Source organism: Streptomyces sp. TRM70350 (genome assembly GCF_019219825.1).
Taxonomy (GTDB): domain Bacteria; phylum Actinomycetota; class Actinomycetes; order Streptomycetales; family Streptomycetaceae; genus Streptomyces.
Window position 1 is genome coordinate 1 of sequence record NZ_JAHUXH010000034.1, and the last position, 56,651, is coordinate 56,651.

Here is a 56,651-nt window from a genome sequence, read left to right on the forward strand (position 1 = left end):
TTAGGCCGCTTCCCTGCGATCCGATCCGCCGGACAGGCCCGAGCAGTCGCGGCCTCCAGTCGGTCGTCGCGGCTCCGGCGCCCTACGAGCCGGAGCCGCACCGCTCACGCTGTCAGTAGAGCTTCTTGACGGCCTTCACGGCCGTCGCCTTGAAGTCGGCGACCTGGGCGTGCTGGAACGTGCCCATCTGCGCCCACTTGACGACCGTCACGGTCCTGCCGTCCCGGCCGACCGAGAACAGGGCGATGTCGGAGGCGCCCCATTCCTGCAGCGTGTGGATGCCGTAGACGTGGGCGCCCTCCTCGACGTTCAGTCGGCCGTAGTACTTCTTGGCCGCGGTCATGTCCGGGTACTGCTCCATCAGCTTCTTGGCACAGTCGGCGAGATCCTTGCGCAGCAGCGCGGCGAACTCCTTGGCCCGCCGCTCGTTCCGCTCCACCACCGTGACCTGCAGGGCGTTGGTGTCGAACTCCGTCCAGTACGAGCGGTGCGTGGCGATCGACGGCAGCGCCTCACCGACGCAGACGGGCAGCGGGTCCGGCTGCCCGGCGGTGACGGGCCCGGCGTACCAGGGCGATGTCGGGTGCGGCGGCAGCTCGCCCGGCGCCAGGAACCGGGGTGTGCCGGAGGCGGCCGGGCCGGCGGTCGCCGGGACAGCGGTCAGGGCGACAGCGGCCCCTGCCGCCAGGGCGGCGATGCCAAGTCGGACACGGACGTTCATGTTTCCCCCAGAGTGTCGTGCGCTTTCGCGGCGTTACGTTTCGTACGACCCGCTTCGACGGGCGTTCGTTGCCCTCGCCGGTGCCACGACTTCGTCCCATACGTCATCAAGACGTAACAGGGTCATGATCGCCTGTTTGTGTGATGTGTCCGGTCGGCGACCCGTGCGACGCCCCTACCCGGAGCCGTCCTCGGCTCAGCTCCACAAGGGGTACGTGACCACCTTCGGGAACCCCTCCGGCCTGCCGTCCGTGTAAGTCAGGCTGATCTTGCCGTACTGCCGCAGGTCCGGGTTCTTCTTCCACGGCTTCGGGTCGTCCAGCCGCACCGTCACGGCGTACGAGTGGAACCGGCCCGCCGCGCAGTACGGCTTGCAGTCGTTGACCCAGTTGACGCCCTTGGCCACCGCCGCGTGCCCGTCCCAGCGCGACCACTCCAGGGAGGCGAGACGGCTGTTGCCGTCGCCGCAGGCCAGCATGAACTCGGCGGGACGCGTCGTGGGGCGCCAGAAGCAGTCGACCAGCACGGGATCCTTCGCCTGCTGCTGCGTCGTGCGCGCGTTCGACGGAGCTCCGGAGGCGGTGCCCAAGGTCGCTGTGAGCGCTGCCGCGGCGCAGAGCGTGATGGCCGCCCGCATGCTGTGCCTCTTCATGTCTGCTCCCCGCCGTCGTCCTGCGTCCGCGCTGCCTGTGCGCCGCGTCTGTGCGCCGCCTTGTCCGGGTCGACTCGTTCCGACGCTACGACCGTGTGGGGGAACGCACCACTCGAACGGAGCAGAGCGGCCGGCCTCGGTGCGCCGGGTGCTGCGCCGCGATCCCGGCCCCCTCTACATCGGCCCTGCCCCGCATGAGACCTTGGAACCGCACGGACGGCGACCCGGCCGGACGCGTCTGGAGGGGGACCTGTGGGATCGACATCGGCGGAGTGGCGGCACAGCCGGCAGATCTGGGCCGCCAGGGGAGCCCTCGCGGCGGCGGCCGTGGCAGTGCTGCTGCCGCTGGTGCAGGGCGGTGTGGGCGGCCTGGTCCTGCTCGTCGTGGGCCTCGCGGGCCTCGGCCTCACCTGTGCCGCGTTGTGGTGGGCCCTGTCCCGCCGAGGGGCCGCGCGGGTCGCCGCCGCCCTGCTGGCCGTCGCCGCCCCCGTCGGCGTCGTCGCGCTCTTCGAGCGGGCGAACCTGCTGTGGGTGGTCACCGTCTCCGGGCTGCTGTGGTGCGCGGCCGTGTGGAGCGGCCGATACGCACTGCGCAGCACCGGCCTGCGGCAGGGGCGACTCAAGGAGTACCGGACCCCGCCCCCCAAGCGCCCCTTCCTCCTGCTCAATCCGCGCTCGGGCGGCGGCAAGGTGGAGAAGTTCGCGCTGCGCGAGAAGGCCGAGAGCCTCGGTGCCCGGGTCGTGCTGCTCGACCCCGAGCACCACCAGGACGTCGCCGCGCTCGCGCGGCAGGCCGTGGCCGACGGCGCCGACCTCCTGGGTGTCGGGGGCGGTGACGGTACACAGGCGCTGGTCGCGGCGGTGGCCGCGAAGCACGGACTGCCGTTCCTGGTGATCTCGGCCGGCACCCGCAACCACTTCGCCATGGACCTCGGCCTGGACCGCGACGACCCCGCCGCCTGCCTCGACGCGCTCACGGACGGCGTCGAACTCCGTGTGGACCTGTGCTTCGCGAACGACCGCCCGTTCGTCAACAACGCGTCCTTCGGGGTGTACGGCGCGGTCGTGCAGAGCCCCGGCTACCGCGACGACAAGGTCGGTACGGCGCTGGAGCTGCTGCCCGACCTGCTCACCCGGCAGCGCGGCCCGCGCCTGACCGCCCACGCCGACGGCACGACGTTCACCGATCCACAGGCCGTGCTGGTGAGCAACAACCCCTACCGCATCGACGACCCCCTCGGTTTCGGCCGGCGCCAGCGGCTGAACTCCGGCAGGCTCGGGGTGCTCTCCGTGAAGGTGGACAGCGCCATCGAGGCGGCCGAGCTGCTGCTCGACCCACAGGGGTTCGGGGCGCTCACCGCCCACGAGGTGATCATCGACGCCGACGGGCCGCAGCTGGAGGTCGGCCTCGACGGCGAGGCGGTCACCCTGAGCACCCCCGTGCGCTGCCGCATCGAACGCCGTGCCCTGCGCGTACGCGTCCCCCGCGAGCGGCCCGGCGTCCCCGACCTGCCGCCCCGCCTGGACTGGCGCCGACTGCGCAAGCTGGCGGCCGCGGTGGGTCGTACGGCCGTACCCGCACGCTCCTGGCCGACCGGCCGCCCGCACCGCGACGAACCGGCACACCGGGACGATCAGGCGGCCTGATCTCCCGCGTCCCCTGCGATGGCATCCGTCACATCCGCTTCACGCAGGACAGCACGCCTGGTAGACGTGGCTGGGCCAGCATGTTCCCCCGTGAAAGCACCGCCCCCATGGATGACAGCCCCACCCCCGACCTCGTGCCCTTCACCATCGACCTGACGCGGGAGGAAGCCCGTCGACGGGCCGAGGTGATGGCGGCGCTCGGGCCCGACTGGGACCCCGTGGCCGCGCTGCGGTCGGAGGAGGCTGCCCACGCCCTGCTGTACTCCGGCCTCAGCGAGGAGCAGGAGCGGACGTACGCCATGCTGGTGGCGGCCGGTGTGCTGCCGGGGCGGGACGCGGGCGATGCGGCTGCCCATTGACCCACAGGCCGACCGGGCCCGCCGGGCCTGGGTGCCCTGCCCCGGCTGCGACGACGCCCGCGACTGCGTGACCTGCGCGGCGCGGCGCACCTGCCCGACGCACTGGCGCTACCTGATAGGCAACGACGGTCCCCGCGTCCACCTCCAGTGCCCCGGCTGCACCTACACCTGGACCCTCGACACCCGCCCCGGCCGACGCGGCACGACCGGCTGACGCAGCGCCCGGAGCGGGCCGGTCAGCAGATCCGCGGCAGCTGCTCGCCCAGCGGCATGTCCACCACCCGCGTCCCGCCGAGCCCGGTGCGGGCCACGACCATGCCCGGATGGTCCGCGACCACCTCGCCGATGATCGCCGCCTCGGACCCCCGCTCGTGCGCCCGCATCGCGGCGAGGACCGCGTCGGCGTGCTCGCGGGGGACGAAGGCGACGAGCTTGCCCTCGTTCGCCACATACATCGGGTCGAGGCCCAGCATGGCGCAGGCACTGGCCACAGGGGCCGGTACCGGCACCGCACGCTCCTGCACGACGATCCCGGTCCCCGAGGCCGTGGCGATCTCGTTGAGGGAGGCGGCCAGGCCCCCGCGGGTGGGGTCACGCAGCACCCGCAGGTCCGGGGTGACGGCGAGCATCGCCTCGACCAGCCCGCCGAGCGGCGCGCAGTCGCTGACGATCTCGACCTCGAACCGCAGGTTCTCCCGCTCGCTCATGATGGCCACGCCGTGCACGCCGACGGCCCCGCTGACGATGACGACGTCCCCGGGAACGACCCGCTCGGGGCGCAGGTCGACGCCGGACTGGATCAGGCCGATGCCGGAGGTGTTGATGTAGACGCCGTCGCCGTGCCCGGCCTCGACGACCTTCGTGTCACCCGTCACGACCCGCACTCCGGCCGCGTGGGCGGCGGCACCGAGCGCCTCGGCCACCCTGGCGACGGTGTCGATCCCGACGCCCTCCTCCAGGATGAGCCCGCACGAGAGGAAGGCCGGGCGGGCGCCGCTCATGGCCAGGTCGTTGACCGTGCCGTTGACGGCGAGGTCACCGATGCTGCCGCCGGGGAAGAACAGCGGCCGCACGACGAAGGAGTCCGTGGAGAAGGCGAGCCGCGCACCGCCCAGCTCGACGGTCGCGGAGTCGGTCGGCGGAGCCGGTTCCCGCCCACCGAGCGCGGGCACGATGACCTGCTCGACGAGCTCGGCCGACAGGGCCCCGCCCCCGCCGTGGCCCATCACCACGCGCGGCCGGTCCCGCAGGGGCGCCGGGCAGGTCCAGGAGAGCATGTCCGGCGCGGCGGTGGTCTCAGACAAGGGAGCTGCCCTCCTGGCTCGGAGTCGTCACGGTCACCGGCGTCGCCCGGTCCGGCAGGTCCAGCCGCCGGTACAGGTAGTACGCCGCACAGGCCCCCTCGCTGGACACCATCGTCGCCCCCAGCGGCGTACGCGGAGTGCACATCGTGCCGAACGCCTCGCACTCGTGCGGCTTCAGCAGCCCCTGCAGCACCTCACCGCTGCGGCACTCCGCAGGCTCCCGCGTCGTGATGTCCCCGACCTGGAAGCGGTGCTCGGCGTCGTAGTCCCGGTAGCGGTCGGACAGCCGCCAGCCGCTGTCCGGGATGACCCCGATGCCGCGCCAGGCCCGGTCGGTGACCTCGAAGACGTCGTCCAGCATCGCCCGGGCCGCCCGGTTGCCCTCGGGCCGGACCGCGCGCGGGTAGGCGTTGTCGACCGTGTGCTCGCCGCGCTCCAGCTGCCGTACGGTCCGCCGTACGCCCTCCAGGATGTCCAGCGGCTCGAACCCGGTCACCACGATCGGCACCCGGAACCGCTCCGCGAGCGCCGGGTACTCCTCGACGCCCATCACGCTGCACACATGGCCCGCCGCCAGAAATCCCTGCACCCGGCAGTTCGGCGACTGCATGATCGCCTCGATCGCGGGCGGCACCCGGACGTGCGAGACGAGCAGGCTGAAGTTGCGGATGCCGCGCCTGCGGGCCTGATGGACCGTCATCGCGTTGGGCGGGGCGGTCGTCTCGAAGCCGATGCCGAAGAACACGACCTGCCGGTCCGGGTTCTCCTCGGCGATCCGCAGCGCGTCGAGCGGGGAGTACACCACACGTACGTCACCGCCCTCCCCGCGCACCTGGAACAGGTCACGCCCGGTCCCCGGAACCCGCAGCATGTCACCGAAGGAACAGAAGATCACCCCGGGCCGCGAGGCGATCTCCAGCGCCTTGTCGATCACCTCCAGCGGCGTCACGCACACGGGACAGCCCGGTCCGTGGATCAACTCGACCTCGTCGGGCAGCAGTTGGTCGATGCCGTGCCGGATGATGGTGTGGGTCTGGCCGCCGCACACCTCCATCAGCGCCCATGGCCTGGTCACCGTGGCCCGGATGTCGTCGAGCAGCCGCGCCGCCAGCTCCGGGTCCTGGAACTCGTCGATGTACCTCACTGCCGCACCTCCCCGGCCTCGGGCTGCGCCGCCCGCGCGGCCTGCTCCCACGGATCGCCGAACTCCTCCTGGAGCATGCCGAGGGTCTCGAACAGCTCGAGCGTCCGGCGGGCCGACTCCTCGTCCAGCCGTTGCAGGGCGAACCCGACATGGACGATGGCGTACTCGCCGACCTGGAGGTCCGGCAGGTACTCCACGCACACCTCCTTGACCACACCGCCGAAATCGACGCTGGCCATGCGGGTGCCGTCCCGCTCCTCGATGCCCAGCACTTTGCCGGGTACTGCCAGGCACATACGTGTCTCCTCACTCACTCCATGCGGGTCGGTCCGCCGCGCGGGCCGCCACCACGAGCTGGCCGAGGGCCAGCCCGCCGTCGTTCGGCGGGATCCGGTGGTGCCGCAGCACGGTGAACCCGTCCGCGCGCAGCCCGCGGGCACAGGCCGAGGACAGCAGCGTGTTGGCGAACACACCCCCGCTCAGGGCCACCGTCTTCAGCCCCGTCGCCTCGCGGGCCGCACGACACACCGCCCGCACCAGCCGGGCTGCGGCCAGATGAAAACGCGCCGCGACCACACCCGCGGGAACGCCCGCCCGTACGTCCTCGGCGACCGCCGCCAGCAAGGGCCCCGGATCGGCGGTGACCGGCTCCGCGCCCGCGAGGCGGAAGCTGTACCGCGGGTCGTCGTCCTCGACGACACCGGCGGACACGGCGGCCCCCTCCAGCTCGATCGCGGCCTGCGCCTCGTAGCCGACGTGGTGGCAGACTCCCGCCAGGGACGACACCGCGTCGAAGAGCCGACCCATGCTGGACGTGGGCACGCAGTTCAGCCCCCGCTCCAACTGCCGGAGCAGCAGCGGAAGTTCCTCGTCCGGGCAGGCGGCGACACACGGCAGGTCCGGGCCGGGCGGGAGGCCCGCCGCGTGCAGATGCGCCAGCGCCATGCGGTACGGCCGCCGCACCGCCGCGTCCCCACCGGGCAGCGGCACATACGCCAGGTGCGCGAACCGGCGGAAACCGTCGTAGCCCGCGAGCAGGAACTCACCGCCCCACACGGCCCCGTCGTCCCCGTGCCCGGTGCCGTCGAAGGCGACCCCGATCACCCTGCTGCCCGCCTGAAGGCCGTGCTCGGCCATGACGGCGGCGACATGCGCGTGATGATGCTGGACCCGCACCACAGGGCGCCCGCCCGCGTGCCGCCGCGCCCACGCGCCCGACCGGTACGCCGGGTGGGTATCGGTGACGAGGAGGGCCGGTCCAACGCCCGTGATGGACTCCAGCTGCCGCTCCGCGCGGTCGAACGCCCGCTGTGTGGCGAGGTCGTCCATGTCCCCGACGTGGGCGGAGAGCCACGCCTTGTCGCCCTGGCCGAGGCAGCAGACGTTCTTCAGGTCGCCGCCGACGGCGAGCGCGGGGGACACCGGCACGGGCAGCGTGACCGGCAGCGGCGCGTACCCGCGCGAGCGGCGCAGCACCAAGGGCTCGCCGTCGCACACCCGCACGACGGAGTCGTCGCACGGCACGTGAATGGGCCGGTCGTGGGTGAGCCAGGCGTCGGCCAGGCCCGCCAGCCGTTCGAAGGCCTCACCGTCGTCGGTGACGATGGGCTCGCCGGAGAGGTTGCCGCTCGTCATCACCAGCAGCCGGGGAGCCCCCACACTCCCGAACAGCAGGTGGTGCACGGGCGTGTACGGCAGCATGACGCCGAGGTCCGGGCTGCCGGGCGCCACGGCGTCGGCGGGCACCGGCGGTGTGTCCCGGACGCCCGGGCGCCGCCGCATCAGGACGATCGGCCGCACCCGCCCGGTGAGCAACTCCCGTTCGACCGGCCCCACATGTACCAGGTGCTCGACGTCCGTGACATCCCCGGCCATGAGGGCGAACGGCTTGTCCCCCCGCGCCTTGCGGCGGCGCAGCCCGGCGACCGCGCCCGGATGCGTCGCGTCGCACGCGAGGTGGTAGCCGCCGACGCCCTTGACGGCGAGAACGGCCCCCGCGGCGAGCAGGGCGCGCGCGGCCTCGACGGGGTCGCCGCCGGGGGTGTCGCCGTGCGCCACTTCGAGACACAGGCGCGGGCCGCAGTCCGGGCAGGCGACGGGCTGGGCGTGGAAGCGCCGGTCGGCGGGGTCGTGGTACTCGCGGGTGCACTCGGGGCACAGCGGGAAGCCCGCCATCGTCGTGTGCTCACGGTCGTAGGGCAGTCCGGTCACGATGGTGAAGCGCGGCCCGCAGTGCGTGCACGTGATGAAGGGGTGGCGGTGGCGCCGGTCGGCGGGGTCCGTGAGTTCGGCGAGGCAGTCGGCGCAGGTCGCGGTGTCGGGGGCGACCAGGGTGCGGACGGAACCGGTCGCGCGCGAGGGGATGATGGTGAAGCCGCTGCCGCCGGCCGGGGGCAGGTCGGTGGCCTGCACCGACTCCACCATCGCGAGCGGCGGGGCGTCGGGCGCGATGCGCGTACAGAACCGATCGACGGCCTCCGGCGCGCCCTCGACCTCGACGAGCACGCCGTCGCCGGTGTTGGTGACATGGCCGGCGAGCCGGAGATCCGTGGCGAGGCCGTACACGTACGGCCGGAAACCCACGCCCTGCACCACACCCCGGACGACGACCCGGGCCCGCCGCGCGGCGGGGGCGGTACGGACGTCCGGGACCGCGTCGACCTCCGGCGTCGTGCTCACGCCTCGACCCGGGCCATCACCGGTGCGTGGACGGACGCCCCGTCGGCGGCCGCCAGCGCCCGGTCGACCAGGACACCGGCGCCCTCGCCGCTCCGCACGGACGTCAGCACCACCTCGACGCCCGGGTTGACCTGCTGGACATGCGCCCGGAAGGCGGCCTCGTCGAACTCGGCCGGTCCGGCCAGGTCGGACTTGGTGACGAGCACCAGCTGGGCCAGCCCGAACGCCGTCGGGTACTTCAGCGGCTTGTCCTCGCCCTCCGTCACCGACGCCAGCACCACCCGCAGCGACTCGCCGAGGTCGTACGAGGCGGGGCACACCAGGTTGCCGACGTTCTCCACGAACAGCAGGCGGGTGTCGTCGGGCAGCCACTCGTGCAGATGCCCGGCCAGCATGTCCGCCTCCAGATGGCACAGCCCGTCAGTGAGCACCTGCTTGACCGGCACACCCGAACGCGCCAGCCGTACCGCATCGTTCTCGGTGGCCAGGTCCGCGGTGAGGGCGGCGGTCGGGATGCCGCGCTCCCGGGCGAGCAGCAGCTCCCGCTCCAGCAGGGCCGTCTTGCCGCTGCCCGGGCTGGACAGGAGGTTGACCACCGTCGTGCCCCGGGCGGTCAGTTCGGTACGCAGGATGCGGGCCGCCATCGTGTTCTTGGCGAGCACCGCCTGCCGGAGGTCGACTGCGCGGCACATGGTCAGCTCTCCTTGAGATGGGTGGCGTGGGGATGCGCGCGGGAGCGTGCCGCTCGCTCGGCCCGGTCCACGACCGACAGGGCGACGGACATCTCGTGCATCGGTCTCCGTCCCGGGCCCGCGGATGTGTCCTGGGCGCCCATTACACGGCGGGGATCCGGCGGCGGACCGGGCGGCGCGCCGGGGTCACACGGATGCCTGGCCCGTTCGGTGCACCCGGTCGGCGCGCACGCGCGGTCGGTGTCACATGCGGCGAATGCGCAGTTCCACGGGTCATACGGCGGCTTCCCCCACGACACCTTCAGCGCGGTCCCGCACGGCCGACTGACGACGGACCAGTTCGCCGACCATGCGCACCGCTTCCGGCAGCGCGGCGGCGACGGGCGGGCTGAGGCCGATGCCTTCCCCGACGGTGGCGGGCTCGCACCCCACCACCAGCGTGCGCCGCGGCGGTGCGGCACCGGTGCCCGCGCACAGGGTGTCCAGCAGGGCCAGGACGGCGTCGGGCGACATCCGGTGGCCGTCGAGGGAAACGCCCTCCGGCGGCCGGCGACTGCCCGGCTCCGCCGCGTCGATCACGTAGAGCGTCCCGGGCTTCCCGCCGCGCGCGGTCGCGTCGAGGAGGACGAGGGTGTCGTACCCGTCGAGCAGTTGGTACGCCAGATGCACCCCGCGGATGCCGATGTCGGCGACCTCCACGCCGGGCGGCAGTTCCTGCCCGGACAGCAGACGTGCGGCCTCGACGCCGAAGCCGTCGTCGCCGAGGAAGATGTTGCCCGCCCCCGCGACCAGGGTGCGCGGGCTGGGGGCGGTGGCGGCGTTCATGCGTCCTCCCGGATCTCGGCGGCGGCTGCCTCGTCGGCGAAGCCGACGCCGGTCGACTCGTCAGGCATGTCGAACTTCTCCCACGCCCTGGGGCGTCCGGCGCGCACCTCCTGAGACATCATCCGGCCGCACTTGTCGTGGAGGTCCCGCCACCCGGCGGCACCGGCTCCTTGCGTACGAAGGCCCTGCGCAGCGCGTGGTAGGGCGCGCCGGGGTCCGAGAAGATCCTGCGCATGCGGACGAGCTCCCGCTCGCGGACCGCCGCCAGCGGGGTGACGGCCTCCCGGCGTTCGCACTCGGCCTTCTTCGCGGCGACGCGCGACTGCGCGAGCGGGGACGCCGCCAGCCGGTGGGCCAGGAAGGTGACCTCGGCCGTGAACCGCTCCGGAGCGCACTCGACCACCCGGTCGATCAGCCCGATGTCCCGGGCCCGGGCCGCGGTGACCGGCAGCGCGTCCTGGGTGAGCCGCTCCGCCCCGGCCGTCCCGACCCGGCGGGGCAGGCTGTACGTCCAGTACTCGGACCCGTACAGCCCCATGCGCCGGTAGTGCGGATTGAGCACCGCGCCCGAACGGCACCACACCTCGTCGGCGGCCAGCGCCAGCATCACGCCCCCCGCCGCGGCGTTGCCGCCGACGGCGCTCACGACGACGCGGTCGGTCGTGGTGAGCACCGCCTCGACGAGGTCGTTCATCGCGTTGATGTTGGCCCAGGACTCCGCGGCCGCATCGGCGGCGGCCTCGATGACGCCCAGATGGATCCCGTTGGAGAAGAAGTCCCGCGCGGCACCCAGCACCAGCACGGACGTCGGCCGCTCGCACGCCGCCCGGTAGGCGGCCAGCAGGCGTCGGCACTGGTCGGTGGACATCGCGCCGCCCGGGAACGAGAACGACAGGACACCGACCGGCCCGTCCTCCCGGTACCGGATGTCGGACCAGGTGGCGTCCTTGGCGGTCGGCAGCGGGGGCAGCCGCCCGGCGAGCGCGGTCACGGCGGGCAGCTTGCACGCGCGCGGGGCACCGGCCGCCGTGCGCGCCCGCAGCTCGGGGATCCACACGGCGCCGTCGGTCGTGGCCCGGCAGATGGCACCCGCCCGGGTGGCCAGCAGCTCCCCGGGCCGCCCCCGCAGCCGGAACTCGGGACGACCGCCGTGCAGGAACCACTCCCCGCCCAGCAACTCGTCGAGCACGCCGGGCTGCGAGTCGGCGGCCCGCAGGGTGCGCAGCACGGCGTCGGTGGAGTCGTCGGCCCAGGAGATACGGCGGTTCTCCTGGCGCATCACGGGCCTGGTCCGCGCGCCGGGCGCCGTCGGCAGAGTGCCCTGCTCCAACGGCACGTACCGGCCGGAGGCGAACCGCTCCACGGCCAGCAGCACGGCCTGGACGGCCGCGTCGGACACCTCGTTCCGATACAGATCGCTCTTGCCCACGCGGGGGACGGGGCATGCGGCGGTGGCCCACACCGGCCCGGCGTCCATCTCCTCGTCGGCCTGGAGCACGGTCACGCCCCACTCGTCGACGCCGTCGTGGATGGCCCAGTCCAGCGAGGAGGGCCCCCGGTCGCCGACGGGGCCGGGGTGGACGATCAGGCAGGTGTGGCTCGACCACACATCGCGCGGTACGACGGCCTTCAGCATCGGCGCCACGACCAGGTCGGGGGCGTGCCGCCGGACGGCCGTCCGCACGTCGTCGCCGCGCGGTGTCACCTCGACGGCGACGCGGTGCCCGCGCTCGCGCAACTCGGCGTGCACGCGCTGGGTGAGGCTGTTGTAGGCGCTGCCGATGAGCAGGATGAGCATGGCTGCGATGGTCGTACAGGCGCCTTGGCGGACGTCGACGCGAATCCCGTCGGTCACTCGTAGGGGTCGGGGTTCCCGCCATATGGGCGGCGGCGTCTCGTGGGCTTCAGGGGGCGGCCGTCGGCTACGCGTCGTGCGGGGCCGGAAGCTCCCGTCCCAGGTGTGCGAGGGGGGACAACGCCATGATCACTGGGGACAGCAGCATGCCCGCGGCCGTCACCAGGAGGCTGGAGCGCAGCCCCCACTCCGCCGCGAGAAATCCGCCGACAAGAGAACCGAGCGGGGTCAGCCCCATGCCGACGAACGTGATCGTCGCGGCCGCGCGGCCCTGCATCCCGTCCGGAGTGACGGCCTGCCGGACGGCCATGACCGTGACGTTCACCAACTGGCCGCCGAGCCCGAACACGAAGCCGACCGCGAGAAGCGCGGGAACCGTCACCGCGGAGGAGCCGTGCAGCGCGGGCACACACAGGAAGACGCCGTCGCCCAGTGCCGCCGCACACACGAGCACCGCACCATGACCGAACCGGCTCGGCAGGCGCGCGGCCAGCAGTGAGCCCACAAGCGCACCCGGTCCCGCCGCCGCGAGCGCCAGCCCCACGACGGTGCCCGACAGGTGCAGTTCCCGGGGCAGGAACAGCAGATAGACGGTCATCATGGCCGCGAAAGAGAACTGGAAAGCGGCCGAAGCCAGGCACACGGTCCGAAGCGCGGTGTCGCCGGCGACGAAACGCAGGCCCTCATGAATCCGCCGCCAGACCCGAGGGGGGTGTGCCGGGCGCTCGGGGACCGATTCGGATCGGCGGATCCGCCGGATCGACAGGAACGACAGCGCGAAGAACAGCGCGCTGGAGGCGGCGGCCATCGGCGCCGACAGCAGCGACACCAACGCACCGCCGAGAGCGGGACCGCCGATCTGCGCCGCGGACCGGCTGCCCTCCAGCGCGCTGTTGCCGCGCACCAGTTGGTCGCGTTCCACCAGTCGTACGAGAGACGCCTGGTATGCCACGTCGAAGAACACGGACAGGGCCCCGACGGCGAAGGCGAGCGCGAGCAGCGCGGGCAATCCGAGCCAGCCGAAGAGGCCTGCCATGGCGACGGTGCCCAGGGCCAGGGCCCGACCGACGTCCGTGAGCACCATCGTCGTGCGGGTCCGCCACCTGTCCACCCACGCGCCGACGAAGAGCGAGAGCAACAGGATCGGCGCCTGCCCCACCGCGCGAAGGACACCCAGTTCGCCGGCACTGGCGTGGAGCGTCAGGACGGCGAAGAGCGGCAGAACCACCAGACTTGCGTGTTCACCGAGTTGGGAGGCTGTCTGCCCCATCCAGAGTCTGCGGAAGTCGACGTCCCGCCACAGGCTGGACGGAACAGGTCGACCGGAATCGGATACAGCGGAGGAACCGGACGGCACGGGAATCCCTTGGGTTGCCGACAACGAGGCCCGCCACCGAGCAGAGGAAAGCTGCACCGACGGTTCAGGCAGGGAAAGGCTCGCTGTGCCGCAACATCAAGGGCAGCACGCGATGACAGGCCGGTCACGGCCCACAACGTCAACGCGCGCTCGGATAACCGACCATGTCTTGGCTCCTCGTGTGTGACTCCTGCGCCGAAACCCTAGCCCGCGGCGGCCCGACGCGAAAGGCCCTCGTCGAGGCGCTGACCGCCTTCGACGAGGCGGGCGCGGGGCCTCTCGCACGGGCACAGGGCGATCCGGGCCCGCATCCTCTCGGCTGGAAGGAGCGGGCCCGCTGTGCGATACGGCGCCTGGAGCCGCCGCGTCACGCCGTTGGCCTCTGCCGGGTCATCCCACCTGCCCCGCGGTCGTCGGGCTGGGCGTCGGCGACGTGGTGTTCACGTTGAGGTCCGGGCGGGGCTTGAGGGCCAGCACCGGGGAGCCCGGCTGGGGCGGTGGCGGGGTCAGCTGGTCCTTGGGCAGCTTCGGCGGCGTGGTCTGCTGCAGGAGGACCTGCTCGTAGTTGACCATGCCGGTCTTCTCCAGCACGGTGATGTGGTCGAGGACCGTGTCGTTGGCCTGGTCGGCCAGCGTACGGACCAGCGAGTTCTTGGTGTTGGCGCGGATCTTGGCGATGGCCGGGAAGATCTGGCCGTGGGTCACGCGCATGATGTTGACCGCCGTGATGTCGAACTGCTTGCCCGTCTCCGCGTCCACGGTCGCCACGAACTGCTGCTGTTGCGGCGTCGCCTGGTTGGGCAGGGTGATGCCGAGTTCGGGGGCGATCCTGCGGCAGGTGGCGTCGAGTCCGGCGTGTCCGACGATGAGGTGTGCGCCGGCCTCCTTCATCTCCGGCGTCGTGCCCCGCTCCATGGCCATCTCCCCGAGCGGGTACTCCCACAGCCCCGCCGAACGGACCTTGACGACGAAGTCGCGGTCGGCCTCGGTCAGCGGGCCGTAGGGCGTGTTGGCGATGATGCGGTCCTGCGAGGTGGCGGTGTTCTCGATCCCGAGCATGGCCGGGTAGGCGAGGGCGGTGAGGGTCAGACCCAGCGCACCGAACACGAAGATGCTTCCCAACTTGCTGGGTGACACGGGCATGGGGCCTCCTGACGCGAGCGGGCTGTACGTCAGGAGGTACGGATGAGCCGGTCCGATCCATCATCGCTCTGGTCAGATTTTGGCCTCTGGCATGTGTTCTGTGTCACAGGCGGCGGAATCCTGAAGGCCGTGAGAAATGATCTGACGGTCGTGACGAGGACACGCGGCCGTACGGCGCGGTCAGTCATGCCCGGCCGATGGTGTCCTGGTCGTTCCGGTGCGTGGGGCGGGGTTCTCCCCGGCCCCGGCCCCGGCCGTCGACGTCGGCTTGCGGCGTCGGCTTCGGCGCGAAAGGCGGGTGGCGACGGGTTCGGTGTAGCGGGCGGTGAGCGGGCCGAGCAGCACCAGGATCAGGACGTACGCGGTGGCCAGCGGACCGAGGGAGGGTTCGATCCCGGCGGTGATCGCGAGTCCGGCGATCACGATGGAGAACTCGCCGCGCGCCACCAGCGTGCCGCCCGCCCGCCAGCGGCCCTTCGGGGCGACGCCCGCCCGGCCGGCGGCCCAGTAGCCGGTGGCGATCTTCGTCAGCGTGGTGACGGCGGCCAGGGCGAGGGCGGGCAGCAGGACCGGCGGGACGCTCGCCGGGTCGGTGTTGAGGCCGAAGAAGACGAAGAAGACGGCGGCGAACAGATCCCGCAGCGGGGCGAGCAGACTGTGCGCACCTTCGGCGACCTCGCCGGACAGCGCGATGCCGACCAGGAAGGCACCCACGGCCGCAGACACCTGCACCTGCTGGGCCAGTCCGGCAACCAGCAGGGTCAGCCCGAGGACGACCAGCAGCAGCTTCTCCGGGTCGTCGCTGGAGACCAAACGGGAGATGTGGCGGCCGTACCGCACCGCGAGGACCAGCACGGCGGCGGCGGCGCCGAGCGCGATGGCCAGGGTGACACTTCCGGCCGCCAGGCCGATGCCGGCCAGCAGGGCGGTGAGGATGGGCAGGTAGACCGCCATGGAGAGGTCTTCCAGGACCAGGATGCTCAGCACGACCGGCGTCTCGCGGTTGCCCAGCCGTCCCAGGTCGCCGAGGATCTTGGCGATCACACCGGAGGACGAGATCCAGGTGACGCCCGCCAGTACGACGGCTGCGACCGGCCCCCAGCCGAGCAGCAGCGCCAGGGCGGCACCCGGCAGGGCGTTGAGGGCGGCGTCGACCAGCCCGGCGGGGTAGTGCGCCCTGAGGTTGGACACCAGGTCGCTCGCCGAGTACTCCAGGCCCAGCATGAGCAGCAGCAGAATGACGCCGAACTCGGCGCCGACGGCGACGAACTCCTCGCTGGCGCCCAGCGGGAGCAGCCCGCCCTTGCCGAAGGCCAGCCCGGCCAGCAGGTACAGCGGTATCGGCGACATCCGCAGCCGGCCGGCGAACCGGCCCAGCAGTCCCAGGGCGAGGATGATCGCCCCGAACTCGATCAGGAACAGGGCTGAGGAGTGCACGGCGGTTCACTCCCGCCCGAGTATCTCGGCGGCCGCCTCCACGCCCTCGCGGGTACCGATCACGATCAACGTGTCGCCGCCGGCCAGCCGGAAGTCCGGTGTGGGGGAGGGGATCGCCTCGGCCCGGCGCAGGACGGCCACGATCGAGGCACCGGTCGTGGTCCGCATCCGGGTCTCGCCGAGCAGCCGCCCGTTCCAGTGGGAGCTCCCGGCCAGCTCGATCTGCTCGGCCACCAGTCCCAGGCCGGTGGTGGACAGCAGGTTCGGCGTGTGGTGCGCGGGCAGCAGCGCGTCGATGAGCGTGGCCGCTTCCTCCGCGGTCAGCTGCACGGACAGAGCGCAGTCGTCCGGGTCGTCCTTGCGGTACGCGCTCAGGGTGCGCTCCCCGTCGCGGTGCGCGACCACCGACAGGTGCCGGTGCTCGTGAGTGGTCAGGTCGTAACGGACACCGATCCCCGGCAGCGGCGTACTGCTCAGGCGTGGAGCGCCCATGGCGACCCCCTCTCTCGCGGGGCACCTGCGGCGGCAACCGCGGGACGCGCCGGGGCACCCCGGTCCGGGCCTGTGGAAACCATCGTAGGTGCCCCTGCCATGGGTGACGCGCAGAGCGTCCGGGAGGCGATCCGCCCGCCCGTGAGCGGGGCCGTGCCCGCTGCAGGACCCCGCGTCAGTCCTGCGGCCGTGGCGGTCCGGAGCCCTGCGGCCGAGCCGAGTCCTCCGGGTCGGTGCGCGTGACGGTCTCGCCCTGGATCACCCGAGGCGGAGCCTGCTCCGCGGCCGGTGTCTGCTGCTCCTTCATCGCCCTGGCCTCCGCCTTCAGGATGCGCGCCGACTTGCCCGCCGAGCGGGCCAGTTCGGGCAGCTTCTTGGCGGCGAGGACCGCTATGACGATGATGAGGACGACGGCGAGTTCACTCAGTCCGAACATGCCTCGCAATCTACAGCACTGTAGAAGCTTAGGGGTACGGGAGACGGCCGATCACCACGGCACTGCTGCACGGCCTGCACGCCACCGAACGGCGAGCCCTGTTCGCTCACGAATGGGGGCGCACCTGGCGGCCCGTCACCACCGCTTCCTGCTCGTCGCACAGCTGGCGGCGCGCGCCAAGCCTCTCCTGCGGCCGCCGCATACTTCGGAGGCCGACTTGACCGAGCGGTGGGCGAACGAGGAGGCGGCCCCGGGCCGTCGGCGACCGCCGGGCGGTGGCGCGCGATCGGCGAGGCGGCCCGGGTCTCTCTGCAGCGGCGTCTTCGTCCTCGCCGAGCTGGGCCTGCTCGACGGGCGCAGGGCGACCACACACTGGCGGCATGCCAGGACGCCGGCCCGCCGCTACCCCCGGGTGCGGGTCGAGCCGGACGCCCTCCACATCCGCGACGCCGGGGCGGCCGTCTGCGAACTGGTCGTCTTCATGCAGCGCCCGGGCGGGCAGTGGCAGCGGCACTGGCGACCCCACCGGCCCGCAGCGACCTGCTGCGCTCGCTGACCGCGTCCGTACTCACCGACCCGGCAGCCGACCACAGCCTCCCCGCCATGGCCGCATCCGCCGCCGTCGGCGCCCGGCACCTCGCCCGGCTGCTCCGGACCGGACCGAACACCACGCCCGCTCGCTGGGTCGGGCGCGTCCGCCTCGACCGCGCGCAGCAACTCGACGGGCACAGCGTGACCTCGGCGGCGCACCACAGCGGGCTCGGCAGCGACGAGACCCTCCGCCGTGCCTTAGGGGTCCTTGCACTATGCCCGCCCGGGTCGCGCGGCCTGGCACCGCACCTCGCCGCGTTGCCGGAGCGCCCAGGTAGCTCCGCTACCAGGGCACTCCGGCGCCTTGCGATGCACGGCACCAGACCACGCGACCTGATCGGACGCTCGTAGTGCAAGGACCCCTTAGCCCGCCACCTGGGCACCACCCCGACCGAATACCGCAGACGCTTCACGACCACACGCCCGCTGGATTCACCGCCGTGAGCTCGGCCGGGCCCCTCAAGGGAAATACGATTCAAGTGTGCCGCGACGCCGGACGTCGAGTGTCGCGCAGTGGAACGAGCCGCCGAACGGCGCGTAGTGCAGCAGGTCGCAGGGGATCGGCTCGAAGCCCCATCTCTCAAGCGCCCGCAGCATGTCGGTGTGATGCCGCTCCGCGATGACCCGCTTCTCGTCGACCATCAGCACGTTCATGCTGAGCCATTTGCCGCACATCGACGTGATGTTCAGCAGGCGCTCGTCGATCGGCCTGGGCTCGGGGGCAACCAGGATGTCCCATGAGCTGAGCACGTCGGGCAGCCGGTCGGCATCGATGTACTCCGGATTGACCAGTGCCTTGCCGGGCGCGAGCAGGACGAACGTCGTGTCGATGTGCATGGGCGTACGGCAGCGGCTCTCTATCTCGTGGATGCGATAGCCGGGCCCGAGATGGCGGCGCAACCAGTCGATGCCCATCCGGTTGGTGACATTGCTCCGGGTGACGAACAGGTCGCGTCCCGCGCGTACGAAATCCGCCGCGTCAAACACGGGCTCGAACTCGGTGAGGATGTAGCGCATGGGCTCGCCGGACTTGGGGATGCGGAAATCCGGCTCGAACAGCTCGTCGGTGAGCTGCGGCTTCGGCGCCGCCGTCCAGCGCGCGCCGCGCCGGAAGTAGTCCTTGAGGATCGGGCGGTAGGAGTGGGTCTCGAAATACCGGCACGGCCATGCCATCGGCGTCTCGATGATCTCGTCACCGATCACCAGCATGCTGTCGCGCGGACAGGTGTTGCAGAAACCGCGCGACGACCAGTCGGGGGTGCCGTAGCGCCGCTTGTGGTCGACCGCGTCCGGGCGCCTGACCGTGACGTCCAGTGACTCCAGGAGAGTGATGAACTGATCGAGTTCCTGCTGCGCCCGCTCGATCAGGACGTCCGGGTACTTGAACCCGGCGGCAAGCCTCTGCAACCGCGCTGCCCAGGGCGGGATGTTGCAGGTCACGACCGGATGCCCGGACGGGATCGTCGCGCCTTCGAGACGCCCGACGATGATCTCCTCCAGCGGATCCCACTCGTTGTGCGAGTTCACCGGCGAAACGAGCGGTTCCTCCCCGCCGTTGACCGCCACGGTCGACGGCGCGGACATCAGGATGAGCCCCGAACCCGCGTAGGCGCATCGTTGCCCACCGCCGTCGAAATGCCGGTCCTCTGCGCCACCGCCATGCTCAAACCGCTTTCGATCACAAGATGGTAGTAACTCAATATATCCATTATGTTACCCAAAGTGAACGGAAGGAGCGGGTCCGTATCCCCCAAGGCTGCCCGGGGTGACCAAGGTACGGCGGGACGGGTACGCGGGGGAGAAGTGTGATGCGTCGATTCGTAAGGCCGACGGGCCGGGGAGTCAAGGCCTGGCGGTCGAGGGGAAGAAGTTGATGTCGATGATTTCCCAGATGGTTCAGGTGCCCACCGACGACGCGACGCTCCCGGCCGATCTCGTCCTGCCGACGCCCGCGCGGGCGGTGGTGCTGTTCGCACACGGCAGCGGCAGCTCCCGGCACAGCCCGCGCAACCGGATGGTCGCCGCCGAGCTGCGCACCGCCGGATTGGGCACGTTGCTGATGGACCTGCTCAGCGAGCGCGAGGAGCGGGATGACGCGCTGACCGGCGAGCACCGCTTCGACATTCCGTTCCTGGGTCGCCGGCTGGTCGCCGCGATCGACTGGCTGGACACGCAGCCCGACACCCGAGGGCTCCCGATCGTCGTCTTCGGCGCCAGCACCGGTGCCGCCGCGGCCCTGGTCGCCGCCGGTGAACGCCCGGACCGGGTGCTGACCGTCGTCTCGCGGGGCGGACGGCCCGACCTGGCCGAGGACGCCCTGGACGCCGTACGGGCGCCGGTGCTGCTGATCGTCGGAGGCGAGGATCAGCAGGTGCTGCGGCTCAACGAGGAGGCGGCCCGACGACTGCGCGCCCCGTACTCACTGCACGTGGTGCCGGGTGCGACCCACCTGTTCGAAGAGCCCGGGGCACTTGAGGAGGTCGCCGACACCGCCCGGCGGTGGTGCGACGAGCGTTTGCGTGCTGCGTGACTACTCCCCGGGCTCGTCGGCCCGCGCTGTGGGCAGCAGTTCGCGGATGTCGGCGGGCAGGGCGTCGGTCAGCTTCCGCATCTCCTCGGGTGAGACAGCCGCGTCGAGAACCTCCAGAACCGCGGCGCAGTACCGCAGCGCCCTGTCCTCCGTGGTGCCTGCCCGGACCGCGACCCGGCCGGCGAAAGCCGTCAGGTCGAACCGCTCTCCCGCACCGCTCGGCCGTCCGTCCGAGGTGGCCGAATCGGTCACCTCATGGATGCAGGCCGCCAGATCGCGGGGGAGCTGGGCGGCCATGTGGTCGGCGAGCCCGGTCGGCACCCTCTCCGCCAGCGTCTGGAGCACGGAGCGGGTCGCGAGTTCGGTGGACCCACGATCCGGGAGGTGAGCAAGGGCCTGTACCTTGCCGATCATTTCGTCGTGCCGCATGTTCCTGGTTCCTTTCCGTGCCCTTGCCGGAGAGGCGTGTCTCTGTCACGACGTCGTGTCCGGTCCGTTGCCGCCCGTCCCTCCCCCCTCCTCCCTCTTCTCGACGCCGGCCAGCGGGGCGCCCTCCCCCGTCCCGCCCTTGTCCCCGTACCCCTCAGTGGCACTGGCCGTGCCGGGCACCACCCGGTCCCGGGGCCGACTCTCGGCCCCGGAGTGCGCCCCCGGCCCCCTTTCGCCGGGCAGCGATCGCTCCTCGTCGTCGTCGTCGCGTTCCCCTTCTGCCTGGGAAGGAGTGGTCCGCGGCGGGTCGGCGGCACGTCGGCCCGGGTCGCGCAGCAGGGCTTCGATGCCCATGTCGTCGTCCCGCTCGCCCTCGGCCTGGGACGGTGTCTGCTCACTCATCGGTGTTCCTCCGGGATTCGTCCAGTGCTCTTCGGTCGTTCTCAGCGGCTGGGTTGTCCCCACCGCCTGCCGCAGCCCGCCCCGGATCCCGCCGCACGTCCCACAGGCCCTAGGGCAGGGGTGTGCCGCCGGTCGCGTTGAGGATCTCCGCCGTGATGAAGCTCGCCTCCTGGGAGGCCAGGTAGACGTACGCGGGTGCCAGCTCGGCGGGCTGTGCCGGGCGGCCCAACGGGCTCTGCTTGCCGAACTCCACCGTGTCGGGCAGCGTGGCGGGAATCAGGGGCGTCCACACCGGCCCCGGCGCGACCGCGTTGACGCGGATCCCGCGCTCCGCGAGCATCTGGGCCAGCCCCTGGGTGAAGGTCACGATCGCGCCCTTGGTCATCGCGTAGTCCAGCAGATGGGGACTGGGCTTGTACGCCTGCACCGACGTGGAGTTGATGATGCTGCCGCCCGCCGGGATGTGGGGCAGGGCGAACTTCGTCAGCCAGAACATCCCGTAGAGGTTGGTGCGCATCACCCGGTCGAACTGCTCGGTGGGGATCGCCTCGATACCGTCCGGCTGCGACATCTGGTAGGCGGCGTTGTTCACCAGGACGTCGATACGCCCGAACTCGGCGACCGCCCGCTCGATCAGCGTCCGGCAGTTCTCCTCCTCGCGGATGTCGCAGGACACCGCGACCGCCTTGCGGCCGGCGTCCTCCACGAGCCGGGACGTCTCGCGCGCTTCGTCCTCCTCTTCCTGCAGGTGGGTGAAGAGCACGTCCGCGCCCTCACGGGCGAACGCGAGGGCCACGGCCCGGCCGATGCCGGAGTCCCCGCCTGTGATGACGGCCTTCCGGTCCGTCAGACGACCGGCGCCGCGGTAGGACTCCTCCCCGTGGTCCGGCGGGGGGTCCATCGGACCGGTCCAGCCGGGGTGGGGCTGGTCCTGCGCCGGAAACTCCGGCGTCGGGTGCTGGGCCACCGGGTTCTGGCGGGTGTGCTGCGCGTCGGTCACGTCGGCCTCCTGTGTTCCGTACGGGTCCGGACGAGCGCACGAGTTCCCACCCGACCCCATTCGGAAAACGCCATCCGGCGCAGACCACCCCGCTGTCCTCCGCAGCGGCGGGAGTGCACCTCCCGGCGGCCACCGGTCGCCCGCGTATTGTCATGGCATCGACACGCCGCTAGCTTGTCGTGTACGCGTCCGGCATTGACCGTGCCGGGGTTCGGGGGCGGGGGAATTCGGGGGCCGGAACAGATCCTTCTGGGCGGCGGGCGCCGCCCTGCCAGCACACCTCACTTTCCCTTCCCTGCTCAGTGCGCCATACGACCACCACCGAGCAAGGGAGAACACTCCACCATGAAGCGCCTGTTGAGAGGCAGAAGCACCGGCTGGGTGCTGACTGTGCTCACCGTGCTCGCCGTGAGCCTGGGGATACCCGCCGAGGCCGCCACACCGAGTTCCAAGGCCGCACCCGCGGCCGGGCAGGCCGACGCGACCGGCGACGTCTACGCGGTCAAGCAGCACGCCGACGGCACCACGTCCGTCGCCGTGTACCGTCCGGCGCCGGGGGTCACCGCCGGCACCCTGGCCAAGAAGCTCAAGGCCACGGGCGTGCAGGGGGTGCAGGCGCCCGCGCCGGGTGATGTGACGACGCTTGCCCTGCCTTGCTCGTACGGCTCCGCCCGCACGCTCGAATGCTCGCCCGTCCGCTGGGCGCACAACGGCTACGCCGACCCGCAGGTGTACTTCCTCGACCACACGTCCTCGGCCTGGCCGATGACCGCCGTGGTCCCGAAGTGGCACGAGTCGGTGGGCATCGACTCCTACTACCGGTGGTACACGGCGGGTTGCCCGGGCGGCGGCCGGCACTGCGTGCACGCCTACAGCAGCAACTACGGCAACACCGGCTGGACCGGCGTCACGTACTACCGGTACAACGCCAGCCGATACTTCATCGACGGCAGCGTCTCGATGCAGCTGAACGACTACTACGGCGGAACCGCCGCCCAGCGCCGCAACACCGCCTGCCACGAGGCGGGTCACGTGCTCGGCCTCGGCCACGGCACCTCCACGTCGAGCTGCATGTACAGTTCGCGGACCTCGACCACCGTGCCGAACGCGGACGACTTCGCGCTCCTGCCGCGCATCTATCCGTGAGGTCCCTGACGCCGGCTCGGCGGAGCCGGCCGTAGTGCCACGGCGCCCGGGGCGGACCGCGTCCGCCCTGGGCAGCGCCCCTGTCATACCGGTCCGTCCGAACTCCTCGGCGTGGACGTCGAGGTCGCGCTCGCTCGGCCAGGACGGCAGCCGGTCCGCCGGGACGGTCGCGCGGGCGTCCACCGCGGCTGACGAAGTGGGGACCCCGGCGCGCCGGGCGCGGGCATGGTGTCGGCGGACAGGGCGGCGTAGAAGCCCACTGGGCTTCGGCCCGCCGCGCGGGGTGTACGGCACGCCGAGCAGCCCGACGGCGCGGAAGACGTCCGGGCGGACCAGCGCCGCGTTCGTGGCTGTGGCCGCGCCCCAGTCGTTTCCCGACGATCGCGGCGCTCTCGTCGCCCAAGGCGTGCACGACCGCGGCGTTGTCCTCCACCCGGTCGAGCATCCGGTACGCGTCCACCGCGTCGGGCCGGGCGGAGCGCCCGTCACCGCGGACGTCGACGGCGACCGGCGGCGGGTGTCGGCAGTGATCCTGCAGTGGCGCCGACCGCGCGCGAGTCCCGTTGCCGCTTGGGCAAATCCGCGAGCGCGCCCGAAGCGCCCACGCGAGGAACGCCATCCGTACGCGGTCGGTACGCGAAAGATGCGCTTCACGCTAGGGTGGCACCACAGGAGGTGCACCATGTCCGAGCTGTTCAGCGCGGTCGACGCCCTGGTCGCGTCCCGCTCCCCGCTGCCGCCTCCCGCGGAGCGCAAGCGGTTGCGCCAGGCGCACGGGCTGACCCTGGACGAGGTGGCCGCCGCGCTGCAGGTGCGGCGGGCGACGGTGAGCGGCTGGGAGGCGGGCAGGACGGAACCCCGGCCGCCCGAGCGGGAAGCCTACGCCCGCCTGCTGAAGCAGCTCGCGGAACTCTACCCCGCCGACACCGACGCCACCGCGCCTCCCCGGGACACGGCCGACACGCAGGCGACCCGCACCGCCCCTGCCCCGCCCCCCGACGTCACCCCGACGCAGCCGTCACCGCCGCCGCCGCGCCCGGGCACGAAGAAGGCCGCCCCCAGGAAGGCCCCTGCCGCGCCGACGGGCACCGAGCCGCGGTTCGCGCACGGCCCGCTCGCCGTCCTCGATGCCGACACCGACCGGCAGGTCACGGCGTACTGCGTCGGCGGACTGGTCCTCGACGTACCCGCCAAGTCGCTCCCCGCGCTGCTGGAGTGGACCCTGACGGACGCACAGCTCGGGGCGGAGAAGCTGCACGGCTGCGGCAAGGACGCCGATCCTCTGCTGGTGCTCACCGAGGCCGCCTGCCGACGGTACGGGCTGCCCGTGACGCTGTCGGAGAGCGAGCGGCTTACCGGGCGGCTCCCCGACGGGCACAAGGTCCTCAAGCAACTGCAGCGCGCGGACTGGCAGCTGACCAAGCGTGGGTTCGGCCCGTGGGCGCGGATCTACCGCCCGGCCCAGGGCCGCCGGCGGCAGTGCGTACAGCTGTGCATCCCGTCCTGGAACGCCCTCGACACACGCACCTGGGGCAACGCCGCGCAGCTGCCGCCGGCCGAACTCGCCCGGCTGCTCGGCACGTACGCGCGGCGGGTGATGACACCGCGCGGCTCCACCGCCGTCACCGGTCTGGAGCTGATGACCGCCCTGAACCCGCCGACCCGCGCGAGCGAGCCGGACGACACGGGCAAGCGGCACAAGGAACACCGGCCCGGATCGCTGGGAGAGCACCCGATCGACTGCGCCCCGTGCGAGGCACCCGACGGTCACCCGCTCCTCGCGGATCTGCCTCGCTTCCACCAGCGGGGACCGGCGGAGATGCTGTTCGAGGAGGCCTACGACTGGGCGCGTGAGCTCACCGACGCCGAGTGCATGCGGCGCTACCTGGTCGGCATCGACGTCAACCTCGCCTTCGGCGCCGCCGCGAACGGCGTGGTGGTCGGCCTCTCCCAGCCGCCGGTGCACGTCACCCACCCCGAGTTCGACCCGACGCTGCCCGGGGCGTGGCTGGTCGACCTCTCCCACGTCGACCTCTCCCGTGTCCTGGCCGGCAAGCAGTGGCGGCGGCTGGAAGGCGAGTTGCTGCCCAGCCCGTTCACGCCGACCGGCGAGCGGCCGACGGGCCCGGCCTGGTACGCGACGCCGACCGTGGCGTACGCGGTGGAGCTCGGCTACGACGTCGCGCCGGTCGAGGCCTGGGTGCGGCGGGAGAAGGGCAAGTACCTGGACGCCTGGTACAAGCGGCTCCGCAACGCCTACGTCGACACCATGGCGGACCTGGGCGTCGGCGAGAAGCTGCCGCCGGGGGAGTTCCTTGAGGCGATGGACGGCTACAAGCAGCGCGACCCGCAGATGGCGATCGTCCTGGACGCGATCAAGTCCACGGTGAAGGGCGGCATCGGCAAGCTCCGCGAGCGGGCGCGCGGCGGCGGCTGGAAGCCCGGCCAGGCGTGGCCGGCTCTGTCGCGGCCCACGTGGCGTCCCGACATTCGGGCCGCCGTCATCTCCCGGGCCCGCGTCAACATGCACCGCAAGATGGTCGCCCTCGCCGCGGCCACCGGCCGCTATCCGGTGGCGGTCCTGTCGGACTGCGCCGTGTACGCCGCCGACGGACCCGGCCCGCTGCACGTGCTGCCGTACGACGCCGGGGGCAGGACCGTGCCCGGCAGCTTCCGGCTCGGCGTGTCGCCCGGCATGGTCAAGCACGAGGGCACCCAGACCACCCTGTGGGCCGAGGAAGTGCGCGAGAAGCACGGGCAGTTCCTCAACCTCGCCCGGTACATCAAGACGGGCGAGGTCACCGCCAAGGACGACGGAGAGTAGGGGACGAGGACCGATGGACACGGTCGGGGACGGCCTCGACGCCGCGCTGCAGAAGGCGTTCACCCGCCCCATCCCGAAGAGCGCGGGCGCACAGATGCGGTACCTCGTCAAGCAGCTGAAGGGCACCCGGCGGGTGGCCGAACTGCTCGGCATCACCCAGCGCACCGTCGAACGGTATGTGAAGGACCAGATCAAGCGCCCTCGCCGGGACCTCGCGGACCGGCTGGAGCGTGAGGTGAGGCGGCGGTGGCAGCCGCAGATCCGCGCCCGGGCCAAGCAGACGGCGGCCACCACCGGCGGCATCGTCATCGACACCCGTGCCCGCTTCGGCTACACCGCCGCACCGGGCACGACCGACGACGCGCGACTGCGCCACCTCACCGTGGCGCTGCCACCCGAGTACGCGGCGCGCCTGTTCGAGGCACAGCAGCAGGGGGCCACCGAGCAGCAGCTGCGCCACATCGCGGCCGAGGGCCTGGGCGAGATCTACTTCCGCGACCGCAACCGACGCGCGCACGGCCTCGACGTGGAGTTCACCGACGTGGAACACATCGACTTCGACCTCTGACGGGCCTTGGCCAGGTCAAAGGCCGCCGCCGCCCCGGCCTGGCGGGGCCGGAGCGGCGGGATCGGCCGGGCGGGGCCGATCAGGTGCGGTAGGCGTAGTACGCGGCGTTCGGGTACGACGCGATGATGCTCGCCACCGACCGGCGGTAGGTGTTGGTGGAGTGGTACGTCAGGTACGGCACGCCCTGCGGGCTGCGGTACGTGACGATCATCGTGTGGTCCTTGGAGCCGTCCCTGTCGAAGTCGATCTGGAGCACATCGCCGACGTCCATCTGGTAGACGTTGGCGAGGCTCGTGACGCGCTTGGAGTTCAGCGAGAACCACGACCACTCGTTGACGCCGACGAACGAGTGCGACTGGATGTCGGCGTTGCCGAACCACCGCGTGTAGTCGTACACATAGCCGGGCACGTGCTTCCAGCCGCCCGCCTTCAGGGCCTGGCTGACGAAGTTGGTGCAGTCGCCGCCCGCGCCGTGCCCGTTGAAGTCCGGGTACTCCGGGTTGTAGTTCCTCCAGTACTTCTCCGCATAGGCGGCCATCGCCTTGTAGTCGTAGCCGCTGGCGGTGAAGTTCTTCCGGTTGGACGGCGCGGGCCGGGTGATGGCGGCGCGCGGGGCCGACGGCATGGTGTTGTCGACGGTGGTGGCGGCGGCCTTCGGCTTGGCGGTCTGGTTGACCGCGAGATAGCCGTCGTCGGTCTCGCGGATGTCCGTCAGCCGCCAGTTGCCGTGCTTGTCGGCCTTGAAGGTCAGCTTGTGGTGCGCCTGGAATCCGGTTGTCCTCGGCTCGTCGCCGCGGACTTTCTTGTACGTCAGCGTCGTGGTCTCGGTGACCGCGACGACGGCCTTGCGGCCCCTGACGCTGGTGCGGTCCAGGGTGACGGAGGTGCTCGCCGCGCTGTACTTCTCGCCGAGCCGCGCGAGACCGTCCTTGCGGTCGCCGAGCTGCTCCAGGGCGCTGTCCTCGGTGCGGGCGGCCCCGGAGGAGACCGCGACCTTGCCGGAGAAGCCGTCGATCAGGGGCTTCTTGCCCTTGCCCGGCTTGTCGACCAGGGCGTTGGTGCGGTCGGTGAAGACCGCGTCGGCCAGTCGTTGAAACGTGGCCTTGGTCCTGGCGTCCACCTCGGGCTCGGCCGTGGTGGAGGCGCCCGCGCTCCAGTTGGGCAGCAGCGCCGCGCCCGCGACGACCGAGGCGGCGGCTGCCGTGAGTATGGTCGCGCGACGCCGCGTACGGCTCAATTTCCTTGACTTCACTGAAGTTCCCCTCTTTCCCCGGCGGAGGAAATGCCGAGGCAAGCGGAATCTTTGCATGCCGCGTGTGGCTGTTGTGAAGGGGGTTGCGGCCCCAACCGGGCGGGAGTTATCGGACCGTCATCGACGCCCGCCGCGCCGGGCGGCGCGTGGTCACTGCACGACCGTGGACCAGTCCGGGGACTGCGCCGGGTCCAGGCTGCGCAGCCGCTCCAGCGTGGCCGGTTTCTGGACGTCCATCCAGTCGGCGAGTTCCTTGAACGACACGCACTTGACGTCCTTCTTGGTGCACACGGTCTTGATGACCTCGTCGACGGCCTTCATGTAGATGCCGCCGTTCCACTCCTCGAAGTGGTTGCCGATGAACATCGGGGCCCGGCTGCCGTAGTACACGCGGTTGAAGCCGGCCATGTAGGTGTCGATCGTCTCCTGCTGCCACTGCGGATACATCGCCGGGTCGCCGTCGGTCTTGCCGTCGGACTGGTTGTAGAGGAAGTTGAAGTCCATGGACAGGCCCTGGTACTTGCCGCCCTCGTAGGGGAGCATCTGGAGCGGGAAGTCCCAGATGCCGTTCTTCTTCCTCGGCCAGATCTGGAAGTCGCCGGCGGAGCTGGCGTCGTAGCGCCAGCCGTAGCTCTTGGCCGCCTTCAGCAGGTTGTCCTGGCCCTCCAGGCAGGGGGCGCGGCCGCCGGTGACCTCCCTCCTGAAGTCGAAGGGCAGCGGGTCGATGTCGGTGTAGCCGGTGTTGGTCTTCCAGTTCTCCGCGAACTCGTAGAACTGGTCGATCTCGCTCTTCCACTCCGCGACGCTCCAGTCGCCGCCGCCCTTCTCGCCGCAGAAGTGGCCGTTGAAGTGGGTGCCGATCTCGTTGCCGTCCTCCCAGGCTCCGGCGAGCTGCTCCAGGGTGGTGCGTATGTGCTCGTCGGTGGGGAAGCTGATCGCCGCGGTGCCCTTGGGATGCTGCGGTGGGGAGTAGAGGTCGCTCTTGCTCTTGGGCAGCAGGTAGATGCCGGTGAGGAAGAAGGTCATATGGGCGTTGTAGCGCTTGGCCATCTCCCGGTAGTGGGAGAAGAGCTCGTCGTCGCCCTGGAGGGCGCCGTCCCAGGAGAAGACGACGAACTGGGGCGGTTTCTCGCCGGGCTTGAGCGGCTCCGGCTTCAACTGGTTCTTCTGCGGGCCGGTGTAGGACGTCGAGCCGTCGCCGAGCACCTTGGTCTTGCCGTCCCACTCCGGCTCCTCGGTCGCCCGCGCGGACGGATGCTGCCCTGAGCGGTCCCTGGCGGACCCGGTCGAGGCGGTGCTGTCGGTGCGGGAGAGCACCAGATAGCCGGCGACGAGGGAGGTGACGACAAGGAACGCCGCCAGGGTGAGGAACTCCGGACGGGTGGCGGGGTGGCGGGGTGCGCGGGTCTTGCGGCGGCGGCCCGACGGCTGTTTCATCTTGCGGCTCAATCTCCTGGGGACAAAAGGCTGGGGCGGTGCCGGTCAGCGCCGGTGATCAGCCGAGCGGACTCATGGCACGTGACCAGATGCCGTACGCAACGCTGTCGGTTCCCGTGCCGTCCAGTCCCTGGAGCGGCAGGGGTTCCAGGCTCTTGTTCAGGTCCATGCGGTAGACGACGACCGCGGTGGCCACCTTCTTGGCGGTGCCGACGTACCAGGCGGCCGTGTCGTTCTCGGTCGTGCCCACCTTCCCGGCGACCTCCGCGGAGGCGGGCGCGGCGTCCGGGTGGGCGGCGCGGAAGGCGTCGGTGAGGGCGGACTGGACCTCGCGGGCGGTGTCGGCGCCCATCGCGCGGCGGGTGGGCGGCGCGTCGAGGTCGACCTTGTGACCGTTGTGGGTGATGCGCCGCACCGAGTACGGCTCGATGTGCACGCCGTCGGCGGCGAAGGTGGCGTAGCCGCTGGCCATGCGGATGGCGCTGGGCGTGGAGCTGCCGGTGGACAGGGTGGGCACCTGAGCGCCGATGCTGGAGGACAGCAGCCCGGCCGCCTCGGCGGTGGCGCGCACCTTCTCCAGCCCGGTGTCCATCCCGAGCTGCATGAAGGGGGTGTTGACGGACAGGGCGAGCGCCCGGTGCAGCGAGATCTGCCCGTAGGACCTGCCGCCGTCGTTGCGTGCGGCGACCTTGCGGCCGCTGCGGTCCCAGTACGGGCCCTCGGGCGTGGTGACGGGCACGCCGTCGTCGCCGTTGTAGAGGGTCTCCCCGGTCACCGGCGTGCGGTCGCCGTCGCGGGTCTTGCGCACCCCGTGCTCCAGTCCGGCGGCGTAGACGAACGGCAGGAACGCCGAACCGGCGGGCACCGTGGTCGCGTTGGACTCGTTGTAGCCCTGCGTACGGTGGTCGGGGCCGCCGTAGACGGCGAGGATCCGGCCGTCGGTGGCGATGGAGGCGGCGCCGAAGTGGGCGGTCTTGGCGGCCTTCGGATGGTCCTTCTCGGCCTGCTTGCGGGCCTTGGTGACGGCGTCGGTGAGCTGGGCCTCGCGGTTCTTGTCGAAGGTCGTGTAGATCTGGTAGCCGCCGAGGTCGAACTCCTTGTCGGAGATGTGCGCGTTCTTCTTGGCGTACTGGGCGGCGAGTTCCACCAGGTAGTCGCTCTGCTCGCCGGTGTCGTACAGAGGGTTGCTCTCCAGCGGCGCGGGGAACGTCCTGTACTTGGCGCGCTCCTGCGGCGACAGCTTGCCGATCGCGACCATCCGGTCGAGGATCCACTCCCAGCGCTCCAGCGCCCGCTCGTGGTTCGCCTTGCTGAGCGTGGGATCGTACAGACCGGCGCCCTTGAGCAGGGAGGCGAGGAACGCGGCCTCGCTGACGTTGAGCTCGCTGACGTCCTTGCCGTAGTAGGCCTGGGCGGCGCGCTGGATGCCGTAGGTGCCGCGGCCGAACCAGCTGGTGTTGAGATAGCTCTCCAGGATCTCGTCCTTGCTCATTTTGTTGTCGAGCTTGAGGGCGATCATCGCCTCGGTGAACTTGCGGCTGAGTGTCTGGTCCTGGTTGAGGTAGACGTTCTTGACGTACTGCTGGGTGATGGTCGAGCCGCCCTGGGTGTCGCCCGCGCCGAGGGTGCGGAACAGCGCGCGGGTGATGCCCTTGAAGGAGACGCCGGGATCGCTGTAGAAGCTCGCGTTCTCGGCGGCGAGCACCGCCCAGCGGACGTCCTCGGGTACGTCTTCCAGCGGCATCGCCTGCCGCTGCACCCAGCCGGTGCGGGCCATCGGGGTGCCGTCGGCCCAGAAGTACACGTTGTCCTGCTGGGTGGCGTAGGTGTTGAGGTTGTCCGGGATGTCGGTGGCGGCGTAGGCGACGACCAGGAAGAGCGTGCTCAGACCGAGGGAGGCGAGGAAGCCGCCGAGGGTCTGCCGCCAGGAGGGGACCCAGCGGCGCCATCCGGTGCGGCCCGGCCGGGGGTACTGCGGGCGCAGTCGGCGGACGTAGGGGCCGAGCACGGGGGCCAGCCGGGGGCCGAGGGCCGCGGTGAGGCGGGCGGCGGGGGAGGGGCGGGGGGCTTTGCGGCGACGACGGGAGGGGGTGCGGGATGTGTCGGATGCGGTGGAGGCGGTGTCGGACTCCTCGGATATAGCGGAGTTGTGGGAATCGGCGGATATGTCGGAGCCGGCGGGTATGCCGCCCTCGGGTATGCGCAGCTGCATGGTCTCGTCCGCGGCCGCCGGTGGCGGCGCCGGGACCTTCAACTGCATGGTGGCGTCCGGCTCCAGTGGCACCTCCTCGCCACTCTGGCGGCGTCCCCCCTGCCCTTCCTGGGCCCCCACTGTGCCTCCCTCCGCACTCAGTGTTGCTCGCGCAGGCAGACCGTACAGACGTACGAGGTTTGATGGTGTTGCCGCAGCAGCGGCCGCAAACCCTGACTCCCCCTCCCCGACCTCGCGGGGCATCGCGGCGCTCTCAAATTACCAGCGTTCTTCGCAAACTCTCCACACAGAACCGGGCCGAAGAGGTCACATCTGAAGCGACGCAATCCTCGGGAGGGCGCGGCGCCGGAGGGCATCACGGATGTTTGCCGGAGCCGTGAAGTCAGCGGCTCGCCGTGTGGCGCACGTGCCCCGCACCAGACCGCAGCTGAAGGACCGCCACTCCGGGTGACGAGCACGCCCCGGTGAGCACCGTCTACCTCTGGATGACCAGCAGATGACCACTCCGTATACTCCGCCCGAGTACCCCCGTCCCAGCACCCGGCCAGAGAGTCCGCATGCCGTCATGAAGAATTTCCTGCCCGCACTGTCACCCAACTACGCAACAGAAAGAGTCCGCGCCTACAAAGAAAGCGTGGAGGTGCACGGGAAGTGGCCGGTCGAGTTCCAGTTCCGCCCGGCCCAGGGCGACCACCGGCACCTGCTGGTGGTGTTTTCGTCCGTGGGCAGCAAGTACGGATTCGGCAACGCGCTGGAGAGCGTCAAGTGCAACATCCTCAGGATTCGTGACCACTTCGACGGCGGGGCCTCCTACTACGTGGCCAGGAACATGGACTTCAGCGTCACGGATTCCATACAGGCCCTCATAGAGGACTACATGCGACGGCTGCGGGTGACCCGGGACGAGGTGACTCTCCTGGGAGCTTCCAAGGGCGGAAGCGCGGCGCTCTACTACGGCCTGAAGTACGACTACAAGAACATCGTGGCGTCAACGCCGCAGTACTTCCTCGGAAGTTACTCAAAGGGCCACGGCCAGCTCGGAGACGCCGTCCTCGGCGAGGGCCAGTCCGACGAGAACGTGGCCGTCATGGACGCCGTCATGAGGGACCTCCTCGAAAAGGACACGGACCTCAAGCGGAACATATACGTGGTGTCCTCTCCCGGGGACTACCAGTACGAGCAGGAAGTCAAGCACTATCTCCCCGCGCTGCGGGAGTACGAGAACTTCAACTTCCTGTTCGTGGAATCTCCCACCGTGCGACGGCACGACGAGGTCGTCCGGCAGGCGCTGCCGTCGATTCTGAGCATCGTCTACTCCCTCACGGAGGGCGCCGCACCCCGCTGGGGAGAGGTCCGGACCGGGACCGGTTCCGAGGACCCAGAGGCGGCCGCCGAGTACCTCACCGAGCTTCGGAAGCGCAACACCGCCCTGGCTGCGCTCAACCGTGCCGAATTCACGGACGGGCACCTCCAGTTGAAGGGGCACGCCTTCCTGCCGGGTGTGTCGCCCGATGGCCCGACTGCCGAGACCAAGCGGCTTGTCCTGGAGAAGGACGGCGAAACCTGGGTGTACCCGCTGGAGACGACCAAGGAGATCCGGCTCTACCGGGACTACTTCGACGAGTACTTCTGCGAGTACGCCATGGGCGGGTTCACCACTCAGGGAGACCTGGCCTTCACCGAACTCCCCCGGGGCGCCTATGACGTTTCCGTCTGCATCACGAGCAAGGACGAGGGGATCGAGCGGCGAACCCGGCTGATCTCACAGAACGCGGTTGACCGACGCCAGGCCCGCGGTGACTCGGAGCTGCTGTTCCGAGGAGGCAAGGGCGGCCTCAGGCTGGTCAAGAGGAGCATCATCGGGATCGATTCCGGCGGAGTGTGCTTCGCTGTGGAGAAGGCGGAGGTGCGCGACCGGAGGATCCACGCGGAAGGTGTCTTCTTCCTGCCCGGAAGGAATGCCGACCGCGACGCGCATGCCGCCTACTACCTCGTACTCCAGGGGAAGTCCGGATGCCACTCCTTTCCTCTGAGGGTGCAGAAGAACCCGGACGCTGTGCGGCCGCACAAACATCCCGGAGACCTCGGAACCTACGACTCCGGGTATTTCAGCACCGGGGCTGAAGGAGTCGACGTCGCGGACATTCCGGCTGGAAAGTACAGCCTGCTCGTCTCCATGAGCGCCGGTGGTGCCCTGTTCACCAAGAAGGCCGGGAAGGTCACCCTGAAGAAGATCCGCTGAACGTGACGGGAAGCCGCACCGGGCCGCGAAGCCCGCCGGGCCGCCAGCTCAGCTCGGCCGGCGGCACGGCCAGGGCCAGGTCCGGAAGCCGGCGCAGCACCGTGCCGATGGCGATCTGTCCCTCCAGCCGGGCGAGGGGTGCGCCCAGGCAGTAGTGGATGCCGTGCCCGAAGGCCAGATGGCCGTTGTCCTGCCGGGTGACGTCCAGCCGGTCGGGGTCGGGGAACCGTGCCGGATCCCGATCGGCGATCGCGGACGCGATCAGCACGGTCGCGCCGCGCGGAATGGTCACCCCCGCGATCTGGACATCCTCGCGTGCGAACCGGGCGATGCCCGGGCTGACCGGGCCGTCGTAGCGGAGGAACTCCTCGACCGCGCCGGGCAGCAGCTCAGGATCGTCCCGCAGCAGCTGAAGCTGGTCGGGGTGGGCCAGGAGCGCGGCGATGCCGCCGCCGATCAGGTTGACCGTCGTGACGTACCCCGCCACCAGCAGCAGGAACGTCATGGAGATCAGCTCGTCCTCGTTCAGCCGCTGCTCCTCGTCACGGGCGCTGATCAGCGCACTGAGGAGATCGTCCGCGGGGCGGGCGCGCTTGGACTCCAGAAGCTTCGTGAGGTACGCGCGCATGCGCTGCCACGCCTCGTTCACGACCACCGGGTCCGGCAACCTCTCCCCGCGCAGCAGCATGTCGTCGGTCCACCGCTGGAAGTCGTACCGGTCGTCCACCGGCACGCCCAGCAGTTCGCTGATCACGGTCACCGGCAGGGGCAGCGCGAAGTCCGCGACGAGTTCGGCCCGGCCCGCCGGCACCACCGCGTCGAGCAGCCGGTCGGCGATCTCCTGGATACGGGGCCGCAGCTCGGCGACCCTGCGCGCGGTGCACGCCTTCGAGACCAGGCGGCGCAGCCGGGTGTGGTCGGGCGGGTCGGAGCGCAGCATGTTGCTCATCATCGATTCGCGCTCGAACTCGGGCAGCTGCTCCATGAGGCGTGGGTCCGACGCGTCGCGGACATCGCTGCTCAGCCTCGGGTCGGACAGGGCCGCGAGACCGTCCTCGTAGCGGGTGACCAGCCAGGCGTCCAGGCCACCCGCGATGATCGCGCGCCGGACCGGGCCGTCCTCGCGCAGCTGTCGGTAGAGCGGGAAGGGATCCGCCACGAAGGCCGGATCGGAGTAGGGGAGGAGGACCGGCTGCTGGCTCATCGTGCCTCCCGGGCACGTAGCACCCTGCGCGAGGGTTTGCTGCTACTTGTGGGTATGCATACCAGTGTGACCGACCGGTGACGCCTGCGAAGGGACGGAGCGCGATGGACGCGAGGGACGCCATGGGGGCGGGGGAGCGCACCACGTGCTGTGTGGTGGGCGGCGGGCCCGCCGGCATGGTCCTCGCCCTGCTCCTGGCCCGAGCCGGAGTTCGGGTGACGGTCCTGGAGAAGCACGGCGACTTCCTGCGCGACTTCCGCGGCGACACCGTCCATCCGACCACCCTCGCGCTCCTGGACGAACTCGGCCTCGGCGAGCGTTTCGCCCGACTGCCGCAGCGGCGGGTCACGACGATCCAGCTGCCGCTCGGCCCCGACCGGTCGCTGGTCACCGTGGGGAACATCGCCGCGCTGCGCCGCCGGTACAACTACATCGCGATGGTCCCCCAGTGGGACCTGCTCGACCTCCTCGCCGACGAGGCCGGGCGGGAGCCTGCCTTCTCCCTGCGCATGAACACCGAGGCCACGTCGTTCCTCGTCGAGCGGGGACGCGTCACCGGGGTGTCGTACCGCACGTCCGACGGTCGCACCGGCGAGCTGCGGGCCACTCTCACGGTGGCCTGCGACGGACGGGGCTCGCTCGCCCGCTCGCTGCCCGACCTGGAGCTGCGCACGTTCCGCTGCCCGATGGACGCCTGGTGGTTCCGGCTGCCCCGGCACGAAGGCGATCCGCACGGGCTCGTGGGCGGCGTCGGCGACCGGTTCCTCAGCGCCATGATCGACCGCGGCGACTACTGGCAGTGCGCCGCGCTGATCCCCAAGGGCAGCGACGCACGGCTCCGCGCGGATGGTCTCGACCAGTTCAGGGAGGCGTACGGCGCCGCCGTCGCATGGGTCGCGGACCGGATGCACACCCTCGCCTCATGGGACGAAGTGAAGCTGCTCGACGTACGGCTGGACCGGCTCCGGCGCTGGTACCGGCCGGGGCTGCTGTGCATCGGGGACGCGGCACACGCCATGTCGCCGGTCTTCGGCATCGGCATCAACCTCGCCGTCCAGGACGCCGTGGCCGCCGCCCGCCACCTCGTCGGGCCGCTGAGCGACGGAGCGGCCGGCCTGCCGGCGGCCGTACGCCGGGTCCAGCGCCGCCGCTGGCCCACCACAGCCCTCACCCAGGGCCTGCAGCGCTTCGCCCACAGCCACGTCATCGAGCCTCTCCTGCTGGGCCGACCGCCCCTCGGCGACCCCAAACGGGCCAAGCGCGTGACCGAGCTGGTCACCACCTCGCGCTGGGTGAACCGGGTGCCGGCCTACTTCCTGGCCTACGGCGCACTGCGCGAACGCCCTCCGGCGGCGTCCGTGCGCCGCCCCGGGACGAGCTGAGCCGTCCGCCGCCGGGCATGGTTTCACCGTCGGACACTGTCCCGGACAGAGTCCGACGTCATCGTTGACCAGGCCGGACATGAGATGCGCTGTCCGGGACAGCCCCCCGCTGTTGCCCTGGCAGGCACGGCACCAGCAGGCTCACTGGCGCTGGTCGGCGCGCGCAGCGCATACCTGGACCAGCGCCACGCGGCCCTGGCGGCACGTCCGGCGACTGTGCGTACGGCCAGGGTCTCCTGACCGAAGGGGGATGTTCCATGACCCGTTTCTCCCGGCTGGCTGCCGTCGGTGTGTCAGCTCTCGCCCTCTGCCTGGGGAGTTCGGCCGGTATCGCCACGGCTGCCCCGGCGGGCGACGCGTCGCCCGCTGACTGGAACGGACGGTGTTACACCATCAGCCGCACATCCACGTCCTTCACCGGCTGGTGCGACGGCACGGGACCGGAGCGCTACGGAACCTACGTGATCTGCTCGGGCGGCGAGTACCACAGCACCTACACCCGGTGGTACGGCGACAGGCGGGGCGTGTACGCGGGGTGCCCCAGCGGGCAGAGGCGCGTCGCAGACGGTTACGACCACTACTGACCCGTCCCCTCGCCGGGCACCGAACCCATCGGCGCCCGGCGAGCGGCCGTCACTTCCGGTACCCGAGGATCGTCATCATGCCGGACTCCGAGTGGTACTGGTTGTGGCAGTGCAGCATCCACAGACCCGGGTTGTCGGCGTAGAAGTCGATGACGAGTTTGCGGTGGGGCAGTACGTGGGCGGTGTCCTTGCGGGCACCGGCCGCGTCGATGCCGGTGAGGGCGAACGTGTGGCCGTGCAGGTGCACGGGGTGCCACATGTCGGTGGCGTTGATGAGGGACAGACGGACTCGTTCTCCTTCCCGGATCGGGACGCGTTTCTCGATGGAGTACGGCTCGTGGTCGAAGCTCCAGTCGAAGTTCTTCATGCCGCCGGTCAGTTTGATGCGCATCTCGCGGTCGGGTTCGTCGTCGCTGAGGGCCACGGACTCGTCCGGCACGAGCCGTCTGGCGGGCACGGTCCGGCCGTCGAGTTCGTCCGGGTGCGCGGTGGGCGGGGGGTTCTTCCCGTTGGCGGTACGCAGGACTGCCAGGGCTCTGGCTCCCTTGCCCTCGGCGAGCGCGACCAGGGGGAACACCCCGTCCTTGGCGGTGATCAGCACGTCGTAGCGCTCGGCCATGCCGATCAGCAGCGCGTCCGTCTTCGTGGGCTCCACCGGGTAGCCGTCCGTGTGCGTCACCGTCATCTCGTGATCGCCCAGTGCCACCCGGAAGGCCGTGTCGCCACCGGCGTTGATGATCCGCAGCCGGATGCGGTCCCCGGGGCGGGCCCGGAAGACCGAGGGGGCCTTCGGAAGGCGGCCGTTGACCAGGTAGTACGGGTAGTCGACGTTGCCTCCCTCGCTGTGCAGCATGCGGCTGTGGGACTCCCGCAGGATGCGGGAGGGGCCGGCGGATCTGCTGGAGGCCGAGGCGTGCGCGCTGGTGGACTTGTCGGGGGCCGGGCCGTGGTGCGCGGTGCCCTCACCCATGTCCATCGGCGCCTTGCCGCCCCGCAACTCCGCGAGCACGCCGTCCGGAGTGGAGCCGGACACGCCGTCCAGCCAGTCGTCCAGGACGACGACCCACTCCTTGTCGTACGACAACGGCTCCTTGGGGTCCTCGACGATCAGCGGGGCGTACAGCCCGCGGTCGAGTTGCATGCCCGAGTGCGAGTGCAGCCAGTAGGTGCCCGGGTGCGACACGGCGAAGCGGTAGGTGAAGTCCGCGCCGGGCTTGATGGAGTACTGGGTCAGGCCCGGTACGCCGTCCATGTCGCAGCGCATCCGCACACCGTGCGAGTGCAGCGTCGTCGACTCGCGCAGATGGTTGGCGAGCGTGAGTTCGAGTACGTCGCCCGCGGTGATCCGGACCTCCTTGCCGGGCAACGTGTCACCGTACGCCCATGACCTGACGGTCCGCCCGCCCAGGTCGAGGGACGTCTCGGTGGCGGTGAGCGTGAACTTGCGGACGGGACCGGCCCCGCGTTTCTTCTCGGCGGTGATGACCTCGGGATCGGACGGGTTGACGTATCCCTTGGGTCCCTTGGGGACGAAGCCGCCGCCGGTGTGCCTGCCGCCCCGGTGGCCGGTGGCCCCGGCCTTGGGCTGCGCGTCGGAGCCGGAGCAGGCGGTCAGGGCTCCCGAGCCGGCGGCCACGATGGAGGCACCGAGCAAGGTGCGCCGCGTATATTTCTGCATGAATGAATAAGACCCGTTTTGTGGCCTTATGCGTGAGAACCGATGCGGCGCGTCTCGCGAATCGCGGACACCGCCCGAGGGAAGCATCGACCACGCGGCCCAGCTGCGGACCGACGCGGAGCGCTGATCGGCCCCGTCCGACCACGACGACCGGGCTGTCCTCGCGCTGGCCCGGGACAGGCCGTAGCTCCCCGGGGCGAGGGGGTGACCCTTCAGGCCCGCTGCCCTCGAACGCCACCGCCGGTCACAGGCTCGTCAGGAGGTCGTCGAGCGGGGCCGGTACCTGCTCGGGGCCGAGGGCTTCGACGAGGAGGCGGCCGTAGCGGATCTTGCGGCCCTTCTTCGTGCCGAGGAAGCGCCGCAACTGCTGCTGCCGGGGCCGACCCTGCTGTGCGGGCTGGCGCAGGAAGGTCTGCCAGGCGCGGAGGTCGCCCTCGGCCCGGACGATGTCCTCGACGCTCGCCGTGCCCAACGCGCGGATGAGCTCGTCCTCCAGGTCCGTCACGCACACGAAGAAGCTCCGGCGCGGCGCCCGTGCCCGCTGCAGGCCGCGGTCGTAGAAGCGCTGCTCGCCCTCGTCGCACAGCCCTGCCAGGCGCAGACCAAGTCCGGGCGGCCCGAGGAGGTCGGCGTAGCGGCCTACGCTCATCGCCCCGCCCATCGACAGGACGCACACCCTCTCGGCGGCCAGGTCCCGGCCACGGCGTGCGGCCAGCGCCTCGACGGCCGCGAGGTCACTCAGCCCTTCCAGCAGCACCGCCGTCCGCACTCCCAGTCGCACCGCCAGGTCACTCGCCGGGCCGCCGGGACCACCGGCTGCCCAGCCGTTGACCTCGTCCCGAAACGTGGCCATGTCCGCCATGGGGCGAGTATGCACGTACACCGACGGCACAGCAGGGAATATTCGATTGCGTAGGTGCGGGCCGGGTTGCTCGGCACGGCAGGACGCGACGTCACCGTCCGTCAGTTCGATGGCTCATGGAAGGTCTCATGCGTGCGGGCAGCATTCGTTCCTGTAGCCGCGTGTCCGCTGAGCGGACGGGTGTGACCGGATATGGCCCTTGACGGTATGTCACCACCTGACTCAGCATCAGGCGCACACAGCACCCGCACAGCTCTGGCTCCACCGATCCGGGCACCACTCGACTCCCCACATCGACGAGAAAGTGCGGCTCCCCACATGACACATCCGAGATCCAGCCTGCCCAGAACCATCTCCAGACGTACGGCCGCGGTGGCCCTCGTCGCCGTGGCGGGTCTGCTCGCCGCGCCCGCCCCCTCGGCCTCGGCGGCGCCCGACCGGTCCGGGGCAGCCGCCGCCGGTGCCGGGGCCCTGGCGGCACCCGACATCCCCATCAGCAACGTCAAGGCACACCTGGCGCAGTTCCAGTCGATCGCCACCGCCAACGGCGGCAACCGGGCCCACGGCCGTACCGGCTACAAGGCCTCGCTCGACTATGTGAAGGCCAAGCTCGACGCGGCCGGATTCACCACCACCGTCCAGCAGTTCACCTACTCCGGCAGAACCGGGTACAACCTGATCGCCGACTGGCCCGGCGAGGACGCGAACCAGGTCCTCATGGCCGGCGCGCACCTCGACTCGGTCTCCTCCGGCGCCGGGATCAACGACAACGCGTCCGGCTCCGCGGCCGTACTCGAGACGGCCCTCGCAGTCTCCCGCGCCCAGCTCCAGCCCACGAAGCACCTGCGGTTCGCCTGGTGGGGCGCCGAGGAGCTGGGACTGGTCGGCAGCAGGTACTACGTGAACAGCCTGACGGCCGCCGACCGCGCCAGAGTCTCGGGCTACATCAACCTCGACATGGTCGGTTCCCCGAACCCGGGCTACTTCGTGTACGACGACGATCCGGCGATCGAGAAGGTCTTCAAGGACTGGTACGCGGGCATCGGCGTGCCGACCGAGATAGAGACGGAGGGCGACGGCCGTTCCGACCACGCGTCGTTCAAGAACGTCGGCATACCGGTCGGCGGCCTGTTCACCGGCGCCAGCCGTACGAAGACGGCGGCGCAGGCCGCCACATGGGGCGGCACCGCCGGCCAGGCGTTCGACCGCTGCTACCATTCCTCCTGCGACACGACCGCCAACATCAACGACACCGCGCTCGACCGCAACAGCGACGCTCTCGCCCATGCCATCTGGACGCTGGGTACGGCGGAGCCGCTGCCGCCCGGCGAGTCGTACGAGAACACCACCGACGTCGCCATCCCGGACAACGCGGCCGCGGTGACCTCGGCCCTGACCGTCTCCGGCCGCACCGGAAACGCGCCGGCGGCGCTTCGGGTCGGCGTGGACATCAAGCACACCTGGCGCGGCGACCTGGTCCTCGACCTGCTGGCACCCGACGGCACCGCCTACCGGCTGAAGAACTCCAGCAGCTCGGACTCCGCGGACAACGTCATCACCACCTACACCGTCGACGCCTCCAACGAGACGGCGAACGGAACCTGGCGGCTACGGGTGCAGGACGTCGCCGCGCAGGACACGGGCTACATCGACAGCTGGAAACTCACCTTCTGACCCCCTTTCGGCTGCGTGCGCCGGACAGGGCGGTTGAGGCGCGGTCCAGTCCGGCGTCGTGCTGAAGCGGCGTCAGTCGTCATCGACGTCACCTCGCTCACGACTTCCGAGCGGGACCCGTCAGCCGCACCGGCGGGCGTTGAGCCGGGCGGCCTGGCGCGTCAGGTGGTCGCGTTCGGCGAGGTCGGGCGCCTTCTGGGCCGCCTCGGCGTACAGCCGTGCCGCCGTCGCCAGGTCGCCGTCGCGCTCGTGGAGGTACGCCGCCACCGCGGCGTGGCGGGGCAGTGAGGCGTCCAGCCCGGCGAGCGCCGCCAGGCCGGCGCGCGGTCCGTCGGCCTCGCCGACGGCCACCGCGCGGTTGAGCCGCACGACCGGGCTGTCGGTCAGGCGCGTGAGCTCGTCGTACCACTCGACGATTTGCACCCAGTCCGTCTCCCCGGCGGTGGGCGCGTCGGCGTGGAGCGCCGCGACGGCGGCCTGGGCCTGGAACTCGCCCAGCCGGTCGCGGGCGAGGGCCGCCTGCAGGATCCCGACACCCTCGGCGATCAACGCGGTGTCCCAGCGGCTCCGGTCCTGCTCGGCCAACGGCACCAGGCTGCCGTCGGGCGCGGTCCGGGCGGCGCGCCGGGCGTGGTGGAGCAGCATGAGGGCGAGCAGCCCCGCCACCTCCGGGTGGTCGATCGCGGCCGCGAGCTGCCGGGTCAGGCGGATGGCCTCGGCGGCGAGGTCGACGTCGCCGGAGTAGCCCTCGTTGAAGACCAGGTAGAGGACGCGCAGCACGGTCGCGACGTCGCCGGGCTGGTCGAACCGCACGCCGGAGACGGTGCGCTTGGCCCGGCTGATGCGCTGCGCCATGGTCGCTTCGGGCACCAGGTAGGCCTGGGCGATCTGGCGGGTGGTGAGCCCGCCCACGGCGCGCAGCGTCAGCGCGACCGCGGACGACGGTGTCAGCGACGGGTGGGCGCACAGGAAGTACAGCTGGAGCGTGTCGTCCACCGCGGGCGCGGGCCCGGGCGGCGGCTCCTCGTCGACGAGGTCCTCACGCCGGCGGCGGGCGGCGTCCGCCCGGGTCGCGTCGAGGAACTTGCGCCAGGCCGAGGTGACCAGCCAGCCCTTCGGGTCCCGCGGCGGGCTGGCGGGCCAGACACGGACCGCCTCGACCAGCGCGTCCTGAACGGCGTCCTCGGCCGCCGCGAAGTCGGCCCCGCGGCGGACGAGGATGGCGAGCACGCTCGGCGTGAGGCTGCGGAGCAGGGCCTCATCCATCTGAGACACCTGAGCGGTCACTCCGTGATGGTGGGCGGCGCGGCCAGGAACGGGCGCACCTCCAGCCACTCGTGGATCGGCTTCCCGCCCGCCCCCGGTGCGGCCGACAGTTCCCCGGCCAGCTCGACGGCACGTTCGTGGCTGTCGACGTCGATCACCATCCATCCGGCGATGAGGTCCTTGGTCTCGGCGAACGGGCCGTCGGTGACCGGCGGGCGCCCCTCACCGTCGTACCGGACCCACGTCCCCTCAGGGGCGAGCGCCTGACCGTCGACGAACTCGCCGGTCCGCTCCAGCCGCGCCGCGAAGTCGCGCATGTACTGCACGTGCGCCGAGATCTCCTCCGGCGTCCACTGGTCCATCGGCACGTCGTTGACCGCAGCCGGGGCGCCGCGGTAGTGCTTGAGCAGCAAGTACTTGGCCATGGTGTTTCTCCTCTTGCCTCTTGCTGGTGCGACCCATTGTGGTCGCGTCCACCCCGGGGACGGAGCCGGTCACGGGTTCTCGACATCACCGTCGGAATGTGGAAGCTGGTCGCCGACGCATCAGGCGGCCGCCTGCATCGCGGGACGATCCGCGATCGGCTGTGCCGTCGTCGGCTCGGCCGGCCTCATGGGGCTGGTGGGACTACGACGCCGTGGCGACGTCGGTTCTCGGCAACATCAGTTGCCCTTTCGCCGCGGACGCCAGGGCCCTGATGGCGTCGCGGTCACGGCGAGCACGGACAGGAGCACGAGGGCGCAGGCGGGGCCGAGGAGGGTCCAGGGCGCCAGTTCGGCGTACGGCTGGTTCTCGGACAGCAGGCGGCCCCATTCCGGGGTGGGGGGCTGCTCGCCCAGCCCGAGGAAGCCGAGGGAGGCCAGGACGAGGACCGTGGTGGGCAGCCGCAGCAGGGCGTTGCGCACGACTCCGGGCAGGACGGCGGGGAGGTAGTGGTGGCGCAGAAGGTGCCACGGTCCCGCGCCGAAGGAGAGCGAGGCGAGCAGGTGACCGCTGGCCCGTTCCTCCGCGAGCAGCGCGGCGGTCTGCGCGGCGTACGGGGTCCAGCCCACCAGACTCACCGCGCAGGCGGCGCCCCAGGCGGACGGCCCGGTCACGGCGGTCGTCAGCAGCCCGGCGAGGACGGCCGGCAGCGTGGCCACCACCTCTGTCAGACCCGCGCCGACCCGGGCCGTCATCCCGAGCAGAAGTCCGGTGACGGTGACGACCGCGGTCACCGCGAGGGCAACCGTGGCCGTGCGCAGCGCCCCGTGGCCCAGCCGGGCCAGCATGTCGCGGCCGAGTGAGTCGGTACCCAGCGGGTGCGCGGCCGAGGGCGCGAGCAGCCGGGCTGTCGTGTCCACGTACAGGGGGTCGCGCAGCAGCCCGGCCACGACGAGGGCGAGCAGGGCGGTGGCGGACAGTGCCGCGATCCAGCGGGTGGAGCGCCGTGGTGCCAGGGCGGGCCGCGGCAGGGCGGGCAGCGCGCCGTCGCGCAGGGCGGGGCCGAGGGCGGCACGGCGCAGGGCCTGCAGGAGAAGGCCGGCGCCGACGCCGAGCAGGACGAGGGTCAGCGTCGCGGTCTGCAGGGGCGGGAGGTCCTGGGCGATGGCGGAGTCCAGGGCGAGGCGGCCGAGTCCGGGGATGTTGAAGATCTTCTCCACCGCGACCGCGCCGCCCACCAGGGCGATGACGGTCGGCAGGAGTTGGGGAAGGACACCGGCCAGGACGCGGCGCAGCGCGTTGCGGCCGATGGCGCCGGCCGGGAAACCGTAGGCGCGCCAGGTCCGTGCCCAAGACTCCTGGAAGGCGGCGGGCAGCGCCTGGTCGAGCAGGCCGCCGATCACCGCGCCGGAGGGCACTCCCAGTGCGAGGGAGGGCAGCACCATCGACGACGGCCCCTCCCAGCCGCTGGACGGGAACCAGCCCAGCCACACCCCGCCGACGGTGGCGAGCAGGGAGGCGAGCAGGAACTTGGGCAGCGCGGCGAGAACCGCCGCCCCGGTCCCGGAGCTGGCCCGCCGCAGCCGATGCCGGGAGCCGAGATACAGCGTGCGGGCGCTGACCAGCGCGGCCACCGCGACCGTGACGACCAACGCGCCCAGCATCAACGTGACGGAGACCGCGAAAGCGGAGGACACCTGGGGCAGAACCGGTTCCCCCGACACCCACGACGTGCCCGCGTCGCCGCGCGGCAGCCCGGCCAGCCACCGCACGAGGTGACGGAACGGACCTTCGTCGAGGCCGAGTTGCGCGCGTACGGCGGACAGCTGCGCGGGGGTCGGGTCCTGGTCGGCGGAGCGTGCCCGCAGGACCGTGCGCGCGGGGTCGGTCCCGGACAGCCAGGGCAGCAGGGCCACGGCCGTCAGCAGCGCACTCGCGGCGAGGAGCCGGCCGAGGCCCGTCCACCACCCGGTCCGGCGGGCATCGACGCCGGCCGATGTCACGCTCATCTACTTCAGACGGGTGTTGATGTCGACCAGCGACCGCTCGCGAGGGTCGAGCAGCACGCCCTCGACGTCGGGGGAGATGCCCTGCACGACCTTTTCGTGGACCAGCGGCACGACGGCGTCCGTGCTCAGGATCTCCGCCTCCGCCCGCATGATCTTCTGCTGCCGCCGCGAGGTGTCGCTCTCTTCGGCGGCGGCCTTGATGGCCCGGTCGACCTTGGCGTCGTTGAGGCCCGCGATGTTGTAGACGCCGTCGCCGGTGAAGTCGCTCGCGAGGTAGGCGACCGCGTCACCGGTGTCGAGGAGCGTCACGCGGGAGAAGACGAGCGCGTCGTACTTGCCGGCGAGGAGGTCGCCCTCCATCTGCGTGTACTCGCGCACGTCCTGCTGCACGGTGAACCCGGCCTTCTCCAGCTGCTGCTGCAGTACGGTCGCGGCTTCGGGCAGTTCCGCGCGGTTGGTGTAGGTGGCCAGGCGCAGGGTTTCGCCCTTCGTCCTGGCCTTGACCTCGTCGGTGGTCGGGGCCTCGACGCGGCTGACGACCTCGATGCGCTTGCCCGCCGCCCAGGGCACGGCGGGCCCGAACAGGCCCTGCGCGGGGTCGGCGTACCCGCCGAAGACCGAGTCGATGAGGGCGGAGCCGTCCACGGCCTCACGGGCGGCCGCCCGCAGCGTCGCGTCAGCGAAGATGCCGCCGTCACGGTTGTTGAGGAGCAGACTGTCGGTGCGCACGGAGGGCACTTCGTGACGGGTGTTCTTGTCCAGCAGCTTCGCCTGGGCGGTGGGGATCCACTCGGCCACGTCGACGTCGCCGCTGCGCAGGGCGTTGGCGCGGGCGGTGCCGTCGGCGATCCACGTGACGTCGATGCCGGACAACTCGGCCTTGCCGCCCCAGTACCCGTCGTAGCGGTTCAGCGTGGCCTTGCTCTTCCCGGTGAGTTTCGCTATCGCGAAGGGGCCGGTTCCGGTTCCGACGGGGCTGACGGTGCCGTCCTTCGCGTACGCCTCGGGGGCGAGGATGCCCAGCGCGGGGCTGGCGAGCCGCAGCGGGAGCACGGGGTCTGCGGTCTTCGTGGTGATCGTGACGGTGTCGGCGTCCTCGGCCTTCGCCGTCAGCGTCACGTCGCTGAGGACACGTGGCTTGGTCTCGGCGGCGTTCGCGTGGCCGAGCGCGTTGACGACCGACTCGGCGGTCACCTCGGTGCCGTTCTGGAAGGTCGCCTTGCGCAGTTCGAAGGTCCAGGTGGTGTCGTTCGTCCGCTTCCAGGACTTCGCCAGCGCGGGCGCGGCGGCGCCGTCCTTGTCCAGCGCGGTGAGCCCCTCGGCGACGGAGAGCTTGCTCAGCACGGTGGCGTCGTTGCTGTACGGGGACAGGGCCTGCACCGGCGGTACCGCGAGGGCGACCCTCAACCGGCCGCCGGCCCCGGGCGCGCCGTCCGCGTCTGATCCACCGTCCTCCGAAACGAAACAGCCGGCCAGCAGTGGGGCGAGGGCGAACACGGTGACGAGGCCACGGAAGGGGGACGTGCGCATGGTTGATCCTGTCGCAAGGGAGGGGAGGGCTACGCCTGTGCGGGTTTCGGGCGGCGGGCCGCGCCAGTATATGAGGTAAGGATTACCAAACTTCGATCACGTAGTTCAAATCTCAATTGAACGAGGCGCGTGACGCGCTGCGCGAACACCCGGACCGCGAGTCATGGCCTGCCGCTCGTCATGCCGGCTGCCAGATCCGGACGAGCGTCGCGGTCGTGAGGATCTGCTCGGGGTGCCCCTGTCCGGCGAGGCGGCCGTCGCGGAGCAGGAGGCAGGCGTCCGCCGAGCGGGCGGCTTCCAGGTCGTGCGTGGCGTGGACGACGGTCACTCCGTCGGCGACCAGCTCCGTCAGCAGCGCCGCGATCCGCTCCCTTGCCTCGGGGTCGAGCCCCGTGGTCGGCTCGTCCAGCAGCAGCAGGTCCGACTCCTGGGCAACGCCCTGGGCGATCAGCGTGCGCTGACGCTGTCCACCGGACAGCTCCCCGAGTTGGCGTGTGGCGAGGTCGGCGATGCCCAGGCGCTCCATGGCCGCGTCCACGGTGGCGCGGTCCTGCCGGGTCAGTCGGCGCCAGGGCCCGCGTGCGCCCCAACGGCCCATCTCCACCGTCTCTCTGACCGTCAGCGGCAGTGCGTCCCCGACGGCGCCGCGCTGCGGGACGAAGGCCGGTGGCCGGTCGCCCGCGTGGTGCAGCCTGCCGGACGTGGGTTGGATCACTCCGGCCAGGACACCGAGCAGGGTGGACTTCCCGCTGCCGTTCGGCCCGACGAGCGCCGTGGTGGCCAACGCCGGTATCTCCGCGTCCAGTTGATGCAGGACGGGGCGGCCCGGATAGCCGGCGCAGAGTTCGGTGACGCGGACGCGGACTCGGGGCGCTCCGTCCTGGGTGGAAGCGGGGGAGGGCGCCGGTGTTTTGAACATGATTTTCATTGTAGTGTGTTCGGCATGGAGTGGTTGACGGGTCCCTTCGAGGTGTCCTTTGTGCAAAGGGCCCTGTGGGGCGGGATGTTGGTGTCGGCGATCTGTGCCCTGGCCGGAACCTGGGTGGTGCTCAGGGGGATGGCCTTCCTCGGCGACGCCATGTCCCACGGGCTGCTGCCCGGTGTCGCCCTCGCCGCGCTCTTCGGCGGCAACCTGCTGGTGGGGGCCCTGCTGAGCGCGGCCGTCATGACCGCCGGAGTCACCGCCCTCGGCCGCACCCCGAGACTGTCCCAGGACACCGGCATCGGTCTGCTCTTCGTGGGGATGCTGTCCCTCGGCGTGATCATCGTGTCGCGGTCGCAGTCCTTCGCGGTCGACCTGACCGGGTTCCTCTTCGGCGACGTCCTCGCCGTCCGCGAACAGGACCTCCTGTTGCTGGGCGGGGCGCTGCTGCTGGCACTGGCCGTCTCGGCCCTCGGCCACCGCGCCTTCCTCGCCCTGGCCTTCGACCCGCGCAAGGCCGGCACGCTCGGTCTGCGTCCCCGCCTGGCTCATGCCGTACTGCTCGGCCTGCTCGCCCTGGCGATCGTCGCCTCCTTCCACATCGTCGGGACACTGCTGGTCCTGGGCCTGCTCATCGCCCCGCCGGCCGCCGCGTTGCCCTGGGCCCGCAGTGTGCGCGGCGTCATGGCCCTCGCGGCGCTGCTCGGCATCACCGCGACCTTCGGCGGCCTGCTGTTGTCCTGGCACCTGAGCACCGCGGCCGGCGCGACGGTCTCCGCCCTCGCCGTGGTCCTGTTCTTCCTCTCCCACCTGGCATCCGGTCTCCGTCACCAGCGGCGCGCACGCCTCGTCCAGGCGCGCGCCGCGGCAACCGTCTGAAAGAAGACTTGAGGCAATCCCTGTGTTCGTCCGCAGACACCGCCCTCTCTGGGCGTCGACCGCCCTCGTGGCCCTCGCGCTGCTCGCCACCGGCTGCGCCGGACAGGACTCCGACGCGTCCGCCCCTGAGGCGACTCCCGCCGCCTCCACTGCGCACGGATACGTCGAAGGCGCGCAGGAGAAGGCCGAGCAGCAGTCCCGGCTGGTGCTCAACGACCCGAGGACCGGCCACTCCCGAGTACTCGATCTGATCACCGGCAAGGTGCACGAGGTGCCCCGGACGACCGGCGCCACACACCTCACCACGGACGGCCGGTTCGCCTACTTCCACACCCCGGACGGCACACACGTCCTCGACAGCGGCGCCTGGATGGTGGACCACGGCGACCACGTGCACTACTACCGCGCGCCGATACGTGACGTGGGCACCCTGCCCGCAGGCCCGGCCGCGCGCATCCGCAGCGACGCCGCCGTGACCGCGGTGACCGACGAGGACGGCCGGGCCGGCACCTACCGCCGGGCCGAACTGGAGAAGGGCGAGGTCGGCTCCCCTCGCCCGCTGCCCGGGACACATGCGGGAACCGTCGTACCGTACGCGGAGCATCTGCTCGCCTTCACGGACGGCGGCGAGGAAACCGCACAACTCGTCGTGTACGACCGCCACGGCAGGCGGGTCGCCTCGCCGGACGCGTCCTGTGAGGACCCCCGGGGGGACGCCGTCACCCGACGCGGAGTCGTCCTCGGATGCGCCGACGGCGCCCTGCTCGTCCGTGCGAACGACGGCACCTTCACGGCCGAGAAGATCCCGTACGACGGCGACGTACCCGAGAAGGAACGCGCCACGGCCTTCCGGCACCGGCCGGGCAGCGACACGCTCACGGCGACCGCCGGTGACCGGGCCGTGTGGGTGCTGGACGTCACCGAGCGCACGTGGACACGGATACGGACCGGTCCCGTCGTCTCCGCGAACACCGCGGGCGAGGGCTCCGTCATCATCACCCTCCGGACCGACGGATCACTCCATGGCTACGACCTCACCACCGGCCGGCAGGTCTCCAGGACGAAGCCGCTGGTGAAGGGCGCCGCCGAGCCCGGCGCCGACGGGAACGCGGGACCGGTCATCGAGGTCGACCGCAGCCGCGCCTACCTCAACGACCCCAAGGGCAAACGCGTGTACGAGATCGACTACAACGACAATCTGCGCATCGCGCGCACCTTCGACCTGGACATCGAGCCGGCCCTCATGGTGGAGACCGGACGATGACGAGACAGCCCCGCGGTGCGCGGCGCCTGCGCACCTTCCTGTTCGTCCTGCTCGCCCTCGCCTCCGCCGCCGCGGTGAGCGCCTGCGGGCACAGCGACGACCGGCCCCGGGTCGTGGTGACGACCAACATCCTGGGCGACATCACCCAGGAGATCGTCGGCGACGAAGCCGACGTCACCGTACTGATGAAACCGAACGCCGACCCGCACTCCTTCGGACTGTCGGCCGTGCAGGCCGCCGAGTTGGAGCGCGCCGACCTCGTCGTCTTCAACGGGCTGGGCCTGGAGGAGAACGTCCTGCGGCACGTGGAAGCCGCCCGGGAGGCGGGGGTGGCGACCTTCGAGGCGGGCAAGGCGGTCGACCCCCTCACCTTCCAGGCGCACGACGACGGGGGTCCGGAGGAGGAGGCCGGGCGGCCCGACCCGCACTTCTGGACGGACCCCGACCGCGTCCGCAAGGCCGCCGGGCTGATCGCCGACCAGGTCGTCGCGCACGTGGACGGCGTGGACGAGAAGGTGATCCGCGCCAACGCCGATCGCTACGACGGCCAACTCGCCGAGCTCGCCCGCTGGATGGAGGGCTCCTTCGCCCGCATACCCGAGAAGCAGCGGGCATTGGTGACCAACCACCACGTCTTCGGTTACCTCGCCGACCGGTTCGGTTTCCGGGTGATCGGCGCGGTGATCCCGAGCGGTACGACGCTGGCCTCTCCCAGCTCCTCCGACCTGCGCTCACTCACCCAGGCCATGCGGGAGGCCGGAGTGCGCACCGTCTTCGCCGACTCCTCCCAGCCCAAGCGGCTGGCCGAGGTGCTGCGCACGGAGCTGGGCGGTGGCGTGCGCGTCATCGAGCTCTACTCCGAATCGCTGACCGAGAAGGGCAAGGGCGCCGGAACCTACCTGCAGATGATGCGCGCCAACACCACCGCCATGACCGAGGGCCTGACCGGCACCTGACCCCCGGCCCATACGCGAACACCGGCCGACCGGCCATCAAGCACCCCACCACGCGCCGCGTTCGCGCGGCACGGAAAGGAACACACCGGTGAACAAGCAGATACGCACCAGAGCCTGCACGGGCACGGCCCTCGCCCTGGCGGCCTCCGCGGTCCTCACCGCCTGCGGAGGAGAGGACACCTCGTCCGCCACGGCGAAGGCCAAGGACGCGCCTCGCACGAAGGCCGTGGCGGTCAAGGACCCGCTGGTCGCCACGTTCGACGGCGGCCTGTACGTCCTGGACGGCGAGAGCCTGAAGCTGGCGAAGACGATCGCCCTCCCCGGCTTCAACCGTGTCAACCCCGCCGGCGACGACTCCCACGTCCTCGTCTCCACCGACTCCGGGTTCCGCGTCCTGAACGCCGCCGAGCAGACCTTCACCGGCATCGAGTACAAGGGCGCCAAGCCCGGGCACGTCGTCCAGCACGCAGGCAAAACGGTCCTGTTCACCGACGGCACCGGCGAAGTCAACGTCTTCGACCCCGACGACCTCGAAGGCGGCAAGAAGCCGCAGGGCCGCACCTACACCTCCGCCGAGCCGCACCACGGCGTCGCCATCGAACTGAGCAACGGCGAACTCCTCAGCACCCTCGGCACCGAGGAGAAGCGCACCGGCGCCCTCGTCCTGGACAAGAACAACAAGGAGATCAAGCGCAACGAGCACTGCCCCGGCGTCCACGGCGAGTCCGCCGCCCAGGGCGAAGCCGTCGCCGTCGGCTGCGAGGACGGTGTCCTGATCTACAAGGACGGCGAGTTCACCAAGGTCGACGCCCCCGACGACTACGGCCGCATCGGCAACCAGCGGGGCAGCGACGCCTCGCCGATCCTCCTGGGCGACTACAAGACCGACCCCGAGGCCGAACTGGAGCGACCGACCCGCATCTCACTCATCGACACCGAGACCGCGAAGCTGCGCCTGGTCGACCTGGGCACCAGCTACTCCTTCCGCTCGCTCGGCCGCGGACCCCACGGCGAGGCACTCGTCCTGGGCACGAACGGCATACTCCACGTCATCGACCCGGAGACGGGCAAGGTGGAGAAGAAGATCCCCGTCGTGGACGAGTGGCAGGAACCGCTGGACTGGCAGCAGCCCCGGCCCACCCTCTTCGTCCGCGACCACATCGCGTACGTCTCCGAACCGGGCAAGCGCAAGCTGCACGCCGTCGACATCGCATCGGGCGAGAAGGTCACGTCCGTGACGCTGCCGAAGAGCACGAACGAACTGTCCGGCGTCGTCGCCGGACACTGATCCTCACCCGCCCGAGTCCTCCCACTGGTCCAGCGGACTGTCGGCGGTGACCTCGTCGGCGTCCGATGCCCCGTATCGGTGGTCGGCGTGGACGGCACCAACTTCGGCAGCGCCTCGACGAGGACGGCACGAAGGCCGTCGTCCACGCCGCCCTCGACGCGGGCCGCCCCTGCCACGGGACTCCGACGACAACCTGATCACGCGGAACGTCGAGCACATCGGCGTCGAGTTCGGCCACGTCATCACCGCCCAGCAGACCGGGGCCCGCAAGCCGGACCGCCAGACCTTCGAGCACGCCTGCAAGACCATGGGCGTCGACCGTCGCAGGTCGGCGTCGTCGAGCGCTGCGTCGCCCCGGCACCGAGCCCCAGCTGTCGCTGCCCACCAACGGCATCGGCCCCAGCACTCCGCGGCCGCCCGGAAGGTCGCGGGCCTGGGCCGGGCAGACGTCGCGCTGGACACGCTGGACCTTGCTGTGGTCAAGCCCCTGACCCGGCGGAGAACGACTGCACGCCCGGCCTCACTGGGACGGGCCGGGGGTGGCGGTGCTCCTCTCCTTGGGCTCAACGTGAGTGGCAGGGCGGTTTTGCTGGTCGGCAGGGGTGGCTCCCCAGCTGGCGAGGAGCTTGATACGCACCTCGTGGGCGGCCCAACGGGTGCGGAACTCGGCGCTCACGGTGGACAGTTCACCGATCAGCTCGCGCAGATCCTTGTCATGCGGGTAGCGCCCGGCTTCGGCGCGCAGCATGGCGGCGGTGATGTTTGCGGCGCCGTCCCAGTAGTCGATGAAGTCGGGCGCGCCACGGTCGAGCAACCAGTACCGGGCGAAGTTCGCACGGCCGCGTTCGTCCGCAGCCCCACTGTCGAACAGCGGCGCGAAAAGGGCGCGGGCGAGTGGATTGGTGGCCACGATGTCCAGGCGGCCGTTGGTGACGAACGCCGCGGACAGCGTGCTGGAGTCGAGCAGCCACTGGACCCGGGGCGGGATGTCGACGGCCTTGCGGCGGCGAGGCGTGCGACTGGACGGCTGCGCGGCCATGGCCGGGTCGAACAGGTGGGTGCGTTCGTCCTCGTCCAGTTGCAGTGCCCGGGCGACCGCGTCGAGGACGTCTTCCGACACGCCGCTGATGTGGCCCTTCTCCAGCCGCGTGTACCACTCGGTGCTCACGCCCGCGAGAACGGCGACTTCCTCCCGCCGTAGCCCCGGGACCCGGCATCGGCCACTCGTGGGCAGCCCTGCCTGCTCCGGGGTGATCTTGGCGCGCCGGGTGGCGAGGAAGTCCCGGATCTCGGAGCGGTTGTCGGGTCGCTGATCCATGCCCTTCACGGTAGGCGCGAGCCGCCGGAAAGGGAGGTTGAGCTTGTACCCCCCATAAACGCGACCTTCTTCGCCTGAGACGAAGACGGTTGCCTGGGTTACACACCCCGCAGTCGCCCGCCGAGGGAGATGAGCACCCATCATGCGAGGAGCAATCCTCCAGGTCCCCCCAGGCGTGCGTGTCGCAGACCGCGCGCGTCCGCCTGCCCGGCTTCCGGTCGTCATCCACGTGCTGGCACTGGGCACGTTCCTGATGGGCACGACCGAGTTCGTGGTGGCGGGCCTGCTGCCGGAGATCGCGGGCGACCTGTGGGTGAGCGTGGCCCAGGCGGGCCTGTTGATCACGGTCTTCGCGGTCGGAATGATCGTCGGAGCGCCGCTGATGGCGATGCTCACGCTGCGGCTGCCCGCGCGGCTGACGCTGGTGCTCGCCCTGGGCGTCTTCGCGGCCGGACATGTGATCGTCGCGCTCGGCTCCGGCTTCGTGCTGCTGCTCGCGGCGCGGTTCCTCACCGCGCTGGCGACCGGAGCGTTCTGGGCCGTGGCCAACGTGCTGGCCACCCGCGTCGCCGGTCCCGCCGCGAGCTCCCGTGCCCTGGGTGTCGTGGGCTCCGGCGCCATGCTCGCCAATGTCGTCCGAGTGCCGCTCGGCGCTTTCGCCGGGCAGCTCATGGGCCGGCGGGGACCGTTCATCTTCGGCGGCGTGGGCGGTGGGGGTGGAGCCGACGCTGACGGTGGTCACGGGCAGGCCGGCCGCGCGCAGCCGCTCGGCCGCGACGACGGCGGTGTCGCGTTCGTTCTTCGCCGCCAGGCGCTGTTCCTGCCCGGGCAGCCCTTCAGCCGTACGGTGCCCTCGGAGCCCACCTTCTCGGATGCGGGCACCCTCCCCACGCATGACGACCACCGCCGACGGTCGGATCGCTCTGGCTGCTACTGCCAGACGTACCAACGGCAGTGGTACACACCCGAGTCGTCCCACAACTGTCCGCTCGTTGTATCGCGCCGCGTGCCGCACAGTGGATGCCGTGCCGCACCGACGCCCTGGTGAGGCGGCTGCCGATCGTGTTTAGCCCCTGGCCGCCGCACTCCTGCTGGGCCGAGGCCAAGTCCGCCGCGTGACCGCCCGCCTTCCGGCGCCACCATGCCACCACCCGCAGGTGCGCTGTCCCGTCCGCCTGAGGAAAACCGTGTCGCCTCGTACTTACGCCGATTCGTGCACATGACGGTGCTCGGTGCCGTCACCCGTCTTCGCCGACCGAGAGAGTGAGCATGTCCACCGAACCCCCCGAGTCAACTGTTTCTCCCTCCGAAGGATATTCCGAGGGATCTCCCGAGGGATCTGCCTCCGCCCCGTCCCGGCGCACGTTCATCGCGACCACGGCCGTCGGCGGTGCTGTCGTGGCGGGTGGCCTGATAGGCGGGCCGTCCGTGTTCGGCGCCGAGCCCGCGGCCGCCGCCGGGGCGTCGCCCAGCAGCCGCGTCGCCCTGACCGTCAACGGCGAGCGCCGCACCGTCACGGTCGACAACCGGACCTCGCTGCTGGACCTGCTGCGCGAACACCTCGGGCTGACCGGCTCGAAGAAGGGCTGCAACGCCGGTGCCTGCGGCGCCTGCACCGTGCTGGTCGACGGCCGCCGGGTCAACTCCTGCCTGACGCTGGCCATCCGGCTGGACGGCGCCGAGGTCACCACCATCGAGGGCCTGGCCAAGGGCGACCAACTGCATCCGTTGCAGCAGGCGTTCATCGACCAGGACGCCTTCCAGTGCGGCTACTGCACCTCCGGCCAGATCATGTCCGGCGTCGGCTGCATCGACGAGGGGCACACCGGATCGGCGGAGGAAATCCGGGAGTTCATGAGCGGCAACCTCTGCCGCTGCGGCTGCTACGTGAAGATCGTGCGGGCGGTCGAGCAGACCGCGCACGGGAAATGAGGCACGCTCCCCATGCATCCCTTCTCCTACACCAGGGCCGCCAGCACCCGGCAGGCCCTCGACGCGGGCCGCGACGGCGGCCGCTACATCGCCGGCGGCACCACACTGGTCGACCTGATGCGCGAGACCGTCGAACGCCCGAGCAGGCTGGTCGACATCAGCGCCCTGCCCCTGCGCGAGATCATGGTCACCCGGCGCGGGGGCCTGCGCATCGGCGCACTGGCGCGGATGTCCGAGGCCGCCGCCCACCGGGGGGTGCGCGCCCTGTATCCGGTCATCTCGCAGGCCCTGGAGCTGAGCGCGTCGGCGCAGCTGCGGAACATGGCGACCATCGGCGGCAACATCATGCAGCGCACCCGGTGCGCGTACTTCCGTGATGTGACGGCCGCCTGCAACAAGCGGGAGCCGGGCTCCGGCTGCGCGGCGCTGCACGGCGTCAACCGCACCCACGCGATCCTCGGCACCTCCGACGACTGCGTGGCCACCCACCCCTCCGACGTCGCCGTGGCCTTCGCCGCCCTGGAAGCGACCGTGCACCTGCTGGGGCCGGACGGCGAGCGCACCGTGCCCTTCGCCGACTTCCTGCTCAAACCGGGCAGCACACCCAACCGCGAACAGGCCCTGCGCCCGGGCGAGTTGATCACCGCTGTCGAGCTTCCGGCCCTTCCGCGCCCGATGAAGTCGGGCTATCTGAAGGTGCGCGACCGGCAGTCCTACGAGTTCGCGCTCACCTCGGCGGCCGTCGCCCTGCACATCCGCCGCGGGGTGATCCACCAGGCGAAGGTGGCCGCCGGAGGCGTGGGCACCGTCCCCTGGAAGCTCACCGCCGTCGAGCGGCAGCTGATCGGACGGCGGCCGTCCGACGCGCTGTGGACCAAGGCCGCCGAGCACGCGGCGGACGGGGCCCGGCCCCTCCAGCACAACCGTTTCAAGGTCGAGTTGCTCAAACGGACCGTCGAGCGCCAACTGCGCGCCGTAGGAGGTGGCAAGTGAGCCCGCAGCCGCAGGCAGCCGTCGGAGCGCCGCTGTCCCGGGTGGACGGCCGTCTGAAGGTGACCGGCCAGGCCAAGTACGCCGCCGACCACGACATCGACGGCGTCGTGCACGCCGTGGTCGTCGACAGCACCATCGCGCGCGGACGGATCACCGGCATCGACACCCGCGCCGCCGACGCCCAGCCCGGCGTCCTGGGCGTCATCAGCCACCTCGACAAACCCGCGCTGGCCTACCGCGACAACCCGGGCGCCTGGTTGGACCCCCGCGACGGCGAACGGCTGCACGTCTTCCAGGACGACAAGGTCCGCTTCTTCGGGCAGCCTGTCGCCGTGGTCGTCGCCCGCACCCTGGAGGCCGCCCAGCACGCCGCTGACCTGGTGAAGGTCTCCTACGACGCCGAGAAGCCGTCGACCGACATGGCGGCATCCGGAGTCCGGGAGAACGACCCCCTGCCGCCGCAGAACTACGTGCGCGGCAACCCCGAAGACGCACTGGCGTCGGCGGAGGTCAAACTGGAGGGCACCTACCGGCTCACCCGTAACCACCACAACGCGATGGAGCCGCACGCCACCATCGCCCGCTGGGACGGCGAGAAGCTCACCGTGTGGGACAAGACCCAGTGGACGGTGGGCGCGCGGGACGAACTCGCCGCCGTGTTCGGCATGTCGGCGGAGAACGTGCGCGTCATCTCGCCGTTCGTCGGCGGCGCGTTCGGCAACGCGCTGCGTACCTGGCCGCACACCACCATCGCGGCCCTCGCCGCCCGCCAGATCCGCCGCCCGGTCAAACTGGTCCTGACCCGCGAGCAGCTGTACTACGGGGTGGGCTACCGGCCCGCCTACGAGTACGGGCTGCGTCTGGGCAGCACCCGAGGCGGACGCCTGACCGCGGCGGTCCACCGGATACGGGCCGAGACGTCCTCGTACGAGCACTTCGCCGAGGGCGTGATGAACCCGGGGCAGATGCTCTACGCCACGCCCCACGTCCGTCAGGCGTACCGGACCGTGCCGCTGGACGTGAACACACCGACGTTCATGCGGGGCCCCGGCTGGTCCAGCGCCGCCTTCGCCGTCGAGTCGGCCATGGACGAACTCGCCCACAAGACCGGC

General features: G+C 71.2%; 52 protein-coding genes and 1 pseudogene (1 of these 53 running past the window's edge). 21 read left to right on the plus strand and 32 right to left on the minus strand.

The window, feature by feature from the left end:
* Window positions 1–112: 112 nt before the first annotated feature.
* Window positions 113–721 carry a hypothetical protein gene (locus tag KWI83_RS32350; protein ID WP_218517951.1) on the minus strand — a complete coding sequence of 203 codons (609 nt, stop codon included), beginning with the start codon at window positions 719–721 and terminating at the stop codon, window positions 113–115.
* Between the two features lie 195 nt (window positions 722–916).
* Window positions 917–1,372 (minus strand): hypothetical protein, encoded by a 456-nt coding sequence (locus tag KWI83_RS32355; RefSeq protein WP_218517952.1) that lies wholly within the window; start codon window positions 1,370–1,372, stop codon window positions 917–919.
* A gap of 252 nt (window positions 1,373–1,624) precedes the next feature.
* On the opposite strand from KWI83_RS32355, the gene KWI83_RS32360 reads away from it, so the two are divergent.
* From KWI83_RS32360 to KWI83_RS32370, 3 genes are all read left to right on the plus strand, one after another.
* Window positions 1,625–3,019 carry a diacylglycerol kinase family protein gene (locus KWI83_RS32360; protein WP_218517953.1) on the plus strand — a complete coding sequence of 465 codons (1,395 nt, stop codon included), beginning with the start codon at window positions 1,625–1,627 and terminating at the stop codon, window positions 3,017–3,019.
* 107 nt (window positions 3,020–3,126) lie between these two features.
* Window positions 3,127–3,378: a DUF6400 family protein gene (locus KWI83_RS32365; protein ID WP_218517954.1), complete on the plus strand. Its 252-nt coding sequence runs from the start codon at window positions 3,127–3,129 to the stop codon at window positions 3,376–3,378.
* Entirely contained in the window at window positions 3,362–3,592 is a 231-nt protein-coding gene (locus KWI83_RS32370; protein ID WP_218517955.1) for a hypothetical protein, read from the plus strand. Before KWI83_RS32365 ends, KWI83_RS32370 begins: the two co-directional genes overlap by 17 nt.
* A 22-nt stretch (window positions 3,593–3,614) precedes the next feature.
* Here the strand turns inward: KWI83_RS32370 and hypE are convergent, their stop codons facing one another.
* From hypE to KWI83_RS32430, 13 genes are all read right to left on the minus strand, one after another.
* A complete protein-coding gene (gene hypE, locus KWI83_RS32375) occupies window positions 3,615–4,682 on the minus strand; it encodes a hydrogenase expression/formation protein HypE (protein ID WP_305733703.1) in 1,068 nt (355 codons plus the stop codon).
* Window positions 4,675–5,826, minus strand: a complete 1,152-nt coding sequence (gene hypD / locus KWI83_RS32380) for a hydrogenase formation protein HypD (protein WP_218517956.1) — start codon at window positions 5,824–5,826, stop codon at window positions 4,675–4,677. The genes hypE and hypD overlap by 8 nt, the downstream gene beginning before the upstream one ends.
* A complete protein-coding gene (locus KWI83_RS32385) occupies window positions 5,823–6,122 on the minus strand; it encodes a HypC/HybG/HupF family hydrogenase formation chaperone (RefSeq protein ID WP_218517957.1) in 300 nt (99 codons plus the stop codon). Before KWI83_RS32385 ends, hypD begins: the two co-directional genes overlap by 4 nt.
* A 10-nt stretch (window positions 6,123–6,132) precedes the next feature.
* A complete protein-coding gene (gene hypF, locus KWI83_RS32390) occupies window positions 6,133–8,505 on the minus strand; it encodes a carbamoyltransferase HypF (RefSeq protein WP_218517958.1) in 2,373 nt (790 codons plus the stop codon).
* Entirely contained in the window at window positions 8,502–9,197 is a 696-nt protein-coding gene (hypB, locus tag KWI83_RS32395) for a hydrogenase nickel incorporation protein HypB (RefSeq protein ID WP_218517959.1), read from the minus strand. The genes hypF and hypB overlap by 4 nt, the downstream gene beginning before the upstream one ends.
* A gap of 273 nt (window positions 9,198–9,470) precedes the next feature.
* Window positions 9,471–10,022 (minus strand): hydrogenase maturation protease, encoded by a 552-nt coding sequence (locus tag KWI83_RS32400; protein WP_218517960.1) that lies wholly within the window; start codon window positions 10,020–10,022, stop codon window positions 9,471–9,473.
* Entirely contained in the window at window positions 10,019–10,144 is a 126-nt protein-coding gene (locus KWI83_RS39270; RefSeq protein ID WP_256363113.1) for a hypothetical protein, read from the minus strand. Before KWI83_RS39270 ends, KWI83_RS32400 begins: the two co-directional genes overlap by 4 nt.
* The gene (locus KWI83_RS32405) at window positions 10,141–11,820 is read right to left on the minus strand and encodes a hydrogenase maturation protein (protein ID WP_218517961.1); all 1,680 of its coding nucleotides are present in this window, start codon (window positions 11,818–11,820) and stop codon (window positions 10,141–10,143) included. Before KWI83_RS32405 ends, KWI83_RS39270 begins: the two co-directional genes overlap by 4 nt.
* A 124-nt stretch (window positions 11,821–11,944) precedes the next feature.
* A complete protein-coding gene (locus KWI83_RS32410; protein ID WP_308122305.1) occupies window positions 11,945–13,234 on the minus strand; it encodes an MFS transporter in 1,290 nt (429 codons plus the stop codon).
* Between the two features lie 390 nt (window positions 13,235–13,624).
* Window positions 13,625–14,377 (minus strand): DUF4142 domain-containing protein, encoded by a 753-nt coding sequence (locus KWI83_RS32415; RefSeq protein WP_218517962.1) that lies wholly within the window; start codon window positions 14,375–14,377, stop codon window positions 13,625–13,627.
* 180 nt (window positions 14,378–14,557) lie between these two features.
* A complete protein-coding gene (locus KWI83_RS32420; RefSeq protein ID WP_218517963.1) occupies window positions 14,558–15,814 on the minus strand; it encodes a cation:proton antiporter in 1,257 nt (418 codons plus the stop codon).
* Between the two features lie 6 nt (window positions 15,815–15,820).
* A complete protein-coding gene (locus KWI83_RS32425; protein WP_218517964.1) occupies window positions 15,821–16,306 on the minus strand; it encodes a cation:proton antiporter regulatory subunit in 486 nt (161 codons plus the stop codon).
* A gap of 175 nt (window positions 16,307–16,481) precedes the next feature.
* On the minus strand, window positions 16,482–16,742 hold the full coding sequence (locus KWI83_RS32430; protein ID WP_218517965.1) for a twin-arginine translocase TatA/TatE family subunit: 261 nt from the start codon (window positions 16,740–16,742) through the stop codon (window positions 16,482–16,484).
* Window positions 16,743–16,854: 112 nt separating this feature from the next.
* Between KWI83_RS32430 and KWI83_RS40475 the strand changes: the two genes are divergently transcribed.
* Together KWI83_RS40475 and KWI83_RS40480 are read left to right on the plus strand one after the other, a co-directional pair.
* Window positions 16,855–17,298 (plus strand): hypothetical protein, encoded by a 444-nt coding sequence (locus tag KWI83_RS40475; protein WP_374106420.1) that lies wholly within the window; start codon window positions 16,855–16,857, stop codon window positions 17,296–17,298.
* Window positions 17,299–17,345: 47 nt separating this feature from the next.
* Complete coding sequence (locus tag KWI83_RS40480) at window positions 17,346–17,684, plus strand: helix-turn-helix domain-containing protein (RefSeq protein WP_374106423.1); 339 nt, start codon at window positions 17,346–17,348, stop codon at window positions 17,682–17,684.
* Window positions 17,685–17,792: 108 nt separating this feature from the next.
* On the opposite strand, the gene KWI83_RS32440 is transcribed toward KWI83_RS40480, so the two are convergent.
* The gene (locus KWI83_RS32440; protein WP_218517966.1) at window positions 17,793–18,917 is read right to left on the minus strand and encodes an amidinotransferase; all 1,125 of its coding nucleotides are present in this window, start codon (window positions 18,915–18,917) and stop codon (window positions 17,793–17,795) included.
* A gap of 295 nt (window positions 18,918–19,212) precedes the next feature.
* On the opposite strand from KWI83_RS32440, the gene KWI83_RS32445 reads away from it, so the two are divergent.
* Window positions 19,213–19,863, plus strand: coding sequence for a dienelactone hydrolase family protein (locus KWI83_RS32445; protein ID WP_218518004.1), 651 nt, complete (start codon window positions 19,213–19,215; stop codon window positions 19,861–19,863).
* On the opposite strand, the gene KWI83_RS32450 is transcribed toward KWI83_RS32445, so the two are convergent.
* From KWI83_RS32450 to KWI83_RS32460, 3 genes are all read right to left on the minus strand, one after another.
* Window positions 19,864–20,292 (minus strand): DUF2267 domain-containing protein, encoded by a 429-nt coding sequence (locus KWI83_RS32450; protein ID WP_218517967.1) that lies wholly within the window; start codon window positions 20,290–20,292, stop codon window positions 19,864–19,866.
* A 45-nt stretch (window positions 20,293–20,337) separates the two neighbouring features.
* A complete protein-coding gene (locus tag KWI83_RS39280; RefSeq protein ID WP_256363125.1) occupies window positions 20,338–20,694 on the minus strand; it encodes a hypothetical protein in 357 nt (118 codons plus the stop codon).
* 109 nt (window positions 20,695–20,803) lie between these two features.
* Window positions 20,804–21,694 (minus strand): SDR family oxidoreductase, encoded by an 891-nt coding sequence (locus KWI83_RS32460; protein ID WP_218517968.1) that lies wholly within the window; start codon window positions 21,692–21,694, stop codon window positions 20,804–20,806.
* Between the two features lie 345 nt (window positions 21,695–22,039).
* Between KWI83_RS32460 and KWI83_RS32465 the strand changes: the two genes are divergently transcribed.
* Entirely contained in the window at window positions 22,040–22,840 is an 801-nt protein-coding gene (locus KWI83_RS32465; protein ID WP_218517969.1) for a matrixin family metalloprotease, read from the plus strand.
* A gap of 66 nt (window positions 22,841–22,906) precedes the next feature.
* On the opposite strand, the pseudogene KWI83_RS39285 reads toward KWI83_RS32465, so the two are convergent.
* Window positions 22,907–23,348: pseudogene (locus KWI83_RS39285) on the minus strand (alpha/beta fold hydrolase); the annotation flags it as partial.
* A 174-nt stretch (window positions 23,349–23,522) separates the two neighbouring features.
* Between KWI83_RS39285 and KWI83_RS32470 the strand changes: the two are divergent.
* Both KWI83_RS32470 and KWI83_RS32475 read left to right on the plus strand, forming a co-directional pair.
* A complete protein-coding gene (locus KWI83_RS32470) occupies window positions 23,523–25,664 on the plus strand; it encodes a helix-turn-helix domain-containing protein (RefSeq protein ID WP_218517970.1) in 2,142 nt (713 codons plus the stop codon).
* Between the two features lie 13 nt (window positions 25,665–25,677).
* Complete coding sequence (locus KWI83_RS32475) at window positions 25,678–26,232, plus strand: XRE family transcriptional regulator (protein ID WP_218517971.1); 555 nt, start codon at window positions 25,678–25,680, stop codon at window positions 26,230–26,232.
* A gap of 79 nt (window positions 26,233–26,311) precedes the next feature.
* Here KWI83_RS32475 and KWI83_RS32480 read toward each other — a convergent pair whose 3' ends face one another.
* The 3 genes from KWI83_RS32480 to KWI83_RS32490 all read right to left on the minus strand — a co-directional run bounded on the left by KWI83_RS32480 (window position 26,312) and on the right by KWI83_RS32490 (window position 31,181).
* Window positions 26,312–27,484 carry an amidase domain-containing protein gene (locus KWI83_RS32480; protein ID WP_308122306.1) on the minus strand — a complete coding sequence of 391 codons (1,173 nt, stop codon included), beginning with the start codon at window positions 27,482–27,484 and terminating at the stop codon, window positions 26,312–26,314.
* Between the two features lie 150 nt (window positions 27,485–27,634).
* A complete protein-coding gene (locus KWI83_RS32485; RefSeq protein WP_218517973.1) occupies window positions 27,635–28,921 on the minus strand; it encodes a hypothetical protein in 1,287 nt (428 codons plus the stop codon).
* Window positions 28,922–28,979: 58 nt separating this feature from the next.
* A complete protein-coding gene (locus tag KWI83_RS32490; RefSeq protein ID WP_218518006.1) occupies window positions 28,980–31,181 on the minus strand; it encodes a transglycosylase domain-containing protein in 2,202 nt (733 codons plus the stop codon).
* A 586-nt stretch (window positions 31,182–31,767) separates the two neighbouring features.
* On the opposite strand from KWI83_RS32490, the gene KWI83_RS32495 reads away from it, so the two are divergent.
* Complete coding sequence (locus KWI83_RS32495) at window positions 31,768–33,375, plus strand: hypothetical protein (protein ID WP_308122307.1); 1,608 nt, start codon at window positions 31,768–31,770, stop codon at window positions 33,373–33,375.
* On the opposite strand, the gene KWI83_RS32500 is transcribed toward KWI83_RS32495, so the two are convergent.
* Entirely contained in the window at window positions 33,353–34,579 is a 1,227-nt protein-coding gene (locus KWI83_RS32500) for a cytochrome P450 (protein ID WP_218517975.1), read from the minus strand. The genes KWI83_RS32495 and KWI83_RS32500 overlap by 23 nt on opposite strands.
* 104 nt (window positions 34,580–34,683) lie before the next feature.
* Between KWI83_RS32500 and KWI83_RS32505 the strand changes: the two genes are divergently transcribed.
* Together KWI83_RS32505 and KWI83_RS32510 are read left to right on the plus strand one after the other, a co-directional pair.
* A complete protein-coding gene (locus KWI83_RS32505; RefSeq protein ID WP_256363115.1) occupies window positions 34,684–35,961 on the plus strand; it encodes an FAD-dependent oxidoreductase in 1,278 nt (425 codons plus the stop codon).
* Window positions 35,962–36,218: 257 nt separating this feature from the next.
* Window positions 36,219–36,545: a hypothetical protein gene (locus KWI83_RS32510; protein ID WP_218517976.1), complete on the plus strand. Its 327-nt coding sequence runs from the start codon at window positions 36,219–36,221 to the stop codon at window positions 36,543–36,545.
* Between the two features lie 49 nt (window positions 36,546–36,594).
* On the opposite strand, the gene KWI83_RS32515 is transcribed toward KWI83_RS32510, so the two are convergent.
* Together KWI83_RS32515 and KWI83_RS32520 are read right to left on the minus strand one after the other, a co-directional pair.
* A complete protein-coding gene (locus tag KWI83_RS32515; protein ID WP_218517977.1) occupies window positions 36,595–38,223 on the minus strand; it encodes a multicopper oxidase family protein in 1,629 nt (542 codons plus the stop codon).
* Between the two features lie 244 nt (window positions 38,224–38,467).
* Window positions 38,468–39,085, minus strand: coding sequence for a TOPRIM nucleotidyl transferase/hydrolase domain-containing protein (locus KWI83_RS32520; RefSeq protein ID WP_218517978.1), 618 nt, complete (start codon window positions 39,083–39,085; stop codon window positions 38,468–38,470).
* Between the two features lie 318 nt (window positions 39,086–39,403).
* Between KWI83_RS32520 and KWI83_RS32525 the strand changes: the two genes are divergently transcribed.
* On the plus strand, window positions 39,404–40,759 hold the full coding sequence (locus KWI83_RS32525; protein ID WP_218517979.1) for a M28 family metallopeptidase: 1,356 nt from the start codon (window positions 39,404–39,406) through the stop codon (window positions 40,757–40,759).
* Window positions 40,760–40,879: 120 nt separating this feature from the next.
* On the opposite strand, the gene KWI83_RS32530 is transcribed toward KWI83_RS32525, so the two are convergent.
* The 5 genes from KWI83_RS32530 to aztA all read right to left on the minus strand — a co-directional run bounded on the left by KWI83_RS32530 (window position 40,880) and on the right by aztA (window position 46,915).
* Window positions 40,880–42,025: an RNA polymerase sigma factor gene (locus KWI83_RS32530; protein WP_218517980.1), complete on the minus strand. Its 1,146-nt coding sequence runs from the start codon at window positions 42,023–42,025 to the stop codon at window positions 40,880–40,882.
* A gap of 17 nt (window positions 42,026–42,042) precedes the next feature.
* Complete coding sequence (locus KWI83_RS32535; RefSeq protein ID WP_218517981.1) at window positions 42,043–42,450, minus strand: YciI family protein; 408 nt, start codon at window positions 42,448–42,450, stop codon at window positions 42,043–42,045.
* Window positions 42,451–42,687: 237 nt separating this feature from the next.
* Entirely contained in the window at window positions 42,688–44,457 is a 1,770-nt protein-coding gene (locus tag KWI83_RS32540; RefSeq protein WP_218517982.1) for an ABC transporter permease subunit, read from the minus strand.
* Entirely contained in the window at window positions 44,458–45,987 is a 1,530-nt protein-coding gene (locus tag KWI83_RS32545) for an ABC transporter substrate-binding protein (protein WP_218517983.1), read from the minus strand.
* Between the two features lie 178 nt (window positions 45,988–46,165).
* The gene (aztA, locus tag KWI83_RS32550; protein ID WP_218517984.1) at window positions 46,166–46,915 is read right to left on the minus strand and encodes a zinc ABC transporter ATP-binding protein AztA; all 750 of its coding nucleotides are present in this window, start codon (window positions 46,913–46,915) and stop codon (window positions 46,166–46,168) included.
* A gap of 15 nt (window positions 46,916–46,930) precedes the next feature.
* On the opposite strand from aztA, the gene aztB reads away from it, so the two are divergent.
* The 4 genes from aztB (at window position 46,931) to aztD (ending at window position 51,296) form a co-directional block, all read left to right on the plus strand.
* On the plus strand, window positions 46,931–47,788 hold the full coding sequence (gene aztB, locus KWI83_RS32555; RefSeq protein WP_218517985.1) for a zinc ABC transporter permease AztB: 858 nt from the start codon (window positions 46,931–46,933) through the stop codon (window positions 47,786–47,788).
* A gap of 22 nt (window positions 47,789–47,810) precedes the next feature.
* Window positions 47,811–49,052 carry a hypothetical protein gene (locus tag KWI83_RS32560; RefSeq protein ID WP_218517986.1) on the plus strand — a complete coding sequence of 414 codons (1,242 nt, stop codon included), beginning with the start codon at window positions 47,811–47,813 and terminating at the stop codon, window positions 49,050–49,052.
* The gene (gene aztC / locus KWI83_RS32565) at window positions 49,049–50,008 is read left to right on the plus strand and encodes a zinc ABC transporter substrate-binding protein AztC (RefSeq protein ID WP_218517987.1); all 960 of its coding nucleotides are present in this window, start codon (window positions 49,049–49,051) and stop codon (window positions 50,006–50,008) included. Before KWI83_RS32560 ends, aztC begins: the two co-directional genes overlap by 4 nt.
* An 88-nt stretch (window positions 50,009–50,096) precedes the next feature.
* Window positions 50,097–51,296, plus strand: coding sequence for a zinc metallochaperone AztD (gene aztD / locus KWI83_RS32570; RefSeq protein ID WP_218517988.1), 1,200 nt, complete (start codon window positions 50,097–50,099; stop codon window positions 51,294–51,296).
* A gap of 520 nt (window positions 51,297–51,816) precedes the next feature.
* On the opposite strand, the gene KWI83_RS32575 is transcribed toward aztD, so the two are convergent.
* Window positions 51,817–52,614, minus strand: a complete 798-nt coding sequence (locus KWI83_RS32575; protein ID WP_218517989.1) for a helix-turn-helix transcriptional regulator — start codon at window positions 52,612–52,614, stop codon at window positions 51,817–51,819.
* Between the two features lie 175 nt (window positions 52,615–52,789).
* On the opposite strand from KWI83_RS32575, the gene KWI83_RS39835 reads away from it, so the two are divergent.
* The 4 genes from KWI83_RS39835 to KWI83_RS32595 form a co-directional block, all read left to right on the plus strand.
* Window positions 52,790–53,662 carry an MFS transporter gene (locus KWI83_RS39835; protein WP_308122310.1) on the plus strand — a complete coding sequence of 291 codons (873 nt, stop codon included), beginning with the start codon at window positions 52,790–52,792 and terminating at the stop codon, window positions 53,660–53,662.
* Between the two features lie 221 nt (window positions 53,663–53,883).
* The gene (locus tag KWI83_RS32585) at window positions 53,884–54,546 is read left to right on the plus strand and encodes a (2Fe-2S)-binding protein (protein WP_218517990.1); all 663 of its coding nucleotides are present in this window, start codon (window positions 53,884–53,886) and stop codon (window positions 54,544–54,546) included.
* A 12-nt stretch (window positions 54,547–54,558) separates the two neighbouring features.
* Complete coding sequence (locus KWI83_RS32590) at window positions 54,559–55,539, plus strand: xanthine dehydrogenase family protein subunit M (protein ID WP_218517991.1); 981 nt, start codon at window positions 54,559–54,561, stop codon at window positions 55,537–55,539.
* On the plus strand, window positions 55,536–56,651 hold the 5' portion of the coding sequence (locus KWI83_RS32595; RefSeq protein ID WP_218517992.1) for a xanthine dehydrogenase family protein molybdopterin-binding subunit. It continues 1,098 nt past the right edge of the window; only the first 1,116 of its 2,214 coding nucleotides appear in the window; it begins with the start codon at window positions 55,536–55,538; the stop codon falls past the right edge of the window. Before KWI83_RS32590 ends, KWI83_RS32595 begins: the two co-directional genes overlap by 4 nt.

Bases quoted from the DNA above. Each gene is read 5' to 3' on its own strand.
- KWI83_RS32470 (WP_218517970.1), top strand. From the start codon at position 23,523: ATGTCCGAGCTGTTCAGCGCGGTCGACGCCCTGGTCGCGTCCCGCTCC.
- KWI83_RS32535 (WP_218517981.1), bottom strand. From the start codon at position 42,450: ATGGCCAAGTACTTGCTGCTCAAGCACTACCGCGGCGCCCCGGCTGCG.
- KWI83_RS32365 (WP_218517954.1), top strand. From the start codon at position 3,127: ATGGATGACAGCCCCACCCCCGACCTCGTGCCCTTCACCATCGACCTG.
- KWI83_RS32590 (WP_218517991.1), top strand. From the start codon at position 54,559: ATGCATCCCTTCTCCTACACCAGGGCCGCCAGCACCCGGCAGGCCCTC.
- KWI83_RS32490 (WP_218518006.1), bottom strand. From the start codon at position 31,181: ATGCAGTTGAAGGTCCCGGCGCCGCCACCGGCGGCCGCGGACGAGACC.
- KWI83_RS40480 (WP_374106423.1), top strand. From the start codon at position 17,346: ATGGCCGCATCCGCCGCCGTCGGCGCCCGGCACCTCGCCCGGCTGCTC.
- KWI83_RS32585 (WP_218517990.1), top strand. From the start codon at position 53,884: ATGTCCACCGAACCCCCCGAGTCAACTGTTTCTCCCTCCGAAGGATAT.
- KWI83_RS32575 (WP_218517989.1), bottom strand. From the start codon at position 52,614: ATGGATCAGCGACCCGACAACCGCTCCGAGATCCGGGACTTCCTCGCC.
- KWI83_RS32425 (WP_218517964.1), bottom strand. From the start codon at position 16,306: ATGGGCGCTCCACGCCTGAGCAGTACGCCGCTGCCGGGGATCGGTGTC.
- KWI83_RS32385 (WP_218517957.1), bottom strand. From the start codon at position 6,122: ATGTGCCTGGCAGTACCCGGCAAAGTGCTGGGCATCGAGGAGCGGGAC.
- KWI83_RS32430 (WP_218517965.1), bottom strand. From the start codon at position 16,742: ATGTTCGGACTGAGTGAACTCGCCGTCGTCCTCATCATCGTCATAGCG.
- aztC (WP_218517987.1), top strand. From the start codon at position 49,049: ATGACGAGACAGCCCCGCGGTGCGCGGCGCCTGCGCACCTTCCTGTTC.
- KWI83_RS32540 (WP_218517982.1), bottom strand. From the start codon at position 44,457: ATGAGCGTGACATCGGCCGGCGTCGATGCCCGCCGGACCGGGTGGTGG.
- KWI83_RS32525 (WP_218517979.1), top strand. From the start codon at position 39,404: ATGACACATCCGAGATCCAGCCTGCCCAGAACCATCTCCAGACGTACG.
- KWI83_RS32405 (WP_218517961.1), bottom strand. From the start codon at position 11,820: ATGCTCATCCTGCTCATCGGCAGCGCCTACAACAGCCTCACCCAGCGC.
- KWI83_RS32500 (WP_218517975.1), bottom strand. From the start codon at position 34,579: ATGAGCCAGCAGCCGGTCCTCCTCCCCTACTCCGATCCGGCCTTCGTG.
- KWI83_RS32465 (WP_218517969.1), top strand. From the start codon at position 22,040: ATGAAGCGCCTGTTGAGAGGCAGAAGCACCGGCTGGGTGCTGACTGTG.
- KWI83_RS32510 (WP_218517976.1), top strand. From the start codon at position 36,219: ATGACCCGTTTCTCCCGGCTGGCTGCCGTCGGTGTGTCAGCTCTCGCC.
- KWI83_RS32400 (WP_218517960.1), bottom strand. From the start codon at position 10,022: ATGAACGCCGCCACCGCCCCCAGCCCGCGCACCCTGGTCGCGGGGGCG.
- KWI83_RS32370 (WP_218517955.1), top strand. From the start codon at position 3,362: ATGCGGCTGCCCATTGACCCACAGGCCGACCGGGCCCGCCGGGCCTGG.
- KWI83_RS32505 (WP_256363115.1), top strand. From the start codon at position 34,684: ATGGACGCGAGGGACGCCATGGGGGCGGGGGAGCGCACCACGTGCTGT.
- KWI83_RS32530 (WP_218517980.1), bottom strand. From the start codon at position 42,025: ATGGATGAGGCCCTGCTCCGCAGCCTCACGCCGAGCGTGCTCGCCATC.
- KWI83_RS32475 (WP_218517971.1), top strand. From the start codon at position 25,678: ATGGACACGGTCGGGGACGGCCTCGACGCCGCGCTGCAGAAGGCGTTC.
- hypB (WP_218517959.1), bottom strand. From the start codon at position 9,197: ATGTGCCGCGCAGTCGACCTCCGGCAGGCGGTGCTCGCCAAGAACACG.
- KWI83_RS32445 (WP_218518004.1), top strand. From the start codon at position 19,213: ATGATTTCCCAGATGGTTCAGGTGCCCACCGACGACGCGACGCTCCCG.
- KWI83_RS32485 (WP_218517973.1), bottom strand. From the start codon at position 28,921: ATGAAACAGCCGTCGGGCCGCCGCCGCAAGACCCGCGCACCCCGCCAC.
- aztB (WP_218517985.1), top strand. From the start codon at position 46,931: ATGGAGTGGTTGACGGGTCCCTTCGAGGTGTCCTTTGTGCAAAGGGCC.
- KWI83_RS32545 (WP_218517983.1), bottom strand. From the start codon at position 45,987: ATGCGCACGTCCCCCTTCCGTGGCCTCGTCACCGTGTTCGCCCTCGCC.
- KWI83_RS32415 (WP_218517962.1), bottom strand. From the start codon at position 14,377: ATGCCCGTGTCACCCAGCAAGTTGGGAAGCATCTTCGTGTTCGGTGCG.
- KWI83_RS39270 (WP_256363113.1), bottom strand. From the start codon at position 10,144: ATGATGTCTCAGGAGGTGCGCGCCGGACGCCCCAGGGCGTGGGAGAAG.
- KWI83_RS32450 (WP_218517967.1), bottom strand. From the start codon at position 20,292: ATGCGGCACGACGAAATGATCGGCAAGGTACAGGCCCTTGCTCACCTC.
- KWI83_RS39280 (WP_256363125.1), bottom strand. From the start codon at position 20,694: ATGAGTGAGCAGACACCGTCCCAGGCCGAGGGCGAGCGGGACGACGAC.
- KWI83_RS32520 (WP_218517978.1), bottom strand. From the start codon at position 39,085: ATGGCGGACATGGCCACGTTTCGGGACGAGGTCAACGGCTGGGCAGCC.
- KWI83_RS32350 (WP_218517951.1), bottom strand. From the start codon at position 721: ATGAACGTCCGTGTCCGACTTGGCATCGCCGCCCTGGCGGCAGGGGCC.
- aztA (WP_218517984.1), bottom strand. From the start codon at position 46,915: ATGAAAATCATGTTCAAAACACCGGCGCCCTCCCCCGCTTCCACCCAG.
- KWI83_RS40475 (WP_374106420.1), top strand. From the start codon at position 16,855: ATGGGGGCGCACCTGGCGGCCCGTCACCACCGCTTCCTGCTCGTCGCA.
- KWI83_RS32355 (WP_218517952.1), bottom strand. From the start codon at position 1,372: ATGAAGAGGCACAGCATGCGGGCGGCCATCACGCTCTGCGCCGCGGCA.
- KWI83_RS32515 (WP_218517977.1), bottom strand. From the start codon at position 38,223: ATGCAGAAATATACGCGGCGCACCTTGCTCGGTGCCTCCATCGTGGCC.
- KWI83_RS32440 (WP_218517966.1), bottom strand. From the start codon at position 18,917: ATGTCCGCGCCGTCGACCGTGGCGGTCAACGGCGGGGAGGAACCGCTC.